This is a genomic window from Thalassotalea sp. Y01 (genome assembly GCF_012932945.1).
Lineage (GTDB): Bacteria > Pseudomonadota > Gammaproteobacteria > Enterobacterales > Alteromonadaceae > Thalassotalea_A.
Genome location: NZ_JABBXG010000001.1, coordinates 519,042 through 576,712, shown reverse-complemented (window position 1 = coordinate 576,712; position 57,671 = coordinate 519,042). Strand labels below are relative to the sequence as shown.

The window sequence follows — 57,671 nt, the reverse complement described above, 5'->3', positions numbered from 1 at the left end:
TGATTGCCCTGATTAACTTTTTTAAATACATACATCGCATAAGTTTGATTCCGAAAGTTGCGAGTTTCAGCAGTTTCTCTTCACCTAAAGAACGTTTGAATGCTTTAACCTGGAGAGAGTTCGAAATGATGGTGGCAGAGGCGTATAAAGGGCAAGGGTACACGGTAAAGGAAACTCCCACAGGTGCCGACGGTGGGGTTGACATAGTTTTGCATAGAGCTGGTGAAAAAGTTCTTGTGCAGTGCAAACAGTGGCGCACTCAGAAGGTAGGTGTAAAGACTGTGCGGGAGCTTTATGGTGTGCTCACGGCCGACAATGCTGATAGGGGAATTGTCATGTGTTCTGGTAGCTTTACTCGAGAAGCAGAATCATTTGCACGAGGAAAGCCCATTGAGCTGATTGGAGGGGATCGTTTGCTCAGAATGATCGGTGCGTATCAACCCATTACATCAGATGAATCCCTTCCCAAGCTAAATGAAAAGCTGTGTAACCGTTGTGGAAGTACAATGGTAAAAAGGACGGCAAAGCGCGGAGCAAATCAGGGAAAACAGTTCTGGGGATGTTCTTCATTTCCTCGATGTAGGCATATTGATAACCTGTAATCCAGACACAAAAAAAGACGCTCTAGGGCGTCTTCTTTTTTCCTAAATGGTGGCCCCTCCCTGACTTGAACAGGGGACCTACCGATTATGAGAAAAAGTAATTACTGTTTCTTAATGTTCTTCTATGAACAGTGACGCCTTTCTTTTTGCTCTCTACATCTTGTTTTTATTGGGTTTGTTGTTTTGTTGTTTGTTCGTTGTTGTTCTTTGGAATTCTTTATAGCATAATTATTTTGCTATAAATGTGCTATAAAATGATTTTTGAGGGTAAAATGAGCAAGCGAGCAAAAATAACGAATTCTTGTGTCAAGGGTCTAGTTCCCAGTGATAGGAGGGTCAATGATACAGAAATTTCAGGCTTTCATCTTCTCATTTCTCCGAAGGGGAAAATCAGCTATTACGTGTACTATCGGCTCGACGGTAAACAGGTAAATTTTAAGTTAGGCTCTCACCCAGAAATTACTCCGGCACAAGCCAGAGATCTCGCAAAACAAAAACTTGGTGACGTTGCTAAAGGTATTGACGTTCAAAAAGAAAAAAAGAAAGCAAAGCAATTAACCGAGTTAGCTAAAAATAATGTATTAGATCGGTATTTGGATAATCAGTATTTACCTTGGTTGGAGGCTCGTAATCCAAAAACGGCTATGAAAATAATAAAATCCATCAAAACAGGCTTTTCTGAGTTATTGAATAACCAGCTATCCGACATTGACGCCGCTGAAATTGAAAAATGGCGTATTAAAAAGAAAAAGTCAGGTAGTAAACCTTCAACAATAAATGGGTACGTTGCATCTTTAAAGGGGGCTTTTAGCAGAGCTGTAGAATGGAACCTCATTCCTGAGCATGACCTTCATAAAGTAAAATCTTACAAAGTTGATAATCAGGTAATTCGATATTTATCAAAAGATGAAGAGACTAGACTGTTGGAGGCACTGAAACAACGAGATGCTCGGATTAAGATAGAGCGTGAAAATGGAAATTTATTTCGGCAACAACGTGATTACCCTTTGTTACCTGAGCTAAGAAATAGATCTTACTGTGATTATCTCGAGCCTTTAATTCTCCTAGCAATGAATACGGGTATGAGAAGAGGCGAGCTTTTCTCCTTAACTTGGGAAAACGTAGATCTTGAAACTAAAAATATTACTGTGGTTGGTGATAAAACTAAAACAGGTAAAACGCGTCATATACCATTGAATAAAATGGCTCAAACTGTTTTATCAAACCTAATCTTAGATACGGTAACTAAAGGAAACGTATTCAAAAACGCTGATGATTCTCCATTAAAGGATATTAAAAAAGCATGGGGTAATTTACTTAAAGAAGCGCATATTGAAAATTTTAGATTCCACGACTTACGTCATCATTTTGCGAGCAAACTTGTTATGGCCAGTGTCGATTTAAATACCGTAAGAGAACTATTAGGTCATAGCGACTTGACTATGACGTTGCGATACGCACATCTTGCACCAGAGCATAAAGCAGCGGCAGTAAACTTGATAGGGTAAAAATGAATAAGTGTTATATGTGTAATTCTCATATTGATCTGTCAAATGCGAATAATAGGTCTCAATATAATCAGACAATAACATTAATCGCAGATCATATGACCAGCCTTGAATGACCGTTCAAAGTGCCATAAGCCTATGTTCATGAATAACACTACTCCCCTAATTTATTTATGCGATGTCTAGAAAATTAGGGGAGTTGCAAACATTTAATGCAGGTGAACACAGTGATTAGTCATGAATAATTGGCAAGCAATCGACGAAGTGATGATGCATTTTCTTGACTGGCTCCATTGCCTCCTCGTATCCAGTCAAAATAGATAGCATTTGCATATTTATAGCAGCGACACCATTGCAGTTTCGAAGTGAATTATAAATTACCTTAGGTTCATAACCCATACCATTGCTAACTAGCGCGGCAAGGCCGCTATGAGTAAAGCTGTTGAACGCTGTATTGTTAATAGTCCTAAAGTCATTCAACTGACTAAGAATATGTGCCGGAGCATCCGAACGTCCAAGTGTTTTAAGCATTTCCCCAATCAAGGGGGTTTCCAGCTTCTTTATCTCGTCTGGACCAATTTTTTCTGCTGATGAGAGTCTATTAATCCAAACTTCAGTATCAGCGTACATAAGCCAAAATCCACGTATAAGGCTTTCGTACTGGGGCCGCATCAATGCAAAGCCCGATGACATAAAACCATCAGCGATTAACTTGAGAGAAGATTGGCCATGTTCAAATGACAGAATGCCTGATTTAAATGCTATACGCGATGTAAGCTCTGGTGTCACTCCTAGATTTAGTAATTGCTCAACGTGCTCCGCCATATAATCATACATTTCAAAGCTGCGCGGCAATAGTGTCTCTAATTTTTTCTCGAACACAGTAGTTCCATTATTGTTTCAAAGTCAAAATTGAGTGGGAGCGTCAGATGCAGGCAATTTCTACTTCCGCTAGTCACTCTTTGCAGTCCGTAAGATTACATTTAAATCTTTCAATTACAAGTTTCAGATTAAATACGAACTACCACAAATATATAAGACGCGTCCCAAAAGAATGGGCCTTTTAATTTACATTGATTGAATCAGTCACCAATTGGCTATGACAAAACCTATTTCATGAACCAAAAAATGTCTAGGTTAGTCTGGTCGATTCAATTAGAGTTAATTGTTGTTTAAGGCATCTAGTTTGACTTTCAACAATTAATCAGTAAATTACATTTTAGATATGGCGGGTACCGACTTCCGCTTAGAGCGAGCAGCAGCCGCTCAGTCATTCTAAAATAAATACGAGAATAATATGGAAGTTCCTACAATTTTAGGTATGCCTTATTTGATGTTTTGGGGGCTTATATCCGTAATACTTCAAATAACAATTCAGCTAAGAGTGAAACAGTGTGGTGAAAACGCATACGAGAAGTTTATTAAAGGTAGAGTTTTCACTAATAACTTCAAAGATTTGTGGGTTATATTCAAGTTTTTGTACAACCCTATCAATTGGAAAGATATTCAGCATAACCATATTAAAGTTTTACTAAGCATCAACTTAATAATTGTTGCTTATTTTCTTTTTGAATTTTTCACATTGGGTTAAACCAAAAAGCTAGCAGTAAAACTGTCCGTCTCTGAATGGCACTAAGTTGACGTTATCTTATTGAAAAGGTTAAGATCCCTTAAGAGCGATAAACGGACTAAGTTTTATCGGGATTCTCAATTACAAGGAGTTATAACCAATGCAAATTATCCAATTAATATTATTCAGTTTTTGTATCGCAATTTGTTATTACGCATTTTCAATTTCGGCAATAGGTATTACAGCAGCTCTTGATACTAGAACATTGATTAATATGGAGGTTAATTCTCATTTAATCCACATTCTCAAAAACTTTGTTGCTATTGGAATAGCAGCAATGATTCCAGCATTATTGATTTATAAATACGAATTAGGAAGAAAATGGATATGTCTTTCTTTAATGGTTATTTTTTCAATGATGCTTCACGGCAATGTTAATGAAATGCCATTATCACCATATGGTGTAGTGAGATTTATTGAGCAAACGTTAATAAATGGAGATTTGGGAGCTGTTGGTGTGTTTTTAGAAATATTAATATTGCCAATTATTTGGATCGTAGTCTTAAACAAGATTACCGAATTTAAAATTCCAAAAACATCTAGCGAAGAAGTGAATCAACTGTAACTCTCTAATCTACTCTAATATTAGTGATTGCTAAAGGGCCGTTCATGGCACAAAACAGCCTGTCAAAGCCACTTCGAAACTGATAGAGATCCCATCCAAAAACATGATGGGATGACGGTGGACTTTTTCTATTTATGTAAGTGACTCTTGTTGGCACAAAACGGTCCTAGATGATCTATTTCATTTTACTGTTCATACCACTTCAACAATTAACGCAATTAGAGCGATTTTTATAGAGAATACTTGTGATAAAGAAAGATTATTACAGACAGGCCGAATTTAAAAATAGATTTAGCTTCGATGAATACGACTATCGCTATTTATGCGAACAATACAATAACCCACTTCATTACTTTGTATATCGTCAATTTTTTATACTGGTTCAACCTGACCATAAACGACGAAAGCAGGTAGCCCGGGGCATAATTGACTATAAGGGATTAGTTCAAATTGCTAAGTATGAAAGAAAGCAATTATTGATGAATGGTTCAACACGGTTTAATAGGTGTCAGCTTATCGATAAGTCCGGAGTTATATCATGGGAACCGTGCTCAAGACAGTTAGCTAGTCATCTATTGGGAGAAAACGCCATAGTTGAAAGCAGAGAATTGAATGAATTAAGTTGGAGTGAATTAAACGCAGTTTGGGTTAGCCCTCAACAGCGAGAATCAATGCATTCAAATAATGTGTTCACGCAAGACGAAGTAAAGATTCATTTTGAAGATACCGTTTTAATTAGAGAACTGGTTGACTGGGCTCAAATGCAATTAGGAATGGAATCAGATAAAAATCATGAACGACAAGGAGCTATTCGACAGCAGATCGAAATGCTAGTTAGAGAATTTCCCAGTTTGGGTGCTGCAGCATTATTTAAAAAAATTCACCAAAATTTTATTGCTGATAAAGATGAAACTGACCCACTCAGTTTGTATTTGGAAGTTAATAAAGATGAAATAATTTGGGGGAAATCCGATAAATTCCAAAAATCACTCTCTAAAAAGAGGTTTCAAAACATTGTTTCGGAAATAAAAAAAAGTAAAAATTAATTTTCCCGGTTAACTTCCCGGGAAAAATGGGAAGAATAAATTGTACCTCAATGTTAATTGAAATACAGAGGTATAAATTGATGTCAATAACGTCAAAAAAACGCGCTCTTTCTGAGCAAGAAACTTCAGAATACATAGGAATGAGTCGATCATTCCTTCGTCAATCTCGAATGGAAGGTAATAGAGAAAATAGAACACCAGCGCCACCATTCATTAAAATTGGACGTTCAGTTCGTTATCTAAAAGAAGATCTAGATTTATGGCTAGATACTTTTTGCAAAATGAACCACATCGTTACGGAGGGCTTTCGTAATGAGTAATGATAACCAATTTGCCCAAGAAGCAATGCTTTATTCATCTAGCCAAAATTCGTTAACGGAAACTACTCCGTTAACGGGAATTGCCCCCATGAAAAGTCCCGTTACGAGCATAACTTCGTTAACGGAAAAAAGTCACACGGAATGTTATGGATTCATCAATAATAAACCCTTAATGAAACAAGACTCACTACGGCTGCAATCCCTTAACGAAAAATATTGTCATGTCTCAGTCGGAGGAAAGCATAAAGTAGTTTCAAAAAAGGTTTGTCCAGTTGATGGTGAATCGCTTTATTTTGAAAACCTAGCCGAATTCAAAAGTAACTTTCTTCATGAACCTAAAATGATGGGGCTTAATTTGGGGGATGCTTGGTTAACGTGGGAACATAAAAAGTTTAAACCAGGCGGGATAAGTTTTTATCCCAATCCTAATAAATGTCCAATGGACGTATACAATGTTTTTGGTGGGTTTATAGTTGAACCGGTTCAAGGAGATGTTGAACCATTTCTTAATCATGTTCAGAACATAATTTGCAACGGTGATAAATTAGCCTATGACTACGTTATCGGTTTTTTTGCACATCTTGTGCAAAAGCCGGATGAAAAGCCAAGCGTTGCAATCGTCTTAAAATCGATTGAAGGAACGGGTAAAGGTACTCTTGTCGAACCTATCATGCGAATACTCGGTAACGTAGCCGCTCAAGTTAATGGTGCCTATCAACTAACCGGAAGGTTTAATTCGGTAGTTGCTAATAAGCTATTAATCTTTGCTGACGAAGTTGAGTTAACTGACAAGAGATCCGCAGATAAACTAAAAGGGCTTATCAGTGAACCTAGAATAAGCCTTGAAAAGAAGGGACTTGATGTTATACAAATTCCTAATTATTGTCGTTTTATATTTGCGAGTAACCACCACAAGGTTCTTAATGCAGGCTCTCGAGAAAGACGATATTTAGTTTTAGAACCTAGCTCAACTAACGCCCAGAATAAAGACTACTTTTCCAAATTATGGGGATGGATAAATAACGGTGGTGCTCAGTATTTATTTCATTACTTGCTTAATTACGATTTATCTGGCTTTGATCCTCGCCGAGCTCCAATAACAAAAGCGTTACTGGAAGAGAAATTAGCTAACCTGAGCCCAATTCAGGAATTCATATACAATGAATTGTTAAGCGAAAAGCCTTTTAACGGTCAAGTTAGAATTGAAACAGTATCGTTAACTGAACAGTGCCAATATTGGCTTGAAAGGAATAACTATACATTTTCTGCGCCTCAGGTGAGGAGCGCTCTAGGAAAGCTTATGAATACACTTGAAGTAGTGGCCATTGGAAAAAGTGGTAGAGGTGCATACTACGAACTTCCAGATAAGGAGGATTTTCAACGGCGATTTGCCGTACTGTTGGGACATGAAGCCTCAGAAATTTTTTAATTTAAGTAGAAACCTATCCCACTTGTACCACGTTGGTAGAGGTGGGATAGGTCAATATAAAAAGATATTTTGTAGAATCTAAGAGGTTGCCCTTTGAATTGATAAATCAGTTATCAATTCAAACCTCAGTTAAAATAAATTAAGAGATTTAGTTTGTAATATGTTTGAGAGTCCGTTGCTGCTTGTTACGCTTTACTAATTTAATTGTGTAAACTCCAACTCGAATGATTTTGGCGATAAGGCAGCTTGCCAAATATTGGGGGCGAAATCGCTTTCAGCAATTATATTTAACAAAACTTCTTTGTCTTGGTAACTGATCTCTGAGCCCATATACACATTGGTAATTGTACTATCACTCAATAACAGCGACTCTCCATCATGAGGCAATGTCATTACATTTGGAACGAACATTATTCTGAACTCATTCTCATACTCCCAAGCTTTAGCTTTTACTAGTGCAGGCTTAAATGCTCTTTCATCCGAAGGTACTGGATAAGTGGCATGGGGGTACTCATTGCTGTATTCAACCTTGTATGCAAATGCGATGGGCATAATTGTGGCGTCAAATTCAATGCAAATTCCTTTATGTGAATTTGCATAATGAGACCAAAATAAAAGATTCACATTATCTGTCGTAAAGCAGCATATTCTCAATTCACCAAATGTTTTTTTAGTTGCATTTGCAATTGAGTTTTTTATGAAATTTGGATCTTTCATTGAATTACTGATCAAAATATCGGCATCTTTCCTTCTCATGCCATTTTTTCTAGCAACCTTTTTAAGATGGTCTCTTATCATTTTAGCTCTATTACCGGATTTACCAATTACAAAGTGAGGCTTTCCTTCAAAAGGGTCATTAAAGTCGGCCGGTAGAGAATGATATAATTTCTTTTTTATAAATAGATGCTCCAGAAATTCTGTATTCTCAGAGTTCACAGGCATGAAACGATAGAGGGAATGAATACCGCATTGTTCAGGCCATGGATGTATTTTTTTAAAATCCTCAATATTCAAATTTATTCCTTATAGCTTAGTTCTGCTAAGCGACGCGCGTTAGCGCCTCCTGTGGAGGCCGTTTTTGGCTGGAACGATACTTACGAAACTTGTTATATTTCATTTGCTTAGTGCGGACAACGGTATTGTAATATCTGTTGACCGATGATCATTTAAAAATTTTTGGCTAGTTGTTATAACCCAACCATTTTGATGGCTATTGGGCGCACCATATTCTTTGGCAACCTCAACTGGCACCTGAATAGCCTTCTTTATTACGCCACTGGCCTCAAATAAAATAACCACCAAAAAATCAAAGTCCCACGACCGAATAACATTTAACTGAGTTGATGATGAACCCTTAATTTTGCGAGACTTCACTTGATATAGGGTGCCATCGGGTGCCTCAATGTCAGCACTAGCACCAGAGATTTCTAGTAAGCGACCGCCGTAATGTTTATGAGCAAGATACTCGGCGTACTCGCCGACGATATTACTTGTACGGCCAAGAGCAATCGAAAGTTTATTAGAGTACTCGTTAAACTTTAGCCAGAGATCCTTTACATCTTCCATTGCATATCCTTGGAAATATAACGCCCCAATAAGGGGCTGATAATGCTTGGCTATGCTGAGAAGCGAAACGGAACCGAAGCCAAGCGTTAGCAGTCCCGTCACTTTATGCGCTCGTTAGGCGAATATACGGATAAAAGTGTTCTGTATCCACTTTTACAATTAATGGCTTGTTAAAATCATTATCAATATAACCATTTGTGAAAATAACTATGCGCCACTCATCTTGCTCAATGAAAGGTAATACAGGCTCTTTTCTTAATACGTCTGTGTTTAATGCGTTTAAGTAATGTGGCGGAACATCCGTCAAACCGAGTATTGCACCGTTTTTGTTTTGTGTTTGCATAAGAGCTGTATTTTGATAAGCAACTTGCCCAAACCTGTAACCAATAACATCAGTTACTTTTGAAGCTTCATAAAGAATTTGCGCACTGAGTTTCGACAATGATTTAATTCCGTAGGTATTACCTCCGAAGTCCTTTCTTTGTGCATTAGAAATGCTAGTCCCATGTAACGAAATAATGTAGTGCGGAACTATTTCCTGACCAACCTTGCCATCACCAGTGATATTGATAGTTACGTCATTGTCTGTTTTAAGCGACAACGGAAATTCAACATTTGAGGAATTAACACCTTCCCCTTTATCCACGCGAGCCGCATCTTCAATATTTTGATAGTATTTATTAGATCTCAACCATAATTCACCAGTATCAAGAGTGCTCTGATACAAATTCTCAGAAGTCGTTCTAAACAAAAGAGGAGAATTAAAATCGGTTTGAATATGTGACTCGGTCATTGATACGACTCCATTCGCCTAACGCCTCGTTAATAGGCAATAAAATAGTTGGCTAAAATTAGCGATAAAGGAGCAAAAGCCAACTGTTTTTTGTCCTTTTAAACGACTTGTGAGGCAATTTTTTAATTACTATTGAAAAAGAATGCCTTTCTAGCTTCATCGTCATGTAGATTATGTTTGGCTAAATGATGATGAGTTGCAGGAGCCGATTCTGAGTACAATTGGAAAGGTAACTCATCTATACATATTTCTGCAAATACAGCTGAAAAATCCTTTTCATAGCAATCTTGTAAAAGTTTTAAATTAGTTGATGGAAAACTATCCTTAAACTCTTTATTAAAATCAGGATAGAAATACCGGATCAGAGAAGCCTCAAACAAGGATATTCGTTCAGGCTCACTTGTATCAAAAAGTTTGTCTAAACCAGCCTTTATTCTTGAGCCATCATCTTGCTTTTGCGCTCTAGGGTTTAACATTGTTACTAATTGATTATTTGATTCTACAGATAAAAGCAATAGTGATAGCTTGTAGTTTTCAGGAACACCTTTGAGAGATATTTTTTGCAAAGTTTCATGTTTTTTAAGACGATCAAGAGCATTTCTCGAGCCGTCTTTTCCATATGCTTGACCAATGTATTTTACTTCAAAAAACATACTCTCAGAAACAAACTGAAGTAGTTTTTCTTGTGATATGGAGAACTTTTCTCCATCACTCCGCTCAAGGTAACTATAACCGTCTTGTTGGACTAGTTTATGATCTTCAGGAATTGGTAATTTTATCACCTTGATTTCATTCGCTACTTTGAGGGTGATTTCTAATTCACTACCTTGCTCAATGATATTTTCAATAGCTACATTAGGTAAATAACCTATTAAATAGATATGGCAATCCTTAATCACATGCTCATGTTGTGCTAAAAGTTCTTTGTCATATATAAACTCAGCTGGAAGTGTAAAATAACTTGAAGCATAGAGGCTCAAAGCGTGCTCTACATCGAACTCTTTTTGACCGAGCAAATCATTAAAAGAATCTTCCTTTACCATTGTGAATCCTTGTGCGAAATGTGACGAATTGCCTAACAGTATATTATGTTGCCAGCACAGTAATGTCGGGCTTTCAAAATACCTTGATTTTTTTATTAATATCTCACAAATTCAATAGCTTAAAAAGCAAATAAGTGAACGTATTTTATATTATTCAGCATTTACTGTGTCGGCTCAGTAATATCCTGCTTTATAAAATGCATAAATTTCATTTGTCACTAGAGTTGTAAACGCTTTTATGCATTCCGAGTGATTTACAAAGCAGGCTCAGGAATTTCGTCTATGTGTAGATGTAAGCGAAAGGGCGTAGATATAAAATCAGAGGTTATCAGGCTTAGATAGAGAATTTTTAATTGATTTCATTGTTCACCAAAAAACGATGCTTAAACTGATTATTTTGCTATAAAAGAGCTATAAATTATTTTTTGCATTGTGAGTTGTTAGTGGTTACTTATGTTGTATTCTCTGTAGAAATTGGTGGCCCCTCCCTGACTTGAACAGGGGACCTACCGATTATGAGTCGGGTGCTCTAACCAACTGAGCTAAGGGGCCATTAGGAAATGCTTTGATTTAGATAATAACCAAAAACGCTGGCAAGTATAAGGGCTTTTTTTTAGGATGTCACCACTTGCCCAAAAAAATCTCCCGCTTTTGGTTCGGTTGTCTAATTTATATACGCTTTCGTTAGTGTTTTGTTAACTTATGCCAGGTTAAATTTGCCTATTTCAGACTAATCTTACAGGCCTATTGGCGAATATCTTCTAATTTAATCATTAACATCGCCGCAAAACTTGCTACTATATAGAAGCTCGCGATAGATACAGATTCTAATAACAAAGGGAAGGTCGGTGACTGATTTTTTGCAAACCAGCAAAGCTTTCATCTTGGGTGTCGCATTTATTATCATGGCTCATATTGGCCTTGACTATTCTGCTGCGCGCTGGTCAATACCGGTCGATTCTGTGCAATATTCATTGCCTGTTCTGTTCGCAATTTCCCTCTTGCTTCCGGCCTATTTCAAACAAGCTCGAATTAGCTTCTTAACCATCATTGTTTCTGCCTATTATTATTTGCCAGAAACTGAGTTGGTGATCTCTGAGCCGCAATTGTATTTATATGGATTAGCAAGTTTGGCATGGTTATCGATGATCACCGAACGTGGTGTATTTAGCGGTCATGCTATAAAGCAAGTGCTGTTACTTGCTGCTACATTGGCTGCCGCTTACTTATGGCTATTCGCCAGTGCAAAACTGCAGCTGATTTGGCCGAAATTGTCCGGTGATGTGAGCAGTGTCTATCTACCATCTCTTATCGTTGGTTGTGTGGTTTTATGGCGTAATATGGCTCAGCCATCATTGTCGCAAACGGCCGTACTGGCGACCTATTTAATATGGTGTATTGCCCAATTTGAACTGGTTGTTTTTAACTGGTCAATTACCATGGCGATTTTGTGCTGTTATTATCTATTGGTTGTTATCGTCAATTCGTATTTTCTAGCCTATCGTGATGAGCTAACCGGATTACCGTCTCGCAGAGCGCTCAATCAATATGCCTCAACCCTCGGTAATACGTACGTGGTTGCAATGTTAGATATCGATCACTTTAAGAAGTTTAATGACACCTATGGCCATGATGTTGGCGATCAAGTATTGAAATTAGTGGCGACTAAAATTGCCAAAGTACGTCGTTCGGGTAAGGCGTTTCGTTATGGTGGTGAAGAGTTTTCATTGATATTTCCGCGTAAAAATAGCGAACAGGTTATGGCAGAGTTAGAGCGCATGAGAAAACTAATCGCGCACTACAAAATGGCTATTAGGCAACTTAACCGTCAGGGAAAACAAGATCGTAAAGGCTCAAAAGTCACGACCAAAACGGTGCACGTGACGGTCTCTATTGGAGTTGCTGTACATCAAAAACAAATGAGCTTTGATGACACCATTAAAATAGCCGATCAAGCCTTGTATAAAGCCAAAAAAGCTGGTCGTAATCGAGTCGTTGCGGCCTAGCTGAAAGATTTATATTTGTTAAAAGCGGTAGGTTAAACCTATGGCAAATTCAGCTTGTAGCCATAGCTTACTTGAACTTCTGATCAAACAGCCATTTTTACCTGAACAAAATATATAGCTGTCGCTATCAAAGAATGTACCGTAGCCACGAGCATCAAGACGGAGACTCAAACTATCACTAAACAAAAACTTCACACCGGCGCCTAAGTTGGCCGATATACGTGTTTCTGAATCTAAGGTCTTATCGCTAGGGTCAAGGTGCGCGACACCTAGGCCGCCGCCAATATGAAATGGTACTTTACCCTCAGAGATGGTCACGGTGCCGCCAATATGCAAGTAACTGACGCTGACCTCGGTATCCGCTAAATCAAATTCGACATCAAAATCAGTGACGCTGTGGCTAAACAGCAGCTCACCGGTACGATTGTAATCAAAGTTCCAACCCAAGATAACACCACCAGAGCCGGCATTATCAAAGTCTATTTCATAATATTCGGTTTCATCGATGCTTGCTTCATCGTCATCGTCTTCTTCATCGGGTTCGATATTATCTGAGGTACGATGACCACCGAAAAAGGTCAGTTCCCAATATTCTTCATATGATGCGGCGAAGGCTTGGCTGCTGTTAACACAAAGGCAAACTAATAGCCCTAAGAGTGGATACGTAAATTTCATAGATTCTTCTTATTGTTACCAACCAATCAGATAACGACTGCGCTTATCGAGCAATTTTTTGATCAGCACGGCGATAAGGTAGGAGATATAGATAACCACCATTGTAACGATAAAGGTGGTGAAGATATTTCCTTTGCCGGCTATTCCTAATAAATCTGGACTATCGTAAATCATCCACCAAGGTGTGGTGATCCACGGATGAATAAAGTAAATAGCAAAGCTGACTTCAGCCAACTTTTGTAAAAAGCCAATGCTAATGTGTTCGAACTTATTGAGAATGGCCAAGAGCACGAAGTTGATAAGCAGTTTTTGCGGCAGCATTAAATCCGGCACGGTGGCTTCAAAGGCGTCTTTATTTAACACCCCATGGCCAAAGTAGTAGGCTTGAATAAACGCCAAAGAAATGGCCGTTAACAGCATGATTAGCCAATATTTATCGATAAATGGGAACAGCTTGTCACGATGACGGGATGCCCACGCACCAATTAAATAGACCGGGAAAAAGTACACCAATGACTGGATGGCATTAAGATTAGATACTGGTCGATGCACGTACATGGCAATTAAGAATAATGGTACCGCGCTTAACAATAACCAATGTTTACGGATCATCAGCATCACCAAAGGGGACAAGGCAAATAACATCATGCCCATAGGTATATACCAATAAGCGGTTAACGCTCTGCCGGTAATAACATACCAAGCCGCTGCGGTGGATGTTTCGGTTATGTCCGCGTGAAGGTTGTGCAGGGTTGGCTCTGGTGCAGCGGTTAAATGCCAGATAATCCAAGGCAAGGACAGCAATATGTAGGGTAAAAATACATATTTGGTTTTGTTCTCCATGTATTTTCGGTAGTCCCAGCGATGATAAAATACATGGTGAAATAAGAAGCCAGAGATGAACACAAAAAATACCGTGCCGTTCATCATCAGGTTAAACCAGAACTTATCGGCTAAGGTAACGATTTCCCAACCGGCAGGACGATAACAATGCGCCATCACAATAAAAATAATGGCGATACCACGAAAGTGGTTGATGCTGTTGAGAAATTTTTTCTTTTCCGTTGAGTTCGTCACGATTCAAATCATTATTCTTGCTTTATAATCAGTATAATCCTAGTTACTGATTTTGCTCGAAAAATGCTGAAATAGTGGTGAACAGGCTGTTGCCCTAATAGATGGTACAGAGTATCTGTGCTCAGTGGCTTAGCTGGTATAAGATTTGTCGCCCATAAAAAAGCCCGCATTAGCGGGCTTTCAATTAGCTTTTTTGGCTTACGCGGTTTGGCGTTTATTCGCCGTCCAAGAAGCTCTTTAATTGCTCTGAACGAGACGGATGACGCAATTTACGAAGTGCTTTTGCTTCGATTTGACGAATACGCTCACGAGTAACGTCAAATTGCTTACCAACTTCTTCTAGCGTGTGATCGGTATTCATATCAATACCAAAACGCATTCTCAGAACTTTGGCTTCACGAGCGGTTAAACCGGCAAGAACTTCATGAGTTGCTGCTTTAAGGTTTTCCGTCGTTGCCGCATCAACTGGAAGCTCACCACTGCCGTCTTCAATAAAGTCACCTAAGTGCGAATCTTCATCATCGCCAATAGGTGTTTCCATTGAGATTGGCTCTTTAGCAATCTTCAATACTTTGCGAATCTTGTCTTCAGGCATCATCATGCGTTCAGCAAGTTCTTCAGGAGTAGGCTCGCGGCCCATTTCCTGTAGCATTTGTCGAGAAATACGATTCAGCTTGTTGATGGTTTCAATCATATGTACCGGGATACGAATGGTACGTGCTTGGTCAGCGATTGAACGGGTGATTGCCTGACGGATCCACCACGTTGCATAAGTGGAGAACTTATAACCACGACGGTATTCAAACTTATCAACCGCCTTCATCAAACCGATGTTACCTTCCTGAATCAAATCAAGGAATTGTAGACCACGGTTGGTGTATTTTTTGGCGATTGAAATAACCAAACGTAAGTTCGCTTCAACCATCTCTTTTTTCGCTCGACGAGCTTTCGCTTCACCGATTGACATGCGACGGTTGATGTCTTTGATACTTTGCACTGAAAGGTAGGTTTCTTCTTCCAGTTGATTAAGCTTGTGAATACAACGCTCAATATCAAAATCGACCATTTTCAATTTGTCTGAGTACGGTTTACCAGCGGCAATTTCACTTTCTAACCAATCAGTCTTGGTTTCGTTACCAGGAAAGATCTTAATAAAGTGTACTTTCGGCATACCCGCGCCAACCACACAGTGTTTCATGATCAGACGTTCTTGAACACGAACACGGTCCATAACGTCACGCATATTTTTCACTAAGCGATCGAATAATTTAGGTATTAGGCGAAACTCTTTGAATAATTCGGCGATGTCATCAATGGCTTGCACAGCATCTTTATGACCACGACCTTTTTTATCGATGATTTTATTAGCAACATCGTAAAGGCGGCGTAATTCAGTGAATTTTTCGCGTGCTTGCTCAGGACAAGGACCTGTGTCCTCTTCCTCTTCATCTTCCTCATCTTCTTCTTTCTTACCGTCATTGTCTTCGTCGGCAAGTTCTTCTTCAGAAAGCTCAGAACCAACGTGCGTTGCGGTAGGTGCAATTTCATCATCCGCATTCGGATCAGCAAATCCAATGATAATATCGCTTAAACGAATTTCTTCCGCTTCAAAGTTATCCCATTGCTCTAGCAAGTAATTAATTGCTGGCGGATACTCAGAAACGCTTCGTTGAACTTCGCGAATACCTTCTTCGATTCGCTTGGCGATGACGATCTCACCCTTACGAGTTAGTAGTTCAACTGTACCCATCTCGCGCATGTACATACGCACAGGGTCAGTCGTACGACCTATTTCACTTTCAACCGTAGCAAGTGCTTGAGCCGCGGCTTCCGCAGCGTCTTCATCGGTATTGGCTTCACTCATCATAAGTTCATCGGCATCAGGGGCGTTTTCAAACACCTGAATACCCATGTCATTGATCATGCGAATAATATCTTCGACCTGATCGGAATCTATGATGTCTTGTGGAAGGTGATCGTTTACCTCAGCGAAGGTTAAAAACCCTTGCTCCTTACCTTTAGTGATAAGTTCTTTAAGTCTAGATTGTGGGGCTTGATCCATTGACGAATGTCCACCTGTCTTGGCTATCAAAATACAAACAGTAAAGGACAAAATTATAGCAAGACGAAATAAGAAATTCCAGTTAAAGCTAGAGGCTTATTCAGCCTAGCTTTGCGCGTTGATCAGCGCTTGGAGTTCTTGTTTTTCCGACGAGTTTAATTGTCCCATACGGGCTTTTTGTAACAATAATTCGGTACGTTTTTCGACAAAACTGTTTATCAGTTTTTCCAGTATGTCGGTAAACACATGTTCTGCCGCATCGCCATCAATGTGGTGTTCCCACATCAATAACTTTGACAATATTTTTTCTTGTTCAGTTCCACGCCACATTTCAATCAACTGACTAGAGTTCATTTGTGGTTTTTGTTTGCATTGCTGCATGAGTTGTTTGAACAAGTCAATGCCGGGCATCTCGATTCGATCGAGTACGCTTAAATCATCGAGTACATTTACTAAATGGGGATGCTCAAGCAATAATGCAATAGCTAATCTCACCGGAGTTACTTTTGCGGTGGTTTTTTTTGCATTTTTTGTCACATTACGGGCTTGGTTTTGATTCAATCGCTCTAATTGTTGCTGCGAGCCGGAGCCAAATTTATTGGCTAACTCATTAACAATTGAATCTTTTAACACACTGTCTGGTAGTTTTTGCAAATACGGTTGAAATGTTTCAACTAAGGATGCTTTACCTTCGAGCGAATTGATATCTACTTGCTGCATTAAATGATCGAATAAAAACTGCGATAACGGGGTTGCGGTATCAAGTAATTTCTCGAAAGCTTGCTGACCCTGTTGGCGAATTAGAGTATCTGGATCTTCACCATCGGGAACAAAAACAAACTTCAAGCTAATGCCGTCACGCACCAAAGGCAGAGCATTTTCCATGGCTCGCCAAGCCGCATCGCGACCAGCTTTGTCGCCATCGTAGCAGCAAATAACTTCTTTAACGGTACGGAACATGGTTTGCAATTGCTCAGTTGAAGTCGACGTACCTAATGACGCCACCGCATACGGAATACCATGTTGCGCTAAGGCAACAACGTCCATATAGCCTTCAACCACCACCAAACGCTGCAGGTCTTTGCAATACTTCTTCGCTTCGTAAAGGCCATAGAGTTCCTGGCCTTTATGATAAATTCGGGTTTCTGGCGAGTTCAGGTATTTCGGCGTTCCATCTTGAATCACTCGACCACCAAAACCAATTACTCGGCCTCGCTTGTCTTTGATTGGGAACATTAAACGACCACGAAATCGATCGTATGGGCGATTTTTATCGCCTTGAATCGCCATGCCTAAATCCACCAGTTGTTTTTGACTTTGACTGGCGTTACCAAACACCTTCATCATGTCGTCCCAACTGTCTGCTGAGTAGCCTATTGAAAATTGCTTGGCGACTTCACCCGTTAAGCCACGGCCTTTAAGGTATTCGATAACCATGGCAGAGTCAGCGTGTTGGCGCAGATTTTTCTGATAAAACTGGCTGATCTGACCAAGCAATTCATAATCATCTTGTTTTTGTCTGTGCGCCAGTTGTGCTTTTTTCAGTTCAGCAGGACTTTGATGGGTTTGCTCCCGCTCAACTTCCATACCGTGAAAGCCGGCAAGCTCTTCGATGGCATCGACAAACTCAAGTCTATCGTATTCCATAACAAAACTGATGGCATTACCGTGCGCACCGCAACCAAAGCAGTGATAAAACTGCTTGTCGCGAGAGACGGTAAACGATGGGCTTTTTTCGCTGTGAAATGGACAACACGCTTGATAATTTTTACCGGCTTTTTTTAATGGCACGCGCGACTCAACCAGTTCGACTATGTCGGTACGAGCGAGTAGATCATCAATAAAGGAGCGTGGGATTAATCCTGCCATGTTCTGTAATTATTATCTGCTGATGTGTTATTCAGGGGAAAAGTTACTATAACAAATTCGTCTTTCAATAGACAATCGTTGTCGACACACTGTGGTGAATATTTAGCAATTAGCAAAAAAAAACCGCACCTAAGAGTGCGGTTTTTATATCAACTAATTTGACTTATGCATTCAATGCAGCACGTACCTGACCACTTACTTGGCCAAGATCAGCACGTCCTTGCATTTTCGGCTTTAACACGCCCATCACTTTACCCATGTCAGCCATTGAAGCGGCACCGGTGTCGGTAATAGCTTGCTCGATCAGTGCTTTGATCTCGTCAGCCGTTAGTGCTTGCGGAAGAAACTCTTCCAAAACGACAGTTTCAGCTAGTTCGCTGGCAGCTTGTTCAGGACGACCGCCATCGGTGTACATGGCTGCAGATTCTTTTCGTTGCTTGATCATTTTGGTGATCAAGGCAATGATGTCGTCGTCGGTCACGTCTTTTTGACCGTCAATTTGCGCCTGCTTAATAGCTGACAACGCCATACGTATTACGCCAAGACGAGGTTTGTCTTTAGCACGCATGGCGTTTTTCATTTCGTTGCTGAGTTGTTCAAACAAACTCATAATTTAAGCGATTATGCCTAAAGTCTTAGTATAAACGAACGCGACGAGCGTTTTCGCGAGCAACTTTCTTCGCGTGACGCTTAACTGCAGCCGCTTTTTTACGCTTACGTTCCCAAGTCGGCTTTTCGAAAGATTCGCGACGACGAACTTCAGAAAGGATACCTGCTTTTTCACATGAACGCTTAAAACGACGTAGAGCTACATCAAACGGCTCGTTTTCTCTTACTTTAATTACTGGCATTGTGCCTCTCACCTCTAGTGAATACTGTTGACCCGATATACAAATAATCGTGTCTGATTAAAAATGGTGCAGCATTTTAATCCGATCCATTCACCAATGTAAAGGCTTAAATGGTTTTTTATTGAAAAGCTGTGGTGAAAAAACTAATTGGGAGTTAAAATTGCTCCGCTTACGGCAATGTGCTGTAAAATTAATGTTAATTCTGCCAATGGAATCTTAGATTTATGCGAATTTTAGGTATTGAAACCTCATGCGATGAAACCGGTATTGCCATTTATGATGAACAGCAGGGCATTATGGCCCATAAGCTGTATTCTCAAATCGAAGTGCATGCCGATTATGGTGGTGTCGTACCTGAATTAGCATCACGTGATCATGTGCGCAAGACCATACCATTAATTAAAGAAGCATTAAAGGAAGCGGGACTGTCACCAGCGGATTTAGATGGTGTTGCTTATACTGCCGGCCCTGGTTTGGTCGGTGCCTTATTGGTGGGTTGCTCAATAGGTCGCTCATTAGCCTACGGTTGGAACCTACCAGCGGTGCCTGTGCATCATATGGAAGGTCATTTATTGGCGCCTATGTTGGAAAACGATGTACCAGAGTTTCCATTTATTGCCTTATTAGTGTCTGGTGGCCACACCATGTTGGTTCGTGTCGACGGGATTGGCCAATATGAAATGCTAGGTGAGTCGGTTGATGATGCGGCGGGTGAAGCGTTTGATAAAACCGCTAAGTTACTTGGTCTTGATTACCCAGGTGGCCCGGTGTTAGCAAAAATGGCGGAAGCTGGCCAGCAAGGCCGTTATAAGTTTCCGCGACCGATGACCGACAGACCTGGCCTTGATTTTAGTTTCTCAGGCTTAAAAACTTTTGCTGCAAATACCATTCGCGATAATGACAGCAGCGATCAAACCAAAGCGGATATTGCATATGCTTTCCAAGAAGCGGTTGTCGATACCTTAGCGATTAAATGCAAACGTGCATTACAACAATGTGGTTTAAATCGATTGGTTATCGCCGGGGGCGTAAGTGCGAATACGTCGTTACGTGAAAAGCTGGCGGCGACCATGCAAAAGTTGAATGGCAAGGTATATTATCCTCGCCCAGAATTTTGTACCGATAATGGTGCGATGATAGCCTTTGCTGGTATGCAACGTCTTAAATCCGGTGTCAGCGCTGATTTGACTTTTAAAGCCAACCCGCGTTGGCCTTTAGATACATTGCCACCAGTCTAGTTAAGCGTGGCAACATTTTAGACTTTGTCTTCTTTGCCTTTTATTAGGCGCATGATGTTGTCACGGTGTCTGAATATGATCAGTACCGACAACATAGTTACCGAATTGGTATACAGCGGTTTTATAATAAAGGTATATAGTGGCGCTAATGATACGGTGACAATTGCCGCTAATGACGAGTAGCGGCTGAATTTGACGATCAAGCCCCAAGTGATGATTAGCGCAATTGCCATTATCCAGCTAATCGGCGCTAACGCACCAAAGGCGGTCGCTACGGCTTTACCACCTTTGAAATTAAAAAATATTGGATACATATGGCCAAGGCAGGCAGCGATGGCGATAAAGCCAAGGTGTAATGGTTCGACCCCGAGTTTATAAGCACCCCACACCGGAACCATTCCCTTTAACACATCAAACAACAATACCGCTGCCGCGGTTGCCTTATTACTCATGCGCAAAACATTAGTGGCGCCTGGGTTATTAGAACCTTGTGTTCTTGGGTCGGGTAAGCCTCGTAAGCGGCATATTAATACGGCACTGGAAATGGAGCCAAACAAATAGGCGACAATAACAATGCAAATTGTCATAAACAACGGACGGTCTCCTATTTTGTATGGTGATTATCTTTGTTTGTTTTTTGAACAAAGCGTTTATTGTGCCATTCTAACAACACAATGAGTGGTTTTTCCATATAACATTAGGGTAAAATTGTGTTTTTGTTAATAAGAGTGCTAAGTCAGCATGGATATCGTCTTTATTGAAGGTCTGAAAATAGACACTACTATTGGCTATTATGATTGGGAAAAAACCATCAAACAGCCGCTTATCTTTGATCTGCAAATGGGCTGTGACATTCGTGCTGCGGCGTCTGGTGATGAACTGGCCAAAACCCTTGATTATGCGCAAATCTCCAATGAGATTGAAACCTTTGCCAATGCTAAAGTTGTTGATTTATTAGAAACTTTGGCAGAAAACCTAAGTCAGCATTTAATGCAAACCTTTCAAATAAAATGGCTCAAATTAAAAATCAATAAACCAGATGCGGTTGCCAATGCCAGTGGTGTTGGCGTCATTATTGAAAGAGGCAGTAAAGCTTAATGGCTCAGGTTTATATTTCAATTGGCAGCAATATTGATCGCGAAAACCAAATTATTTTGGCGGCTCGCGCTTTATATAGTGAATTTGATAATGTGGTGTTGTCATCGGTATATGAATGCGAACCCGTGGGTTTTAGCGGTGAAAATTTTTATAACTTAGTCGCCAAAGTTGAAACCTCAAAGTCACCCGAGTACATTGGCGCGCTGTTAAAGTCGTTGGAAAAGCAGCATGGTCGAGTTGATTTTTCTAAGAAATTTAGCCCTCGTAAGATGGATTTAGATATTTTATTGTATGATGATTTAGTGATGGATGAACCGGTGCAGTTGCCCCGTGATGAAATCCCATTAAACGCCTATGTTTTGCAACCACTGGCTGAGTTAGCGCCAGATGAGATTCACCCGGTATTGCAAAAAAGCTATCAACAAATTTGGCAAGAGTACGATAAAAGCCTACAGTATCTAACGCGCGTAGAATTTACATGGCCTGAATTACGCTAGCAGCAAAGCCTAAGCCGTGAAAAGTTAGCCTCTTAAATGAAGGCAAAACGGCGACAAAATAATAACAAAGGAACGCTCTTCTTAGCATGTCTACTATTGAAACCATTATCTTGGCATTGATTCAGGGACTCACCGAGTTTTTGCCAATCTCCAGTTCTGCTCATCTTATTTTACCGTCACAACTGTTAGGCTGGGTTGACCAAGGTTTGGCGTTTGATGTTGCGGTCCATGTCGGCACCTTGTTGGCTGTGGTGCTGTATTTTCGCAAAGAAGTAGGCAGCATGCTGTTTGCCTGGACTGATAGTGTTATTCATAAAAAACACAGTTTTGATGCGACATTAGCCTGGTGGATTATCTTTGCCACCATTCCTGCCGGATTGTTTGGTTTATTCGGTAAAGACTTTATTGAAGAGAATTTACGTAGTGCCGCTGTGATAGCCTTTACCACGATTGTATTTGGTTTGTTGCTGGGTTTTGTCGATATCAAAGGCAAGCAAAACAAACAAATCGAACACTTAGGCTTTAAAGGGGCAATGTTGGTTGGTTTAGCACAAGCCACGGCATTGATTCCTGGTACCTCGCGCTCAGGCATCACCATGACCATGGGTATGATGCTTGGCTTAACACGAGATGCCGCCGCTCGTTTTTCGTTTTTATTATCCATTCCTGCCATTGCCATGGCCGGCAGTTATTTGACTTTAAAGCTGATTCTTGAAGCGAATGGGGTTGATTGGCAAGCAATAGCCCTTGGTGCGATAGTTGCGTTTGTTAGTGCATACACTTGCATTCATTATTTTCTGATTCTACTCGATAAGTTGGGCATGATGCCGTTTGTGATCTATCGCTTAATACTAGGCGTTTTTTTACTTTGGTTTATTGTTTAGGGTTTTAACAGCTAATAACGCGAAGAGCTAAGTACTAAGTGTTATAACAGCAAAAAGCCAAGCACTAACCGTGCACTGGTTCGGATAGTAAACCTTGAGATTGCAGCGTTGGAATGTCAATTTTCGGACATCGGTCGACTATCATATCGATACCATATTGCTGCGCTAATGCTTGTGCATCGGCATCAATAACGCCCAATTGTGTCCATATCTTTCCGATTGCCAATGTATGACACTGTTCAACAATATCGGCTAAATACTTAGGCAATCTAAACACATCTACCATATCGATAGGCTCGCTAATGTTGGCAACAACGCCGGCAAGAGATGCGAATACCGTCTCATTGTGCAAGGTTTGCCCTGCTAATTGTGGGTTAACCGGTAAGACCCTATAGCCTTGTTTTTGCAAGTACGCCATCACGCGATGGCTGGCACGTTGCGGTTTGTCGCTGGCGCCGATCAAAGCGATGGTTTTTACTTGCTTAAGAGTATCAATAATATCCTGCATGGTGTTTTCGCTAATATTTTAGTTAACGCGTTTATTTTAGTTGGCTAATTTAACGGTACGCTGCAGTTAGTTTAGAACATGCCTGGCTTTTACGGACGTAACTGCTGCACGAGTTCTAACCTTTTATTATAAATGGCCTGTTTGATCGCCAATCCTTGCAAGCCTTGGGCTACATACTCTTTTGCGTTTACCGTTAAACACGTTTGCATCACATGCCTTAAGTAATCCGCTTGTGGGTAGGCTGAGTCTTCGAGCCCCGTGCGGCCTCGAGCATCGGCTTCACATGCCAATAAAAACCACTCAAATTGCTCTTTTTTACGCCAAGCATCGAGTTTATCAAACAGGCTTAGTATGGTGCTGGGTTTGAGCTCAAGCGCTCGATGACAATGCAAGTGAAATTCACACACTTTAAGGCTTAATTCTTTAATCTGATTCGGTACTCGAAACGCCTCACACACCTGTTCTACCAATGGTAGACCTGCCTTTTCGTGGCCGCGATGGCTTGGCCAGTGTTTTTTAGCTGTCAGTCCTTTGCCTAGATCGTGACATAAGCTGGCAAATCGTACCGCTAAGTCATCACTTAAGCGCACTGATTGTTGCAATACCATTAGTGTATGTACGCCAGAATCTATTTCTGGGTGATGCGCTGGTGGGTTCGGTACGCCCCATAGCGCATCCAAACTAGGCCAAATAACTTTTAAGGCACCGCAATCACGCAACACTTGAATAAAAACATCAGGATCGTGTTCGAGTAGCGCTCGAGACATTTCTTTCCAGACTCTGTCCGCCGTTAGATGATTTAATTCGCCAGACTCTGCCATTTGTTGCATTAAGGCGTTGGTTTCGTCAGCTACCTTAAAGCCCAAATGATGATAGCGTGCGGCAAAACGAGCAACCCGTAGTACCCGTAAAGGGTCTTCAGCAAAGGCAGAGGAGACATGACGCAGTAATTTTTTTGCTAAGTCTTGTTGGCCACCATACGGGTCAAAAATTTGCCCTTGTTGGTTTTGTGCCATGGCATTGATGGTGAGATCGCGGCGGATCAAGTCTTGCTCAAGTGTGACATCGGGTTCGGCATAACACGTAAAGCCGGTATAGCCTTTGCCTTGCTTGCGTTCGGTGCGTGCTAGCGCGTATTCATCTTTGCTAATCGGGTGGAGAAAAACCGGAAAGTCCTTGCCGACTTGTTTAAAGCCAAGTTGCAACATGGTATCGCGACTGACACCGACCACTAGGTAATCGTGTTCATGTACATCACGGCCGAGTAGCGTATCGCGCACTGCGCCGCCAACCAGAAAGGTATTTTCAGCAATGGCATCCAGATTTGCTGTCATGGGAGTAAAATGGCACTAATTTGTTGATTGTTTGTAAGTGTATCGCACTTTTCACCAGCAAAATAGCGGCAAATTTTGACTTATCAGTGATGTTTGGTTAGCGTTTGAGGTAATCGACATTAAAAATAACATCATGAATCAAAATTATCTGCAATATTTCGGTCTGAGCGAAGCGCCTTTCTCCATCGCTCCTAACCCTGACTACCTGTATATGAGCCCTCGCCATAAAGAGGCTTTGGCACATCTGACCTATGGGTTTGGCGAAGCTGGTGGCTTTGTTATGTTAACGGGAGAGGTAGGTACCGGTAAAACCACGGTATCAAAACGCTTGCTGAGCCAATTACCGGCGAATACACAAGCGGCGTTTATCCTAAACCCAACGTTGTCTGCATATGAATTATTGGCGACCGTCTGTGACGAGTTGTCGATTAAGTACAGTGATGGCGCAACACTCAAACATCTTACCGATGCGATATTGAATCATCTATTGGAAAACCATCAACATGGTCGCAATACACTGTTGGTGATTGATGAAGCCCAGCACCTTGAGCCTCAGGTATTGGAGCAACTGCGTTTACTGACCAATCTTGAAACCCATACCAAAAAGCTACTGCAGGTTATTTTAATTGGTCAGCCTGAATTACAAGAGTTACTAAAACGTAAAGATTTACGTCAATTGGCACAGCGCATTACCGCTCGTTATCATCTACTGCCACTAAGTTTTAATGAAACCCAGCAATATATAGAGCATCGATTGACGATTGCCGGCAGTAACCGACCGATATTCGATAAATCGGCGGTTAAATTGATTCAGAAAATATCAGGTGGTGTACCTAGGCTGATAAATGTATTGTGTGATCGCTCATTACTTGGCGCTTACGCAGAGCATCAAACCCATGTTGATAAACGCTTAATTGGCGCTGCCGCCAAAGAAGCACTCAACATGGATACAAAAAAATTTAGCCCATGGCAAACAACTTGGGCCAAGGCTGCTATGTTTAGTGCCTTCGTGTTGATACCGGCAGCAATTGGTGCGGTTTTAGGTGAGCAACAACTTAACCGTGAAAAGCAGTTGTTTGCGGTCAGTGAACAACGCCTTAAGGTGTTTAATGATGAGCAACTGAATCAACAGCGCAGTTATATCAGTAATACCCTGATAAACAGCAGTCGCGAGTTGAATACGGCGTTTACCGAATTATATCGTCAATGGCATATCGATTATATTGCTAGTGATAAAAACGTCTGTGCAGCCGCGCAAGAATTTAATTTACAGTGTCATTGGTTTAACGGCAGTTTTGAAATTTTATTGGCGTTAGGCCATAAGTCGATCATTGCCTTTTACGACGAAAACGGCGTGCCTTTTTATGGTGTCGTTGACGGCAAAACCAATACCGGCAGTAATGACGTATTAAACGTTAATTTTGCTGGTAATACGGTATTACTTAATAAAAACTTTGTTGCCCGTCGCTACAATCAACAAGCGGTATTGTTATGGCAACCGCCAGCAGAGTATGTCGACAACCTCAGTGAGGATGATAGCCCATCATTATTGTTATGGAGTGAGCAGCAATTGGCGAAAGCGCAGGGTCGACCGGTTCGTCAACTCAATAAACAAGATGCATTGTTTAGCAACCAACTGGCACAGTTCAAACGCATCAAGAGTGGCGAGACATTAACCGACATTGAAACTGCAATTGCGTTAAGTAGCTTTCAATATCAATTGCCAACTTCGATTGACGCGCAAGACGCGGCTAATGTTGTTGATGATTCAACCGCACAAGTAGAGGGAGAATAGGTCATGTCATTTATTTTATCCTCATTACAAAAAAACGATAACCAAGCCGACAATAAGCAAGATACAGTGCCATCGCTGGCAGCGGATGACTTGCAAAAAGAGTTGCAGCAACCTGGGCAAGCAACGGCAGTAGACAGCGAAGGTGTCAACTGGCAAAAACCTATGTTTGTGATGGTGATTATTGTGTTAAGTGGGGCGCTCGGTTATTTCTTTATGGGCGGTATGCAAGCCTATCAATTAACGCAACAACGCCAATTATTAGAGCAACAACTTAGTCAAACAACCGCGGCTGAGCCCGAAGAGTTGATTAGCCTTAATGTGAATCAACCAATGCACGCACATTTTATCGATGGCGCGGCGTTTAATCAGCAAATGCGTGAGCAACGACTTGCCAATGTTGAACAAAAACGAGCTGAACAAGCATTATTGGCAAAACAGCAAAGCGATCGCATTGCCGCGGAAAAACAAGCGCAAAATCAGCAATTGCAGCAGCAAATCAAATCTTTATTAGCTCTGCAAGACAAACAAAACCAGCAAGCACAAGTGACAAACAGTAATCGTGCTGAACCTGCGCCTGTAGTTGAGGAGCCAAAGTTTTCGCTGAATACCGATGAGTTGCAAGGTGTTGACCCTAAATTATTGGCTGCCGTCGAGAATGCGTTGAATGAGACCATGACAGCGCAGAGTGGTGCAGAGCCGGTCGCCGAACAAAAGCCGGTGGAACGCGTTAAACCATTGGGACAAATGCCTAGTTGGCTGCATAATGAATTACCGGAACTGGTGTTTTCATTGCATATGTATACCTCCGATTCTGCCACCAGCTGGGTTCGTCTCAACGATAAAGACTATTATACCGGTAATGTTACTCAAGAAGGCATCACCATCGAGCGTATCGAGCCACAATTGGTGATCATGCAGTACAAAGGCATGCGCTTTAGTATGCAGGCGCTATCGTCATGGTAGGGCTGTATGGCTCTGCTAGATAGGGTGTCTAAGCAAACCATCTAAGCAAATCGTGCATGCAAACGTATAAGTAAACGTCTAGGCAAACCACTTTAGGCAACGTGTCATTGTCGCCACTGTGCCTAGGTAAAGACATGAAAATAAAAAAGAGAGCGAATAAGCTCTCTTTTTTTGTTTTCGGATTATGGTTTGAAGATTAAGCTATTGCCAAGCGGGTAGCGCTTCTTCATAGGCTTTGATCTTATCTTTCTTTTGTAAAGTCCAACCAACCGCGTCAATACCGTTTTGTAGGCAATACCGTTGAAATTCAGTCAAGCTAAACGGGTATTGGCTATTTCCGTGCTTTACCGTCATGCTGGTTAAATCAACGGTCAATTGCAGTTCAGATTGGTGATAGTCAGCAAATAAGCTATCTATAACATCAGCGGCTAACACAACAGGGACCATACCAATGTTGATGCAGTTGCCAAAAAAGATGTCGGCAAAGCTCGGTGCTATAACAACTTTGAAGCCAAACTCTTGAATCGCCCATGGCGCATGCTCACGAGATGAGCCACAACCAAAGTTTTCCCGTGCCAATAACACGCTGGCACCGGCACTTTCCGGTTTGTTTAAGACAAAATCTGGGTTCGGCTCGGTACCATCGTAATCAAGATAGCGCCAGTCATGGAACAAATGTTCGGCGAAGCCAGTGCGTGTGGTTTTTTGCAAAAACTGTTTTGGAATGATTTGATCGGTGTCAATATTGGCACGATCCAATGCAACAACCTTACCGGTGTGACTTGTAAACTTATCCATTGTTAACTCCTAAACACTGACTTCTGTAAAATGACCGGCAACAGCGGCCGCTGCGGCCATTGCTGGGCTAACAAGATGGGTGCGCGCACCACGTCCTTGACGACCTTCAAAGTTACGGTTGCTGGTTGAAGCACAGCGATCACCTTCGCTTAGTTTGTCATCGTTCATACCCAAACACATCGAGCAACCTGGCAGGCGCCATTCAAAACCCGCGTCAGTAAAAATTTGCGCCAGACCTTCCTGTTCTGCTTGTTGCTTAACTCGATAAGAGCCTGGTACGACAATGGCGGTGACACCGCTGGCGACTTGCTTACCGGCAATAACTTTGGCAGCAATTCGCAAATCTTCTATGCGAGAGTTAGTACATGAGCCAATAAAGACGTTATTAACACTGATGTCGCTGATTTTTGTGCCAGGAGTTAAATTCATATAGCTTAATGCGTTAACACAAGATTCACGCTCAACCGGATCACTAAACTGCTCTGGTGCAGGCACAACATCATCAATCGCTGCAACTTGACCAGGGTTCGTGCCCCAAGTGACTTGCGGTTTAATGCTAGCAGCATCGATTGTGACAACATGATCAAATGTCGCATCGGCATCGGTTTTTAATGTTTGCCAATCATTAACCGCTTCCAACCAAACACCGCCTTTAGGGGCAAACTCTTTATCACATAAGTAATCAAAGGTGGTTTGGTCAGGGGCAATTAAGCCCGCTTTGGCGCCAAACTCGATACTCATATTACATACCGTCATGCGCTCTTCCATGGTTAAATCACGAATCGCCTTGCCGGTATATTCCACCACGTAGCCTGTTGCACCAGCGTGACCGACTGCGCCAATAATCGCTAAGATAATATCCTTGGCGGTAATACCGTGTTGAACGTCACCGGTAACGTGGATGTTCATGGTTTTGGCTTTGTTTTGACGCAAGGTTTGTGTCGCTAACACATGCTCAACTTCTGAGGTACCGATACCAAATGCTAATGCACCGAATGCGCCATGAGTCGCGGTATGTGAATCACCACATACGATCACTTGGCCTGGTAAGGTTAGGCCAAGCTCTGGACCAATAACATGAACGATACCTTGGTTTTTGTGACCCATGCCATAGAGCTCGATGCCAAATTCTTGACAGTTTTTCTCTAACGTCTTTAACTGGTTAGCGGCATTTTCACCGGCGGCATCAATGTCACAGCTTTTCGTGGAAATGTTGTGATCCATGGTCGCTATGGTTCGCGTCGGACTGTGCACAGGGCGATTATGAAACGCTAAGTTTGCAAACGCTTGCGGTGAGGTAACTTCGTGTACCAAATGACGGTCGACAAAAATTAGCGGTGTTTCGCCTTGAACAGCTTCAATTAAGTGACGCTGCCATAACTTTTCATACAAGGTGGTAGCCATGATGTTGTATAACTCCTTTACGACTATATATTAGCGGCAATAAAATCGCCGATTTCGGCTGTTGTTTTAGCGTTGCTGCGATATTCGCTGGCCAGTAGGTCGGCGCTTAGCATACCTTCGTTCAAGGCTTTGGCAACGGCACTTTCTACGGCATCGGCAGCGTCAGGTTGATTTAGGCTGAAACGTAACATCAACGCCGCTGATAATATTTGTGCGATTGGGTTGGCAACCCCTTGACCGGCAATATCTGGTGCTGAACCACCTGCAGGCTCGTACATGCCAAAGTTGTCTTGATTTAAGCTCGCTGACGGTAGCATACCCATTGAGCCGGTGATCATGGCGCAGATATCCGACAAGATATCGCCAAATAGGTTAGGGCATAACATCACATCAAATTGTTCAGGATCTCGCACAAGTTGCATCGCCGCATTATCAACATACATATGCTCTAATTGCACATTAGGGTATTCGCTGGCGACTTCCTCAACCACTTGACGCCATAATTGGCTGGTGGCCAAAACATTGGCTTTGTCTACGGATGTGACTTTGTTGTCACGTTTACTGGCGGCGTCAAACGCTAAATGGGCAATGCGTTTAATTTCGCGACGAGAATACAACATGGTATCAAAACCGGTTTCGTCGTCACCGCTACCTTTACGGCCTTTTGGCTCACCAAAATAGATATCGCCGGTTAATTCGCGTATCACTAACACATCAAAACCCGGTGCGGAAATATCACCACGTAGAGTTGATAAAGACGCCAGTGCCGGTTGTAATGTCGCAGGGCGCATATTACAAAATAAGTCAAAATGCCCACGCAGCCCCAGTAACGCACAACGCTCTGGTTGTTCGGTAGGTGGGAGGCTGGCCCATTTAGGCCCGCCGACACTGCCAAATAAGATGGCATCGGCTTGCTCACAACCTTGCAAGGTTTGTTCAGGTAACGCGTTGCCGTGCAAGTCGATGGCGGCACCACCGACATCAAAATCTTCCATTTCCAGGTTCAATTGAAAACGACTGGCGACTGCATCGAGTACCTTTTTGGCTTCCACCATGACCTCTGGGCCAATACCATCTCCTGCCAATACTGCTATTTTTGCCATTTCAATTAAACTCCTTGAATCTTCTGTTGTTGATGTGCCTGTTGCTTTAAAAACGCGACTTTTTGCGCTCTAGCAATACTGTTTAAGGCGTTGATTAACGCTTTCGCTGACGCTTCAATGACGTCGGTTTCAATGCCGTAACCATGAAAGTTGCGACCTTGGTAGTTTACCACCAAATCGGCTTGACCTAGACCGTCTTCACCTTCACCTTTGTTGGATATTTTGTAATCTGAGACTTCAAATTCGATGTCGACTGCTTGTTTGATGGCTCTATACAATGCATCGACCGGGCCATTACCTGTCGCCGCTTGCGTTTGTACCTCATCATTACAACGGATCTTAATACTGGCGGTGGCGAACTCACCACTGCCAGAGTGCACACTTAAGTATTCGATTTTGTATGCATCACTCTGATCGCGCTGTTGCTTATCAAACAACAAGGCTTCTAAATCTTCATCAAACACTTGGCCCTTTTTATCGGCCAAGGCTAAGAAATCTTGGTACAGCTCTTCTAAATTAAAATCAGTTTCTTGATAACCCAACTCTTGCATCCGATGTTTAATCACATGCCGGCCACTGCGCGATGTTAAGTTAAGTTTGGTTTTGCTGATGCCGACGCTTTCTGGCGTCATGATTTCGTAGGTGTTGGCGTGCTTTAACATACCATCTTGATGAATCCCTGAGGAATGACTAAACGCATTACTGCCGACAATTGCTTTGTTTGGCTGTACTGGCATATTACAAATTTGGCTGACCAACTTGGAGGTACGGGCTATTTCTTTGTGATTGATGTGGGTATTAAGGCCAAGTAAATCGTTGCGAGTTTTTAAAATCATTGCCACTTCTTCTAAAGAGCAATTACCTGCGCGTTCGCCGATACCATTGATGGTGCATTCAATTTGTCTGGCGCCGGCTTGCACAGCGGCGACAGAGTTGGCGACGCTTAAGCCTAAATCATTGTGACAATGCACTGAGATGACCGCTTTGTCGATATTGGGCACGCGATTAAACAAGTCGGTAATAATGCCGCCAAATTCATGTGGCAAGGTATAACCCACCGTATCGGGAATATTGACCGTGGTCGCGCCTGCATCAATCGCAGCTTCGACCATTCGGCATAGGTTGTCTTTTGGTGTACGACCAGCGTCCTCGCAAGAAAATTCAACATCGTCGGTAAATTGGCGGGCAAACTTTACTGCATCAACAGCCATATCTCGCACGTCGCTAAAATCTTTGCGCAGTTTTTGTTGCACATGCACGTCTGAAGTGGAGATAAAGGTATGAATTCTGAATGCATCAGCAACACTCATGGCATCTGCGCACGATTGAATATCGGCTTTTACCGCTCTGGATAGGCCACACACTCTAGAGGTGGTTAAGGTTTTGGCAATGGTTTGCACCGATTCAAAATCGCCAGGTGATGACACCGGAAAACCAACTTCCATGATATCGACCCCTAAGCGCTCGATCGCTAGAGCGATTTGCAGTTTTTCGTGTACCGACAAACTGGCGATCAAAGCCTGTTCGCCATCGCGTAAGGTGGTATCAAAAATTATCACGTTATCACTCATAGCTGGTCCTTTACTCATCTTGAGGTATTGCTGTTCACGTTAATTAAAGCCGTTAAACGAAAAAACCCGCAGTATTATGTGCGGGTTTTTTCGTTTAACTGGTTTGTTTTAATGCACCAATAAACGCCCGCGGCCAAAAGGTAGCAGGAGAATCAGTAATAAAGTTGCACTAAAATACTTATTCATAAAAATAGGGTTTTTATTCTAAAACACGTTATTGCTTAACATTAGAGCCTTTACTTGACGCTGTCAACCGAAAAATATTGGTTTTTGAGTACAAACCTCTATATCGGTTTTTTGTTGCTGGCAACGATTCCATAGTTGCGACCCTGTGATACACTTAACACATTCAAATTCATAAGCTTTTGGGGGTAATTTGACCACCAACAACAAATATTTGTTCTATGTCACTTTATCTTACTCATTTAGTGTCTTAAGACCGATCGAACAAGAATTGCAAAAACGCGGTCACCAAGTGGCGTGGTTTATACCCGATGGCGCAGAAGCGGAAGGCTTTATTGATGCGGCAGATAATCGCTTGCTCGACATGAAAGCGGTCAAACAATATAACAGCGATGCGGTACTCGCACCGGGTAACTATATCCCTGATTTTTTCCCTGGAGTTAAAGTGCAAGTGTTTCATGGCTTTGATTCGGGTAAGAAAAATAAGTTTAATATTCGCGGTTTTTTTGATTTGTACTGTACTCAAGGGCCAAATATTACCGAAGCCTTTAATGCAATTAATGACGGTACCTGCGAAGTGGTTGAAACCGGTTGGGCAAAGCTTGATCCCTTGTTTACTGAGCATGCCGATACGCAAAGCTATCGCACCGACAAACCATTAATATTTTATGGTCCAACATTTTCGCCAAAACTGACCAGTACCTATGATTTGTATGAACAAATCAAGCGTCTTAGTGTCAATAAAGAATGGCATTGGATTGTTAAATTACATCCCAAAGCAACTGCAGAAGAAATTGCCATGTTTAAAGCATTGGAAAGTGACCGTTTACGCTTTTTAGAAACCGGTAATTTGATTCCGTTATTACAAGCCTCAGACGTTTTGTTGTCTGATACGTCGTCGATATTGGCGGAATTTGCACTGCAAAACAAACCTGTTGTCGCTTATAAAAATAGACGCCCGGAATCTTGGATGATTAATTTTTCCGAAGCTGAGCAATTAGAGCAACAATTAAGCTATGCTCTTAGTGCCGAACAAAAATTATTACAGAATATTGAGCAGCATTGTGATGCAATCCACCCATACCGAGACGGCCAATCAAGTGAGCGTGTTGTCAACGCCATAGATGACTTAATTGCCCGGGGCACAGGCCATTTAAAAAGCAAACCGCTTAATTTGGTGCGCCGTTTGAAGATGCGCAAGAAACTAAAATATTACCGTTGGAAATAAGGCCATGTTTGACTGCAAAGTTGCTTACTACGTAAATAACAATATTCAGCATTTTCCGCCCGTGTACCGCTTGCAACAGCGGTTGCCAGGTCCGGTAATTGTGCGTGGCAAAGATATTCTTAAATATATCAAAGAAAAGTATCCTGAGATTGGCGAACGCACTTATTACATTCGTAATCGCAATAAAGCACGCGCATTTTTAAAAAAGCACAAGATGCGCGCTGTGGTTTACCCTATGTTTAAAACACTTAACTTTGGCTTGAGTGTTGAAATTTTTCATGGCGGCTTATCCGATAAACGTTATTTAGAAAATGCCTATATTTCGATGTATGATTTGGTTTTGTTTCCTGGACAGAAGTCAGTCGATAAAGTCGCCAAAGTTGATTTGGTTGAGCACATTAAACGCTATGAGGTTATTGGCTACCCTAAATTTGATCCGCTAATAGATGCGTCGTTGGATTACACCCCGTTGTTTGATAATGGCAAACCAACCGTGCTGTATGCACCAACATGGGTGTCCGAAGCAAAAGAAGGCGCAAAAGGGCATAGGTTCTCATTGCATGGCGAAAGTTCTTTGCCATTATGGGGCCTAGATTTGGTTAAACACATGCCTGAAGACATCAATTTAATTGTTAAGTTTCATGCGCTTGTCCAGGGTGGGGCAGACTCGGTAAACCAACAGATGGAAGACTATGTTAAACAGCATAATCTCGAACATCGAATCAAGATCCTGTATGCCGATAACATCTTACAATATATGGATCAATCGGATGTGATGATCTCCGATATCTCATCGGCCTGTTACGAGTGGTTCCACTTTGACCGACCAATTGTGTACGCGAACCCGGCACCTGAACACTACAAGCCAAGTGATGATATATCGTCAAATACGTTTGCATGGCAGGCTGGCGATGTGTTGTACAGTGCGGCAGATATTGAACCGATCTTAAGGCAAAATTTGGCTGCTGATATTCACCAGCAAAAACGCAATGAAATTTTTCATTATTCGATTTTTCAGCCCGACGGTCAGGCCACGGATCGTCAAGCCGAAGCGATTGAAGATTTGCTGCAGGAATACCAAGATGTGCCATACAAAACCTTTATTCGTGATAGCGCATGGCGCCATTTTAGACGCAATATGTATTTGCAATTGGTGCTTAAACGCAAAATAGATAAGCTGGAAGGCCTAGAATAAAACAAGGGCCTGAAGGGCCCTTATTTTTTGTCTTTGCTTAAGCCGTTCGCGGCAGCTTAAATACGGCGGGTTATTTTAAATTGTACTCGACATTAAAGTAGATATTAGGCTTTGAGCTGTCATCGACACCCGGTTCAATAAAGCTCGACTGGCTATAATCGCCACCTATGGTGTATTTAAAATGCCCCTTTCGCAATTGATACTTAACGCTAACCATCAACACTTCTTCGTTAATTTTAGTTAAGGTATTGCCTAAGTCTGGGTTGTTTGGGTACCAATCACTATTGTCATAGTTTAAATCAAGATATCTGAATTTGACTTCCCAACTGGATAACTCGTTCAATTGCGAAATAAAACCTAAGACATAGGTTTCAGCGTCATTTTCATAGAGATTACCCAGCACACGGCGCTCATAGCGCATGCCGCTGCGATAAATATGATGTTCATATAGACAGTCGCCAACCCCATAACGGCTGTCTTCTTCGCCCAAACTCGCAGGTGTACAGTCGGTATAGCTGTCGGTATATTCGAGGTAAGCACGCCAGTAATGATCTAGGGCGCGAAATTGCGTATCGATACCGTGGGTCCATACTTTCTGACCGATTAAGCCGCTGTTTTTGCTGTTACCATCTTCGCCGATAACCTGGGTATAGATTGAAAATGGGAGATCAAATAATACATTGCTATAGCGTAAATCCGCGCCGGCGAGTTGGTTGCCAGGCTCTAGACCTTGCTTCTCACACTCTGCGGCTGACAGTACACAGTTGTCGTCGCCTTTAAGCACGTCCCAGAAGGTGCTTAAATCACTCGGTCTATCATCACCTGCCCACTGTGCTAAGCGTGTAACTCCGAGCTCTAGGTTTGGCATAGGCTTGATGGTCATACGAAAGCCCCACAACAAAGTGTTTGGTACGTGACGATCATCTTCAAATTGATTCATAAAGGTTGTCGCCGTCCACGGGATATGCCATTCGGTGAATGGAAACTTGAACGGTTCAGAGGTTTTGCGGGTGATGGCCAAACCGGGCATTGGTCGAGCATTGTTGGTTAAGGCTAGGTTGGTATCCCAGCCGGGTCCCCACCAGCGGCTGTATGCGCCGGCACTAAAGACCCAATTACCCCAAAACATGGCGATATAGCTGTCATCAATGCGCGCTTCTTCATCGTCTTCGGGATCATTTACCACGGTTACAGATAATCGTGCGGCTAATTGCTCGCCCATGTAAGTGAGCGTACCCTGGGCATTATTGTCATCTCGGTATTCTTCGCCAAAACTGGTGTAGCGTCGATCATTACCGGCAAAGTTCATCTCCACATAATGTTGGTCTCGGCCAGCTCGACGCATGTGTTGGGCAATATGCCAATAGGCGTTTTTGCTTTCTTCATCAAGCTGCTCTGGCTGTATTTGCTTAAAAACACGACCAACATCGGCCCACATTATCGGGAATGTGGTCAGCGGTATATTAAGGTGGCCTTTATCGGCTAGCAATTGCAAATCTGCTCTAAGGTAAATGTTTGAGGTATCTATCCAGGGTTCGGCAAGCACGCTGCTGTGAAAAGCCAAGCCAGTAAGTGCAGCCAATGTCGCTGTTTTGAAGGAGTGTTTCATTAAGTTTCTTATTATCAGTTTGCTATGCTTTTCAGCTTAAAAGTATAAGAGGAAGTACTTAAAATACAAGCAACTAAATGAAAACCGCACCTATATAGATGCGGTTTTGAGTATTACGTTGTTGTCGATAAAGACGGTAACCGTGTTGCTATCCTTCGTTGTAGATCTTATCTAAAACGTTACGCAGTTTGGTACTTGAAGTGTGTGACGTATACGGGAAGTAAACAATTTCACAGCCTAACTTGGCAAATTCTTGTTCGATTTTGTTCCATTTGTCGGTGCCTTTCCAGTCATCACCAACGAACATACGATCGAACTTATAGTTGTTCCACGCTTCCATTTTGTCATAGTTCATTTGCGGTACAACTTCGTCAACAAACTTGATGTTTTCAACTATTTCCATGCGCTCTTGGAATGGAATGATCGGCTGTTTATTTTTCGCCGACATACAAAGTTCATCGCTGGTAACACCCACAATCAGGTAGTCACATTCTAATTTTGCACGTTTCAATACGTTCAGGTGACCGATATGAAACATGTCAAAAACGCCGGTGGTATAACCGATCTTTTTCATGATATTGCCTTTTCTAATCTATTTTTGTCGCTGATACTGGTGTGACTTAGTATAGCTCTATTCTTTGCCACGCAGTTTACACAACTTATTGGCGTTTTAACAGCAGCCTTAATCTTGGCATAAATAGTCAACAATACGTTGACTGGCTTTACCATCGAGCGTACCTGCTAGCTTTTCTGACATACTCAGGCGCACCTCTTGCAGTTGCTCAGGGTGTTGATATTGCTGTTCAACAAGTTGCTGTAAATGCTTGTAATCTTTAGCGTGCACGGCAATATTGGCGTACTCGCCGTAATCTTGATCCATGCGCTTATTAAAGCGAAACTTCAAAGGACCACTGTAACTTTTACGCAACTTTAAGAAGTCGCACCAAACAACAGGTTTATTTAAGGCGGCAAATTCAAATAACGCTGAAGACGCATCGCTGATCAGTATGTCGGAGCTCGCCAAAAATGGCACTAATGAGTAGTCTTCGACCTTTGCCAAGTAAACGTTATCAAACGTCGCCCAGTGCTCTAGTAGTCGTTTTTGCTTGCGGTACTTTTCTTTGGCGATGGAAAAGTAGTGCGGTTTAAGCAAAATATTGTATTGTTTGAAATCTTCTGGCCAATTTTTAGCAAACTTTTCAATCGAGCTTGGGTAGAACGTCGGCGCGTACGTCAGCGTTGGTTTGTTATTATCCAGACCGAGGTCCTGCATATCAAAGCCTGGTTGTTGACCATTGATGATAGGATCGAGTTTGCAAAAACCAACGTTGACGAACTCATCATTTGGGTACATCTCACGCAATCTTGAACAACGGTATTCGCCTTCAACAAAGCGCACCGTCATCGCGATATCCGATTTGGTGTAGTAACTGGCTTTTGGGCCGATACCATGACCAAGTTGGGCTGATTTGCTTACTTGGTGCACGTCATCTAAATACTTAAAGGCATTGGCAAAAAAAATCCAATTTGGCTTGTGTTGCAGGTAGTAATCTCTCGCTTGCTTATCGCTATCAAGCCAATGCACACTGAGTTGCTCTTTGGCTATGATCTGTTTTATCACGGCATCAAAGATGCCGTGATAAAACACAAAATGAGTTTCTATGCCACGTAGGCTCAGTTCTTTATGTACCGGAATGTATTGTGGTAAATAATAAAGGTGCAGTACGTCAAAAAATACCTTCATGCTGGGAGGTTAGCCCCAAGATGAATAGTTACTGCGACGACGAGCAGCAAATCTAGGGATGATAAGACCCATAATAATACCTATGGCCATAACACCACCGCCGTAGATAAACCAAGTCAACATGATGTTCAATTCTTTGTTATCTAACGCTTCTGCCGCGGTTTGATACTGTTGAGTTACCACATCATGTTGCTTTTGCAACTGATTAAAACTCGTTTGCAGTTCATTAATTTTGCCGTTGGCTTCGCTAAGCTGCGACTCCAAGGTGTTGTTGGTGCTGACTTGCTCGGCTAAATCACCGTTAAGTTCTGACACGACAATTTTCAATCCAGGTGAGCTTGATACGTATTTGGCATCAACCCAACCGTTACGGTTTTTGCTATCAACCAGTTGTTGGTAACCGTTTTGGACACCACCAATTAAGGTGACTTCTTCACCGGCATCCATGCTTCCCAGAATACGGTACTGAGTACCTGGACCTGAGTGAAAATAAATAAATAACTCGTCACTGATGTAGGCTATTTTACCATCGTTTTGTTGCTGTGCGACTGACGCAAATGGTACAGACAAGATCATCAGACTTAAAAATAAACGTAATAACTTCATTGGGCTTTCGTTGTAACAATTAGTTGCTACAAATACTAGGTGTTTGTAACAGTGATGGCAAGATGTGAAGCTAAATAGACCCTGATTAAGCGGGGAAGTTTCGATAAAAACAAACAGTTGTTTATAAATTGTGCAAAAATTGTTTATTTTGATTTAATCTTCTGTCAAATAGGGGACAACTTGTTTTATGTGCTCAGCAGTGCGAAGACCTGCCTTGCCGTCCAATCGATCAAACATAATTTGGTTTGCTGTTTGTCGACCTTGTTGTAATGACGGTGGATCGCGTAGCGCCTGTTTGATGGCATCAGTGAGTTCATCAATACGCTCTATCTGAATGCTAAAATTAGCAATCAATTCTTTGACGTGAGGTACGGTACGTTTGCCATCTGCGACTTTGAACGTCACCATAGGTTTGTGCAAGGCACAGCATTCCGCCAGTATAGAGCTCGTATCACCAATGCAGACATCGCTAATACCTATATAAGGAACAACATCAGGGCTATCGATAAAAAATACGCCAGAGTAGGATTTTATGCGTTTTTTGATGGCATTACTGGTCCAAGGGTGCACGGTAACCAAAACATTGTAGTGTTCGGTGAACACATCCAATTGATCAAACCAAAGCTCTATTGCTGACACTTTAGATTTGTCCCAAGTAGCGGTAAACAAAATCGTCGGCTTGTCATTATCAAAGCCGATGCGCTGCTTGAGTTGTTGCTTAAAGTCGCTGTCATATTGGCCATTTAAAGCGGGGTCTAATTTTGGGTAGCCTTTAGCGACACCGCATCTTATACCGGCTTTTTGGGCACGTTTTACTTCATCCTCGCTGGTCATATAGAAATAATCGAGCAAGTTATAACCTTTGGCATTGGCAAACGGTTTGAAGGTATACGGGCCGTGGCGCATGCCTATTTTCGTTATCTTGCTGGTAGGGAATTTGTAGCCAGCCTGACGACACATAATCACTGCTTTTGGAAAGGCTGGATATACTTTTGCCTCAATGCCAATATCACGTAATTGTTGCTGCACTTTTTTATTTTTTGCCAATACCGAAACCTTTGGCAGGTGGTGTTGTACTTCTCTGAAAATGTGGTAATCAAGGGTGTTGGCACAATACAGCATCACATCGTCGGTTTTACCGAGCATATTCAGCACCGACCAAGTTATCGAATAAGGGATTTTAATTAGGTAATAGCTCAGTACCACAGGTGGCTCCTTATGTTGTTATTGTTGTTAAGTTAGCCTTGGTTTCGCTTGTCATGATTGGTGAGCTGATAATAATCTTGGTACCAATTAACAAAGCGACAAATACCTGTAGCGATATCGGTCATTGGTTTAAAGCCTGTGACAGCGAACAGATCATCGCTATCAGCAAAGGTTTGATAGACATCCCCTGGTTGCATTGGCAACATATTTTTAATGGCTTTGATGCCAAGTCGCTGCTCTAGGGCGTCAATAAAATCAGTAAGGTTGACCGGTTGGCCATTACCTATATTGTATAGTTTGTATGGCGCCGATGACTCAGCGGCGGTGCCGGTTTCGACTTGCCAGGTAGGGTTTTTGCTCGGCACAATATTTTGAATACGAACAATGCCTTCAATAATGTCGTCGATGTAGGTAAAGTCGCGGCGCATTTTGCCATAATTAAATACGTCAATAGGTTTGCCTTTGACGATGGCATCGGTAAATTTAAACAGCGCCATATCAGGTCGCCCCCAAGGGCCATAGACGGTGAAAAAACGTAAACCGGTTGTCGCTAAGTCATAAAGGTGAGCGTAGCTATGGGCCATTAACTCATTGGATTTTTTTGTCGCCGCGTACAGTGAAACTGGGTGGTCGACGCAATCGCTTACGGCATAAGGTGTTTTGTTATTCAGCCCATACACCGAGCTTGATGAAGCAAACACAAGGTGCTCAATGTTATGTTGGCGACAGCCTTCCAATATTGCTAAATGGCCGTATAAATTATTGTCAGCATAGCTAAACGGGTTATCTAAAGAGTAACGCACACCCGCTTGTGCTGCGAGATGTACCACGCGTTGGAATTTGTGTGTTTGAAATAACTGTGAAACCGCGTCTTTATCGGTAAGATCAAGTTTTACAAAACAAAATTGTTTATTGCTCAATTGCGTTTGTAAGTCATATAAACGCGCTTTTTTGAGGGCGACATTGTAATAGTCATTGAGGTTATCAATACCGACCACCTCATGACCTTGCTGACACAGTTTAAGCGCCAGATGGTAACCAATAAACCCTGCAACGCCGGTAACTAAAAATCTCATTAGCACTCCTAAAGTTTCCTGCCTCGAGAAGTTCCCATTTACTATTCGTGTATTTGAAAAGCATATTGTTGTTCCGTTAGAAAAAGCATAAGACAAAAACTGAAAAAGTAAAATACATATAAAATAATGACTTATAAGCTTTAGCTAGTTTAAATAAACAAGTTTTATTTGAAAGCCTGGTCAAGCTTTTGTATTGTTAGGTAATTACCTATTATCGAGAGTCATTACTGCCCTAGATGGACATCGAAATTGAGCTCAAGTATCTGCTAGAAGATACTGATGTTGCGCAAAAACTTGCCAATTTGCTGACCCAGCACAAACTAACATTTTCTGAAGGCCAGAAACGGTTAAATAACACCTATTTTGATACCCCTGATTTAGCGCTTAGACGCCAAGATATTGGCTTGCGTATTCGAACTTTCGATGATGGCAGTAAAGAACAAACGGTAAAGTTAGCAGGGCAGGTGATCGGCGGTTTACATAAACGCCCAGAATATAATGTCAGTATTGATGTCGAACGACCAAACTTAAGCTTATTTGCCGACGATATTTGGCCCGAGGCTTTATCGATTAATAGTGTCGCTAACGACTTAGTGCCTTTATTTACCACCAATTTCTCACGTCACTTTTTCCATATACATTGCTCTGATGGCAGTGAAATCGAGCTGGTGTTTGATCAAGGTGAAATAAGCAGTGGCGAGCGCTATCGTGATATTTATGAAATAGAATTGGAATTACTCAGCGGTGATCCGCAGCAGCTGTTTGAATTGGCACAACATTTATTTGCTAAATTCAATATGCGACCCGGCACGCAGAGCAAGGCGGCACGAGGATATCAGCTATCAGGTATTTATCAGCGTCAACAGGTCACTCCAGATAACAGCGAACCAGCGCCGACTCTATTTGATACGCAAACCAAAAATTTACGCATTGATTTAGATAAGAATTTGTCTATACCTGAATCGTTTCAAGTCGGCATGCAGCAATGCTTGGTTCATGTACAGCGTCTTGTCAGTGAGTTTTTAGAAGAGCCACACCTTTATACCTTAAAGGATATCAGCGACACATTAGCGCTTACCCGTCATGGTATTTGGCTATATAGAGATTATTTGCCTACCCAGCCGAGTGAGCAATTAAGACAGCAAATTAAAACTATTTTAACGGAATTATCTTGGGTTAAAACCGCAACGCAAATTAAAGAGCTGACCAAGCGCAAAGGCAGTTATCGTAAAAAAATTGAAAAGAACGAAGAGTTACTGGCAACGTTAAAAGAGCAACGTCATGAATTGATGAACATGCAGGAAATTAAGTCACTGATGCTAAGTGAACGATTTAATATGCTGCAGTTAACGATGTTGCAATTTGCCATTGCCGATCTACATACGGAATCAATTCACACCAAACTAATGGATCTGGCACCGAGTTGGTTGTCGATTAGCCTCGATACTTTGCAGCAAAGTATGCCTGCCGAGAAAGCCTTTTCAACCACCGATTATATTAATCATCATCAAAAAGTTGTGTACAGTTTGTTGACCGGAAGTTGGTTTGGCCGGTTATACAACAAAGACGAACGGCGTCAATTTCGTGGGCCTTGGCTAGATATTCACCATGGTATTGATGAGTTGGAGACCTTATATTTTCTCAAGCATTATTTGCAACAACGAGAACAAAAAGCACCAGCGAAACTGGTTGCTTGGATAGATGATAAAGTGGAAAGCTTGTTGTTGGCACTGGAACACACCCGTAAGGCGGCGGTTGTCGCATCACCATATTGGCTGAAGTAATTGGCTTAACTGTCAAATTAATCGTCGTTAACAAATTCGATTAGCTCGTCCATTAAACGTCGTTTAATTTCAAGTTGTTGCTCTGCGTCGATACCGTATTTTTCACCTAAAGCTTGATAGTCATCAGGACTCAAGGATACGGTAAGTCGTGGTCGTTTAGGTTTTTTGTGGACACTCAGGCCAAGAATCTGACGAATTTGATCGGACGGGCTAAGGCCTGCTTCGACCGCCGCTTTGCGGATCTCTTTTTGAACTTTCTCATCCATATCAAAGGCAACTTGCACCGCTTTCACGGCCTTTACATTCGATTGCCACTTGTCAGGAATTTTACGATTATTCATATTAGCTTCCTGGATACATATCCTTGATATCGGTTAATGGACGATACATATGTAAAAAGACATCGGTATCACCATCGTCCCAAACTTCTAAATCCATGCCAAATCGATCGTCAGAACCTTCAAGCTGATACAGCTCAAAACGCTCTCCTTGATCTTTGCCTTGGTATTCGCTTATTTGCTCACTGCGATGGTCTTTGCGGTGAAAATAACCTACTTTAGCAAAAGTATATTGGCGATATGTGTCACTCGACCAACCGTCACTGACCGGCGTATCACTGTGCTTGTCGATGATGGTTTCACCTTGCTCAAAAATGTTTGCGAATTGGTCAAGATCAAACAGTTCGGCGACATCGTCGTCATTAAGCTTGAGGGAGATTTTTAAATAAGTTTCATCGTCTTTGTACAAAGACAAATAGATTTGTGTATTGCGGTCATCGATCAATACCCATTCGGTTTCAGTATGATGTTCATATTCATAACTGTTGACGGCGCTGACTAAAAACTGGGCACCTCGCAATAGTTCAGGTAGGGCAAAAGAATCATCAAAGATAAAGATATCATCGACCTTTAAATCATCGACTCTGTTTAGCTTGCGTTGCTCTTCTGGTTTACCAAATAACTTTTTAAAAAAACTCATGGTGTCCTCAAAAAAAGGGCGCAGTGGGAGTCTGCGCCATTGAAACGGCTACTTTTGTTTCGCTTTGATGCGGTCAAGTACAGAATTAGCACTGTTATCTTGATTACCGATACCTGCTTCTTTAAGCTGTGCTTCTAGTGAGTTATCAGAATCTTCAGCTTCTAATACTTCCGCCGCTTTCAACTGGTCATCAAACTTTTGCTGTTTCGCTTTGATGCGCTCTAATGAGTCCTTCGCGTTTAACAACTTAGAGTTGCTTGAGGCAAAGTTGTCGGTAATTGCCGACGTTGCTTTTTGCACGCTATCTGTGGTTTTCACCATAGACAACTGACGCTTGTATTCGGCAACTTGACGCTCAGACTTCTTCACCAAATCTTTTAAGCGATTAGCGTTGGTGCTAAAGCTATCCAAAGCTTGCTGCTGAGTGGTAAGTTCATTTTCTAGATTGGCAATTTTCTCAGCAACTTGTAGTGCTAATGGTTCGTTGCCTTTTTCCAATGCTTGTGTTGCGTAACCTTCGTGTTCGCTAATGTCACGCTTAATGCGGTCTACGTCACGTGATGCTGCCATTTGCTGAGCCATAACTGACGTTAGGTCACGCTTGGCTTTAGTCAAGTGATTTTCAGCATCGCGGATTTCTTGTTCAAAAATACGCGTTGAATTGGCATCTACAATACCTTCGCCAATTTCCGTAGCACCGCCGCGAATTGCTGTCATAATTTTTTTGAAAATACTCATAATGTCTCCGCTATGGTTTACACCAAAAATTCATCCATATCATCGATAACTTCGATGGCATTATTACTTAGCACTGCTAGTTCGTGCTCGATATCGGCAAACGCCGATGAAATAGACAGGGCGCCAAATATGACGTACTTGTCTGCAATTTTCGAAAATGAAGATAGTGGCATTGGAATACTCATTTCCAACATTGCCTCTAACATCTCAGTTCGTTTTTCTACTTTTACTTCGTCTTCACCCCAAAGGTAGGTGATGCATAAAACTTGATCTTCAGTGACCGACAAGAAAACGGGTAACTCTTCACGCCCATTGATGGTGATTTGCAATACATCAACGTCCCCGCTAATCGGTTGGCAGTCAAAGCCTAAACCGGTAAGTGAGTTATCTCCAAGTCCGTTTAGGTGATCGGCAATCTTATGAATGTTCATGATTATCCTCATTTTGCATTTTTTGCTGTCCGACATAATATGTCAACGATACTAACTTTAGCATGGTGACATAATATGTCAATTAAAATTTTAAACTATTTGTGCACTACATTTGTTCGCTTATTGCAAACTGGCATTATTTAGACCTTGTTGCGACTGCCAAGCTTGCTGATGATATTGGTAGACTTGATGCGACCCTAAGTAGTTCACTTTTACCTGTCCCGCTTCTGCGTAAAAATTTTTAGGAAATATAAACGCGCTTTCGAGCATGGCTAAGCTTAACCAGTCTGAGGTTATGGGCAATTGTTGCAACTGCTGTAAACGAGTCAGTGGCGACGCGCCTTGCTTACTGGCGATGGTCCAACCCCATTCACCAAAGCTCGGCACGTTATCATGCAATTGTTCTACGTTGGCAAATCCTGCCGCTTTAACGGTTTTGCCTATTGAGATAAACGCCTTTTTCGCATGGTATGGGCTGGTCGATTGAATGGTGAGCAGGCCATCTCCCGCTAACAGTTGTTTGATTCGGGCATAAAAGTTAACCGAATATAATTTATTTAAATCCGGGTGACTCGGATCTGGTAAATCAATAATGATGGCGTCGAATACCTCGCCGCTGGTTAACAGTTTATCGATGTACAAATAGGCATCGTCATTGATCACATTAACGCGCTCGTCGCGCAAACTGCCCTGGGTTAACTGTTCTATACGTTTCGCCAGTGGTGCCTCTAAATGCTGCTCTGGTTGGCTAAATATGTCGACCAGTTGTTTATCTAAATCGATCAAAGTGACATCTTTAACAGGCCACTTTAAGACCTCACGCAATGCCAAGCCATCACCACCACCAACAATCAGGATCTTTTCTTGGCGAGCTGAGCCGGCGAGTGTTGGGGTGACCAAATAGCTGTGGTAGATAAACTCGTCACTTGATGAGAATTGCAAACGCGCATTGAGGTAAAAATTAATCACCGGTTCACTGCCGCCCATATTGCGTTCAGTGAATGTCAGTTGCTGATAGCGAGTTTTTTGACTGTGAGCCACCTTGTCTAAGAACAATAAGTTGCTCATATTATTAAGCCATTGACCACCGTATTGGTGAATCACTATGATCAGCATCAGCAGCAGTACATGAAAGCCAACCAATAGCTTTTTAAATCTTAATTTGTGCCAGAATCGATAAATAAATACCGTGCCAGCGACCAGGTTTAGTGAAGCGGTCAGTGCCGCGGCTTCGGAAATATCGATGGCCAGTAACACCGTGACCCAAATTGCCGCACCAATACCAGCACCAATATAATCGGCGCCGTACATTGTGCCAAAATTATGCGCAAGGTGCTGTTTGTGTTGTAGTTCACGGATACGAGCGACCAATGGAATTTCCATACCAATGAAAAACCCCAAGATAAAACCAAATAGGTAGGGGGTTTGCATCGCCAGCTCGGTGAGTTGTTTAAACAAACCGCCGCTTGGCATTGCGTCATTAGGTAATGCCAGCAGTTCATTGATGGTTTGTGGCAGTATTTGGGTAAAACCGATGAGGCTGGCGATAATAAGGATACTGGCGCTGCCTAACAAGCCAATGATCAACTCCAATACAACAAAGCCTTGGAATGCATCTTTGATTGCTCTTGCCGCAAATGAGCCTAAACCCATGGCGACAATCATCAGCCCTATCATGGCATAAATGGTACTTTCCATTATGCCCAGTACGCGCCCCGCATAATGGGACAACAGATACTCGTATATCAAACCGCAACCGGCTAAGACAGCCATGGTTAGGATCAACAGGACATCGTCCCAAAATAGCCGCGACGAAAAACGATTTTGCATCGCTGCCAGCATGCCTGAAGAATTGCTCACAGGTTATACTGCCTATGCCATTAAACCAGTTAATATCATCGCTATGGCAATGCTGATGGCCATTTCAACCGCTGCCACACCAACATTGTGTTGTTGATCGACTTCTTCAAACATATTGATGCCAAATAAGATGATGCGTTTAGCAAAACTGGTCAGTAGTGACACCAATACCGTCATTGCCATGCCAAACACCAACCAACCCAGCAGGTTTTCAATGATGGTTTCTGGGCTGTAAATTAAAAAGTAACTGGCAGCTGTAACCGCTAGGGCGGTTGAAATGATCTGTCCGCTGTAACGCAATGCTAAGGCAATTTGACCGTCAACAAAGGCATCTTGCATAGAATCGTGTTGATTATTTCTCGCATAATGGGTTTCACGAATTCGGGTAACCAGTACCAGCATAACTTGGGACACAATAAAACCACTGAAAATGGCAACAAAGGTGTAGATACTCAAACCATCTACCCATATCAGCACGGCACGAATAACGATAGCCGTGGCGATGACACTAGCAGCATCGACAATACCAACGGTGATATTGCGTTTGCGAATTTGCTCCATTTTATTGAGCTTGTTTAGCGCCATTTTATCATGCACAAATCGGCCCAGTTTGATCAACAGTAAACCGAATAAACCGTAGGCAAACATGCCAATCGCTTCAAGCTGGTAGCTTGGTGCGCTTTCGCCGGTGATGGCGCCAGAGAGAACGATACCCAGTGCGGCAATAGAGCCTGCAACCGAAATACCAAACGCAAAGTTATCTTCTTTAGCGAGTTCGTCTTTCGTATTTACTTTTGCCGATACACCAGAAATAAAACGCATGGCGGTTAACAGCACAATCGCCACAGCAACGTCGATGGCTAAAAAGATCAGGATTTCCTGATTAATCGCTGTGATATTAAATAAGTTACTCATTATATTTCCTGTTATTTTCCGCGTCTGAAACTGCGTGTTGTTTTTGTTCTACTGTTTCGAAAGCTCGAATTACTGGCGTATTTTGATTTGCTGTTGCTCTTCGCGTATTTTGATTTTGAGCCGCTTTGTCTGAACTTACTGCTTTGTTGGGCAGTGACGCTTTGACGAGACAACCCTGAAGAACCGGTACGGTTTTTACTGTAGGTGCTGGTAAAGGTTTTGCCCTGGCTGCTAAATGATTTGCGTGTACGCGTTTCAACTTGCTGTTGCTTACGGTACTGCTTTGGTGAGGTGTAACGACTGCGACCATAATCGTTGTAATAACTGTAACCACGGTTACGCCCCCAGCGATTGTAATAAATACGATCGCTTAATGAGCTGAACATGGCATACATGCCATACCACTGCCAAAACGACATGCCGGAGTTATCGGTTTGCCATTGGCCATAAGATGGGTTGCCGACCAGTTGCGAACCAACGCCAAAATCTTGCGCATTGTTAGCCGCTAACTCGTCGGATTTACTCATCGCATTGACACGAGGTAACTCGCCATTAGACATATCGGCCAATACGTTAAGCGGGTCGCTAAGTGCATCTGAGTACAATACTTTGTCAGCGGCTTGATAGATATTGACCAGTTCTTCGTAGCGAACCTGGTCACTGGCAAACATAGTGCCTTGATTTTTAACGGTGTCTAATCGTTGCAATAACGCCAGATACATCGGCCCTTGAACAGTGGCATCTTTACGAAATTCGTCAATCAACTGACTCATATCGGGATTGCTTGTGGCGAGCTTGTCGGCGTATTGATTGATGAGGCTGGCGTTACGTATTTCACCGTTTTGCAAAGCCCATGATAATTGTTGCAGGCGTTTCTCTACCAATGGTAATTGGTCTTCAATTTTGGCAACGTAAGGATCCCCGCAACCGGTAATGAATAAAACCGCTGCAAGGATTAAGGCTTTTAGGTACGGCATTACGTCTAATTTCCCTTTTTAATGCTAAGGTCATTATAATGACCAATGCTAAATAGCTTACATCGCATGACATAATATGTCCAATGTTAGATGTAACAAAGTGTTGTGTTGACACCTTGGGTGTCGTTACTTTAGGCAAAGAGTTGAACCAAATCAACAGAGAATATAAATATGAGTGAACCAGCTCAACCCGCTTTACCTGAATCCTTAGTCAGCAAACAAGAAAGTGCGTACCGTCGGCTCAACGAAACTGCGGCTGAAGTCGTGCAGCAACTTAATGATGTGCAAATAAGCCAGCTAAAAAAAGCGTTCGCACTCAGTGATTTTTTAGCGGAAAATTTTTTACGCCGTCCACAATGGATTATCAAGGTGACAGGTCAACTTGGTACTGAGTTTATGGCTAAGGTTGATATTAAGGCCGAGGTAGCTCAACAATTAAATGCCTGCACCAGCGAAGCGGAACTGCACAAACAGCTAAGGGATTTACGCAACCTATATATGTCGGCCGTTGCCTATGCCGATCTATGCCTCGATGCACCATTGCCATCGAGTCTTTATAACTTATCACATCTCGCTGACGCGCTTATAGATGGCGCCAATCAATGGCTTAGCAAATATTGTCAGCAACTTTGGGGCACGCCAGTTAATAGTGCCGGTGAACCGCAACCTCTGCTGATTTACGGTATGGGTAAGTTAGGCGGCAAAGAATTGAATTTTTCATCGGATATCGATTTGATATTTTGTTTCCCCGAAAATGGTGAAACACAAGGTGGACGACGCAGTCTCGATAATCAGACATTTTTCACCCGTTTAGGGCAAAAACTTATTGCCGCTCTTGATCAAGTTACCCTTGATGGTTTTGTCTATCGTGTCGATATGCGATTGCGACCGTTTGGTGACAGTGGTCCATTGGTACTGAGTTTTGCAGCAATGGAAAGCTACTATCAGGAGCAAGGGCGTGATTGGGAACGCTACGCAATGTTAAAGGCACGCTTGATAGGTGATAGCCCATATCACGGACAACTAAGCGCCATGTTACGCCCATTTGTATATCGCCGTTATATTGATTTTAGTGTGATTGAAAGCTTACGACAGATGAAACTGATGATCGCGCAAGAAGCAAGACGGCGACAACTTGGCGATAATATTAAGCTCGGTATTGGTGGCATTCGCGAAATTGAATTTATCGTTCAGGTTTTTCAGTTGATTCGTGGCGGTCGTATAAAGCAACTTCAACAACGAAACCTGTTAACAGCATTGCAATTATTGGTAGAGGTTGAATGCATCAGCAGTGAGTCAGCCGCACAATTACGCCATGCCTATGAGTTTTTGCGTCGCAGTGAAAACGCCATTCAGGCATTTAACGATCAGCAAACCCAACAATTACCGGTTGAAGAGCATAATCGTCAGCGCTTGTGTTATGTGATGGGCTTTCAAAGCTGGGACGATTACATGCATAGCTGCAAGCAACATATGCAGGCAGTAAACGCCGAGTTTTCATTACTCATTGGTGAAGAGAGCAGCGCGAGCGAATCAACACAAGAGCATTGGCAAACCCTATGGCAAGCAAATTGGCAAGATGAGCAGGCGTGCGAATATATCGCCAGTTATCAAGCAAACTGGCCAGCAAAAGAGATGTATCAGGCGTTGCAGCACTTTCGCGCCGAAGTCGCTAAGCGCAGTTTGGGGAGTCGCGGTCGCCTTATTCTCGATAAATTAATGCCGGTGTTATTGCAACTGCTCGAGAGCGAAGCGCAACCGTTAATATCTCTACAGCGGGTATTGCAAGTTTTAAGCAAAATCGTCACACGAACCGTTTACCTAGAATTATTACTGGAAAACCCACCAGCTTTTAATCAGTTGTTGTCGTTATGCCGGGCCAGTGCATGGATAGGTGAGTATTTATCGAAATACCCATTACTACTCGATGAGTTGATAGATCCTAAGCTATTGTTTGCGATTCCAAAGCTTGGCGATTATCAGCAAATGATGATTGAGCAAATGATGCGTATCCCAGAAGATGATTTAGAAAATCAGATGGAAGGATTACGCCAATTTAAGCAAGCTAAACAACTTAAAATAGCCGCTGCAGATATCACTGGTATCTTACCTGTGATGCAAGTCAGTGATCATTTAACCGCCATTGCTGAGGCCAGCATTGCAACTGTGGTGAATATCGCGTGGCAACAAATGGTGCACCGTTATGGTCAACCAAATGCGACATTGGGCAGTGACGACAAAAAATTTGCGGTATTTGGTTACGGCAAATTAGGTGGCTTAGAGCTGAGCTACAGTTCAGATTTAGATTTGGTGTTTGTGCATCAATGTGATGCCAATGATGTGACCAGTGGTGACAAGTCGATAGCGTCAACGCAGTTTTACTTAAAATTGGCACAGCGTATTATGCATTTATTCAATACGCGCACAGCAAGTGGCATTTTGTATGAGGTCGACATGCGCTTAAGGCCTTCCGGTAATTCGGGTTTGATGGTGGTGCATATCGATACGTTTGCACATTATCAACAAAAAGATGCCTGGACCTGGGAGCATCAAGCGTTAATTCGGGCGCGTTTTGTCTGCGGAGATACGGCACTTGAACATCGCTTTAAGCAAATCCGCCATGATATTTTAACGCTAGCGCGAGACAGTAAAAGCTTGGCTACAGATGTCATTAACATGCGCCGGAAAATGCGCGAACATCTCGATAAAAGTGCGGCGCAGTTAATGGATCTCAAACAAGGCTCAGGCGGCTTGGCCGATATTGAATTTTTAGCGCAATTTTTAATTTTGAATTTCAGCCATAATCACCCAAGTCTGACGACGTATTCAGATAATGTACGTATGTTCGGATCCTTGGCTGCTGCACAGCTTATCAGCGATGAAGAGGCCAACGGTTTGATTGAGGGGTATTGTGCGCTGCGCGATCAAGGCCATGCGTTGACCTTGCAAAACCAACCATCGTTGGTTGCCGATGATGCTTTCACGGTACCAAGGGACCTAGTCAAACACTGCTGGCAAAAATACTTGCTCTGCCATGGAGAAAAAAATTAGTGCTATGGATGCATATAAAAAAACGGACGTTACGTCCGTTTTTTTATATGCTGTAAATATTACTGCTTAATAAAACTTCGGGTCGCTTCTATTTGGCCGAGTTTTAAAACGACGGTGCAACCACATGTATTGTTCAGGGTGCTTGCGGATGGCTTTTTCTAACTGCTGATTAACGTGGATGATATCGGCTTCGTCATCACCGCTTGGAAAATCTTCAAATCCACCGACAAATTCAATGATGTAGCCGCTGCCATCGGCTTTTCGCGACGGAATGCCCATAATGGTTTGCACACCGGGTTGCTTGGCAAATATCATCGTGCCTATGGTGCTGGCGACTTTTTCGACGCCAAAATATGGCACAAAGATGGAGCGCTTACGGCCATAATCTTGATCCGGTAAATAGATCACCACCTCGCCATCGTCTAGGGCTTCTTTCATACCCAGCACATCGGATTTATCAAGCATGTATTTATTGGAGCGATCACGACCTGCGTGTTGGAAGTACTCCATTAATTCATTGTGATTTGGACGATAGAAAACAACCGTAGGTTGTACAAAACCAATGCCACGAGCACAGGCTTCAAGACATAAGTTATGCATGGCTAACAATAACACGCCAGTACCTTGCCGCTGGGCATTACGCAGAACGTCTTCGCCTACCACGTGAATTTTGCGCTTTAAGCGCCAATCTGGCCACCACCAACCAATGCCGGTTTCAAATAATGCACGGCCGGTATTTTCAAAGTTTTGCACCAACATGTGATGTTGTTGCTTTGCAGATAGTTCGGGAAAGCAGGTGGCAATATTTTTTTGTGCTATTTTTAGGCGAGTGCCGCCAAGTTTCATCATGCCGCGGCCGAGCAGGGCGCCCATCATCATTTGTAAACGATAAGGGAGCCAGGAAATGCTATATAGGATAAAAACACCTAGCCAAGTTGGCCAATATTTGGGAAGCAGGAAACTTGCCTTGAATTGGGTTTGTAATGATTTGTTTTTACTCAAGGTTTGGTCAACTCATCGAAAAGCTTATGATACACTATACCTAATAACAGCAATAATTGCCGTAAAGGCAGATAATTAACGTCTGCGAACGTGTTAAAGCGTGCGAAATTTAACGCAAGCAACGCGAACAATACAACAGCGAACGCAACAAACGCTAATTATACCCATTTTGGAAACAGGTATGAAAGTAGATATTCCTAATTTTAATCAGGCCAGAGTTTTAGTTGTTGGCGATGTCATGCTTGATCGCTACTGGTCAGGACCTACAGGACGCATTTCTCCGGAAGCGCCGGTACCTGTGGTAAAGATTGATGGTCGAGAAGACAGGCCTGGTGGCGCGGCGAACGTAGCATTAAATATTGCTTCACTCGGTGGACAAGTAACCTTGTCGGGCATAACTGGTCAAGACGAAGTGGCTAGTGCCCTAGATACCAGCTTATCGGCGATGGATGTGATATGTAATTTCTCGCAATCAGCTGACGTGCCAACCATAACTAAATTACGTGTATTAAGCCGTAATCAACAATTGATTCGCCTCGACTTTGAGCAGTCTTTACATGGCTTGAATAAACAAGGCCTAAATGAACTGGTTAGCGAAAATATTCGTCAACATCATTTGCTATTGCTGTCGGATTACGACAAAGGCACATTGTCTGATGTGCAAAGCCTGATCCAAATCGCAAAACAAAATAATGTCCCTGTGTTAGTAGATCCTAAAGGATCTGACTTTAGTAAATACCGCGGCGCGACGCTTATCACGCCAAACATGAGCGAATTTGAAGGCGTTGTCGGCGCTTGTAAAGATGAAAATGACATTGTTGCCAAGGGGCAGCAACTGTTAAAGGATCTTGATTTACAAGCCTTGCTTGTTACTCGCTCTGAAAAGGGCATGACTTTAATTCGACCTGATCAGGACGAGTTACATATTCCTACCCAAGCCAAAGAAGTATATGACGTTACCGGTGCCGGTGATACGGTGATCGCCACACTTGCGTTATCGGTTGCCGCAGGCAGCTCATTTTGTGAAGCAAGTGCGTTGGCCAACATTGCCGCTGGCGTTGTCGTTGGTAAGCTAGGTACCTCAACGGTGAGCGAAGTTGAAATCGCACAGGCACTGATGTCAGGTCAAGAAAGTGGCAATGGAGTGGTCACCGAAAGTCAGTTAAAGATGATCATTGAACAGGCGCAAAAACGTTCTGAAAAAGTGGTTATGACCAATGGCTGTTTTGACATTCTTCATGCCGGCCATGTGAGCTATTTAGCCAATGCGGCAAAATTAGGCGATCGACTGATTGTCGCGGTAAACGATGATGATTCGGTTAAACGTTTAAAAGGCAATGGTCGCCCGGTTAACCCTCTTGATCGTCGCATGGCGGTGCTGGCAGGTTTAGGTGCCGTCGATTGGGTTGTTAAGTTCAGTGAAGATACACCACAACGTTTGATTGCCAATTTATTGCCGGACATTTTAGTCAAAGGTGGCGATTATAAAGTTGAAGATATCGCCGGCGGTAAAGAGGTGATTGAAAACGGTGGCGAGGTGATGGTGTTGAATTTTGAAGATGGTGTGTCGACTACCGAGATAATAAATACCATACGCTTAGAAGATTAACGAAATATGTAAGCTGTCAGACCAGTGATTGAAAGGCGCAATTTAGCGCCTTTTTTGTGTCTGTAATACCTTAGTGGCGTAATTTCAGCGTACAGCTGTGCTTTGTTTGAACAGACACTGGGGTTACAATGCAGGAAATTGAGTGAACACGCTCCATCTGAACTTGCTAACGCCAAGAAGGAATTAACATGAATGTCGTCGAATTTATTCGTGAGCAAAAGGAACAATTGCAACAACGTAATGACCAATTTAAAGCACGATTAGAGCCGAAGTTTAAAAACATCAGTGAATTGATCAGCAGTCGCATTACTAATCTCACCAATACCTTAAATAACCCATGGTTTTCGAAGTTTGCTGATAACGAGCATGATAGTGAAACCGACTGCGCCGAAAAATGTGAGGTGGTCGTACAAACGCCAAAAGCAGAGAAAGCGTATAATCAATTATTGGCAAAACTTGGCCAAGAAACCTATGTTGGTCAATGGTATACCGTTGATCAACAATGTATTAATCAGTTTGCCGAAGTGACCGGTGATGACCAGTGGATCCATACCGATCCGGAGCGCGCCGAACAAGAATCACCATTTAAGGCGACCATAGCGCACGGCTTTTTAACCCTATCGTTATTGCCGAAGCTCACCGACACAGTGAATGAGGATAATAATCCTTATCCTGATGCAAAAATGGTGATTAATATTGGTTTAAATCAGGTGCGATATCCATACCCAGTGAAAGCTGGCTCAAGGGTACGGGTTAGAACGCGTTTGATTGAACTAAAACCGATGAAACGCAGCATTGAATTGGTCAACGAAATGAGCATTGAAGTGGAAAATTCAAAGCGTTTAGGCTGTATTGCAGAAACGGTATTACGCCTATATTACTAACTCAATGACTGACTCAAATACGAGCGCAAATATTAATTCAGATTTCATTCACTGACGCTTAACTAAATTATTTAACACGATAAAAAAAGAGCAACCATAAGGTTGCTCTTTTTTATTAATTGGCGGCGAAATGATTATTCAACAATGGTCATTTCGTCAACGATGTTGCCTGCACCATCGATGTGTTCCATGGTCCACAGCATAAATGGCACACTGGTATGGATGGCTCGATTTAACTTGGTGTCATAATCCCAATCACCAATGATTGATTCATACACGCCGTCAAATACCAGACCAACAAATTCACCTTTACCATTTAGTGTCGGTGAACCTGAGTTACCACCGGTGATATCTAGGGTTGATAAATAGTTAACCGGCACTGATTTCACTTTTTCACGGTAGTATTTACCGTAGTCTTTGTTGGCAATCGCAGTGCGGATATTTTCGAATAGATCAAATTCACTGTCACCGGCAACATACTTGGCTAGCATACCTTCTAATGTGGTAAATGGCGTCGCTGTTAGGCCGTCTTGTGGTGAATAGCCTTTGACATTGCCGTAGGTGATACGTAGCGAGCTATTGGCATCTGCGTAAACTGGCTCACCTTTGCTCTTTTTAAAGGCAATCATCGCCGCCATAAATGCAGGGCGCGCTTGTGCTAATTGACCATACAAAGCTTCCGCTTGTTGCTCTTGTTTACGGTCGTTGTCATATTGCGAAACCGCATACTGAATGTATGGATCGTCACTGGCCTTGAAGTCATCTACCGACTTTTCCATCCAAGCTAAGCGTGTCGCTTCGTCATCGAGCGCAGTGTTACTGTGCATTTCATCTAACTTCGCCGCTAATTTGTCAGCATCAAAGCCGTCAGTCAGGGCGAAAAATGCATCGAACGTTGGGTTGCGTTCAGACGCTGGGAACTGCGCATACTCGGCGATAAAGTGCGCCAATACCGCTTTGTCGACCTCTGCATCGTAACGACGGTTAACGCGTTTCATGCCTTGGGTAAAACGCTTCATGTCACGTTGTTGGTAACCTTGTTTGCGTTCGCTGTCAGCTTTGGTTTTTTCATTGGCCAAACGGTAGAGACGTTTTGAGACACTCATTAAATTGGTGCGACCAATATAGCTCATGATCAAATCACGTTGTTGGTTTTTCTCGGTCTCAGCCACTAACTGGTTCAGCTCTTTAAGTGCTTTACCATATTGCTTTTGACGATCCGCAGAAGCATTGATCCAGTCTTGTAGTTCAGTCAACTCTTGTTGCTTACGGGTTAGCATGTCACCTTTGTTAAAGCTTTCAACCATAGAGCCATAGTTTTTCGCGTAGTTCGCTAAACCAGCCAAGGTGCTTTCATATTTGATACGCGCTTCGCTGCCAGCTGGGGCTGTAGTTTTGATAACGTCAATGTATTCTTCGCGGTAGCGTTTTGATGTTGGGTAAACCCAAGTAAACACATTCTCTACTTCATCGGCGATGCGATAGCGATTGGTGCGCCCGGGGTAGCCAAGTACCATGACATAATCGTTTTCTTCAACACCATTGGCGTTAACGTTTAAGAATGCTTTTGGCTTAAATGGAACGTTATCTTTTGAATAATCTGCCGGCTTACCGTCTTTATTTACGTAAGCACGGTAGAATGCCCAGTCACCGGTGTGACGTGGCCACATCCAGTTGTCGGTATCGCCACCGAATTTGCCAATACTTGACGGCGGTGCGTACACCAAACGGACATCACGCAGCGCCAATTGTTTCATTAGAAAGTACTCTAAGCCGCCGTGAAAACTGTACACTTCACAACGATAATCTTGTGAGGTTTCACATTCGGCAACCAGTGCTTTTTCATTTTTCTCGATGGCGTTGTAATAGGCTTCACCTTGTACTGAGCTTGCAATGGAACCGGTAATTTTTTCGGTGACATTGGTCAATGACTCGGTCACGTATACGCGAGACCCCGGTGCTGCTTGTAATTCTTCGGCTTTGGTTTTAGCAACAAAGCCTTGCTTTAACAGGTTTTTGTCTTCTGAAGAGTTATATTGAATAGAACCGTAAGCACAATGATGATTGGTTACGACTAAACCTTGCTCAGATAAAAATGATGCAGTACAACCACCTAAGCTGATGATGGCGTTCATTGGAAATTGGTCTAGATTTTCCATTTGCGTTGGGTCTAACTCTAACCCCGCTTGTTTTAGCTTCCCGCTTATTTGTTGTAACTGATGCGGCTGCCACATCCCTTCGTCAGCTTGCAGAGTGCCTGCAAATACCAATGATGACAAGGACAGTGCCTTGATCAAATTTTTGTATAGCATATATGTATGTCCAACTGTTTTTATTATGTCAGGCGGTTTTTTAACCCA

52 protein-coding genes and 1 tRNA gene (1 of these 53 only partly in view) are annotated in these 57,671 nt (G+C 42.4%); 19 read left to right on the top strand and 34 right to left on the bottom strand.

Going from position 1 to position 57,671, the window contains the following annotated elements; genetic code table 11:
* Nucleotides 1-602, top strand: the 3' portion of a protein-coding gene (locus HII16_RS02340) for a DUF2034 domain-containing protein (protein ID WP_169127117.1). 196 nt of this gene lie to the left of the window's left edge; only the last 602 of its 798 coding nucleotides appear in the window; the start codon falls outside the window, past its left edge; its stop codon occupies nucleotides 600-602.
* A gap of 272 nt (nucleotides 603-874) precedes the next feature.
* Nucleotides 875-2,110, top strand: a complete 1,236-nt coding sequence (locus HII16_RS02335; protein ID WP_169127115.1) for a site-specific integrase — start codon at nucleotides 875-877, stop codon at nucleotides 2,108-2,110.
* 231 nt (nucleotides 2,111-2,341) lie between these two features.
* Here HII16_RS02335 and HII16_RS02330 read toward each other — a convergent pair whose 3' ends face one another.
* Entirely contained in the window at nucleotides 2,342-2,992 is a 651-nt protein-coding gene (locus tag HII16_RS02330) for a hypothetical protein (protein ID WP_169127113.1), read from the bottom strand.
* A 415-nt stretch (nucleotides 2,993-3,407) separates the two neighbouring features.
* Between HII16_RS02330 and HII16_RS02325 the strand changes: the two genes are divergently transcribed.
* The 4 genes from HII16_RS02325 to HII16_RS02310 all read left to right on the top strand — a co-directional run bounded on the left by HII16_RS02325 (nucleotide 3,408) and on the right by HII16_RS02310 (nucleotide 7,100).
* Nucleotides 3,408-3,701, top strand: coding sequence for a hypothetical protein (locus HII16_RS02325; RefSeq protein WP_169127111.1), 294 nt, complete (start codon nucleotides 3,408-3,410; stop codon nucleotides 3,699-3,701).
* A gap of 139 nt (nucleotides 3,702-3,840) precedes the next feature.
* Nucleotides 3,841-4,305 (top strand): hypothetical protein, encoded by a 465-nt coding sequence (locus tag HII16_RS02320; RefSeq protein WP_169127109.1) that lies wholly within the window; start codon nucleotides 3,841-3,843, stop codon nucleotides 4,303-4,305.
* A gap of 245 nt (nucleotides 4,306-4,550) precedes the next feature.
* Entirely contained in the window at nucleotides 4,551-5,351 is an 801-nt protein-coding gene (locus HII16_RS02315; RefSeq protein ID WP_169127107.1) for a hypothetical protein, read from the top strand.
* A gap of 312 nt (nucleotides 5,352-5,663) precedes the next feature.
* Nucleotides 5,664-7,100: a DUF5906 domain-containing protein gene (locus tag HII16_RS02310; RefSeq protein WP_169127105.1), complete on the top strand. Its 1,437-nt coding sequence runs from the start codon at nucleotides 5,664-5,666 to the stop codon at nucleotides 7,098-7,100.
* Nucleotides 7,101-7,295: 195 nt separating this feature from the next.
* Here the strand turns inward: HII16_RS02310 and HII16_RS02305 are convergent, their stop codons facing one another.
* From HII16_RS02305 to HII16_RS02285, 5 genes are all read right to left on the bottom strand, one after another.
* A complete protein-coding gene (locus tag HII16_RS02305; RefSeq protein WP_169127103.1) occupies nucleotides 7,296-8,114 on the bottom strand; it encodes a DUF2971 domain-containing protein in 819 nt (272 codons plus the stop codon).
* 99 nt (nucleotides 8,115-8,213) lie between these two features.
* Nucleotides 8,214-8,666, bottom strand: a complete 453-nt coding sequence (locus tag HII16_RS02300) for a hypothetical protein (RefSeq protein ID WP_169127101.1) — start codon at nucleotides 8,664-8,666, stop codon at nucleotides 8,214-8,216.
* A gap of 103 nt (nucleotides 8,667-8,769) precedes the next feature.
* A complete protein-coding gene (locus HII16_RS02295; protein ID WP_169127099.1) occupies nucleotides 8,770-9,459 on the bottom strand; it encodes a hypothetical protein in 690 nt (229 codons plus the stop codon).
* A 122-nt stretch (nucleotides 9,460-9,581) separates the two neighbouring features.
* On the bottom strand, nucleotides 9,582-10,502 hold the full coding sequence (locus tag HII16_RS02290; RefSeq protein WP_169127097.1) for a hypothetical protein: 921 nt from the start codon (nucleotides 10,500-10,502) through the stop codon (nucleotides 9,582-9,584).
* 475 nt (nucleotides 10,503-10,977) lie between these two features.
* Nucleotides 10,978-11,054, bottom strand: a tRNA-Ile gene (locus tag HII16_RS02285).
* A gap of 296 nt (nucleotides 11,055-11,350) precedes the next feature.
* On the opposite strand from HII16_RS02285, the gene HII16_RS02280 reads away from it, so the two are divergent.
* Nucleotides 11,351-12,508 (top strand): GGDEF domain-containing protein, encoded by a 1,158-nt coding sequence (locus tag HII16_RS02280; RefSeq protein ID WP_348981375.1) that lies wholly within the window; start codon nucleotides 11,351-11,353, stop codon nucleotides 12,506-12,508.
* 18 nt (nucleotides 12,509-12,526) lie between these two features.
* Here the strand turns inward: HII16_RS02280 and HII16_RS02275 are convergent, their stop codons facing one another.
* From HII16_RS02275 to rpsU, 6 genes are all read right to left on the bottom strand, one after another.
* Nucleotides 12,527-13,183, bottom strand: a complete 657-nt coding sequence (locus HII16_RS02275; RefSeq protein ID WP_169127095.1) for an outer membrane beta-barrel protein — start codon at nucleotides 13,181-13,183, stop codon at nucleotides 12,527-12,529.
* Between the two features lie 15 nt (nucleotides 13,184-13,198).
* Nucleotides 13,199-14,260 carry an acyltransferase gene (locus HII16_RS02270; protein ID WP_348981374.1) on the bottom strand — a complete coding sequence of 354 codons (1,062 nt, stop codon included), beginning with the start codon at nucleotides 14,258-14,260 and terminating at the stop codon, nucleotides 13,199-13,201.
* A gap of 214 nt (nucleotides 14,261-14,474) precedes the next feature.
* Nucleotides 14,475-16,322, bottom strand: coding sequence for an RNA polymerase sigma factor RpoD (gene rpoD, locus HII16_RS02265; RefSeq protein WP_169127093.1), 1,848 nt, complete (start codon nucleotides 16,320-16,322; stop codon nucleotides 14,475-14,477).
* A 105-nt stretch (nucleotides 16,323-16,427) separates the two neighbouring features.
* Nucleotides 16,428-18,191 carry a DNA primase gene (gene dnaG / locus HII16_RS02260; protein ID WP_169127091.1) on the bottom strand — a complete coding sequence of 588 codons (1,764 nt, stop codon included), beginning with the start codon at nucleotides 18,189-18,191 and terminating at the stop codon, nucleotides 16,428-16,430.
* A gap of 163 nt (nucleotides 18,192-18,354) precedes the next feature.
* Nucleotides 18,355-18,801, bottom strand: a complete 447-nt coding sequence (locus HII16_RS02255) for a GatB/YqeY domain-containing protein (protein ID WP_169127089.1) — start codon at nucleotides 18,799-18,801, stop codon at nucleotides 18,355-18,357.
* 25 nt (nucleotides 18,802-18,826) lie between these two features.
* Nucleotides 18,827-19,042: a 30S ribosomal protein S21 gene (gene rpsU, locus HII16_RS02250; RefSeq protein WP_135437986.1), complete on the bottom strand. Its 216-nt coding sequence runs from the start codon at nucleotides 19,040-19,042 to the stop codon at nucleotides 18,827-18,829.
* A gap of 224 nt (nucleotides 19,043-19,266) precedes the next feature.
* On the opposite strand from rpsU, the gene tsaD reads away from it, so the two are divergent.
* Entirely contained in the window at nucleotides 19,267-20,280 is a 1,014-nt protein-coding gene (tsaD, locus tag HII16_RS02245) for a tRNA (adenosine(37)-N6)-threonylcarbamoyltransferase complex transferase subunit TsaD (protein ID WP_169127087.1), read from the top strand.
* A 17-nt stretch (nucleotides 20,281-20,297) separates the two neighbouring features.
* Here the strand turns inward: tsaD and plsY are convergent, their stop codons facing one another.
* Nucleotides 20,298-20,867 (bottom strand): glycerol-3-phosphate 1-O-acyltransferase PlsY, encoded by a 570-nt coding sequence (plsY, locus tag HII16_RS02240; protein WP_169127085.1) that lies wholly within the window; start codon nucleotides 20,865-20,867, stop codon nucleotides 20,298-20,300.
* A 154-nt stretch (nucleotides 20,868-21,021) separates the two neighbouring features.
* Between plsY and folB the strand changes: the two genes are divergently transcribed.
* The 3 genes from folB (at nucleotide 21,022) to HII16_RS02225 (ending at nucleotide 22,759) form a co-directional block, all read left to right on the top strand.
* The gene (gene folB / locus HII16_RS02235) at nucleotides 21,022-21,378 is read left to right on the top strand and encodes a dihydroneopterin aldolase (protein ID WP_169127083.1); all 357 of its coding nucleotides are present in this window, start codon (nucleotides 21,022-21,024) and stop codon (nucleotides 21,376-21,378) included.
* Complete coding sequence (folK, locus tag HII16_RS02230; protein ID WP_169127081.1) at nucleotides 21,378-21,875, top strand: 2-amino-4-hydroxy-6-hydroxymethyldihydropteridine diphosphokinase; 498 nt, start codon at nucleotides 21,378-21,380, stop codon at nucleotides 21,873-21,875. The genes folB and folK overlap by 1 nt, the downstream gene beginning before the upstream one ends.
* Before the next feature lie 86 nt (nucleotides 21,876-21,961).
* A complete protein-coding gene (locus HII16_RS02225) occupies nucleotides 21,962-22,759 on the top strand; it encodes an undecaprenyl-diphosphate phosphatase (protein WP_169127079.1) in 798 nt (265 codons plus the stop codon).
* Nucleotides 22,760-22,823: 64 nt separating this feature from the next.
* On the opposite strand, the gene HII16_RS02220 is transcribed toward HII16_RS02225, so the two are convergent.
* Nucleotides 22,824-23,267 carry a CoA-binding protein gene (locus HII16_RS02220; RefSeq protein ID WP_169127077.1) on the bottom strand — a complete coding sequence of 148 codons (444 nt, stop codon included), beginning with the start codon at nucleotides 23,265-23,267 and terminating at the stop codon, nucleotides 22,824-22,826.
* Nucleotides 23,268-23,356: 89 nt separating this feature from the next.
* Complete coding sequence (locus HII16_RS02215; protein WP_169127075.1) at nucleotides 23,357-24,601, bottom strand: multifunctional CCA addition/repair protein; 1,245 nt, start codon at nucleotides 24,599-24,601, stop codon at nucleotides 23,357-23,359.
* Between the two features lie 133 nt (nucleotides 24,602-24,734).
* On the opposite strand from HII16_RS02215, the gene HII16_RS02210 reads away from it, so the two are divergent.
* Both HII16_RS02210 and HII16_RS02205 read left to right on the top strand, forming a co-directional pair.
* The gene (locus tag HII16_RS02210) at nucleotides 24,735-26,396 is read left to right on the top strand and encodes an AAA family ATPase (RefSeq protein WP_169127073.1); all 1,662 of its coding nucleotides are present in this window, start codon (nucleotides 24,735-24,737) and stop codon (nucleotides 26,394-26,396) included.
* 3 nt (nucleotides 26,397-26,399) lie between these two features.
* Nucleotides 26,400-27,359, top strand: coding sequence for a general secretion pathway protein GspB (locus HII16_RS02205; RefSeq protein WP_169127071.1), 960 nt, complete (start codon nucleotides 26,400-26,402; stop codon nucleotides 27,357-27,359).
* Nucleotides 27,360-27,560: 201 nt separating this feature from the next.
* On the opposite strand, the gene leuD is transcribed toward HII16_RS02205, so the two are convergent.
* From leuD to leuA, 4 genes are read right to left on the bottom strand one after another with little or no spacing between them, the layout of a single operon-like run.
* Nucleotides 27,561-28,157 carry a 3-isopropylmalate dehydratase small subunit gene (gene leuD, locus HII16_RS02200; protein ID WP_169127069.1) on the bottom strand — a complete coding sequence of 199 codons (597 nt, stop codon included), beginning with the start codon at nucleotides 28,155-28,157 and terminating at the stop codon, nucleotides 27,561-27,563.
* 9 nt (nucleotides 28,158-28,166) lie between these two features.
* On the bottom strand, nucleotides 28,167-29,561 hold the full coding sequence (gene leuC, locus HII16_RS02195) for a 3-isopropylmalate dehydratase large subunit (RefSeq protein ID WP_211183364.1): 1,395 nt from the start codon (nucleotides 29,559-29,561) through the stop codon (nucleotides 28,167-28,169).
* 23 nt (nucleotides 29,562-29,584) lie between these two features.
* The gene (gene leuB / locus HII16_RS02190; RefSeq protein WP_135437974.1) at nucleotides 29,585-30,664 is read right to left on the bottom strand and encodes a 3-isopropylmalate dehydrogenase; all 1,080 of its coding nucleotides are present in this window, start codon (nucleotides 30,662-30,664) and stop codon (nucleotides 29,585-29,587) included.
* Nucleotides 30,665-30,669: 5 nt separating this feature from the next.
* Nucleotides 30,670-32,235, bottom strand: coding sequence for a 2-isopropylmalate synthase (leuA, locus tag HII16_RS02185; RefSeq protein WP_135437973.1), 1,566 nt, complete (start codon nucleotides 32,233-32,235; stop codon nucleotides 30,670-30,672).
* A 376-nt stretch (nucleotides 32,236-32,611) separates the two neighbouring features.
* Between leuA and HII16_RS02180 the strand changes: the two genes are divergently transcribed.
* Together HII16_RS02180 and HII16_RS02175 are read left to right on the top strand one after the other, a co-directional pair.
* Nucleotides 32,612-33,646, top strand: a complete 1,035-nt coding sequence (locus tag HII16_RS02180) for a CDP-glycerol glycerophosphotransferase family protein (protein WP_169127067.1) — start codon at nucleotides 32,612-32,614, stop codon at nucleotides 33,644-33,646.
* Between the two features lie 4 nt (nucleotides 33,647-33,650).
* The gene (locus HII16_RS02175; protein WP_169127065.1) at nucleotides 33,651-34,841 is read left to right on the top strand and encodes a CDP-glycerol glycerophosphotransferase family protein; all 1,191 of its coding nucleotides are present in this window, start codon (nucleotides 33,651-33,653) and stop codon (nucleotides 34,839-34,841) included.
* A gap of 70 nt (nucleotides 34,842-34,911) precedes the next feature.
* Here HII16_RS02175 and HII16_RS02170 read toward each other — a convergent pair whose 3' ends face one another.
* From HII16_RS02170 to HII16_RS02145, 6 genes are all read right to left on the bottom strand, one after another.
* Nucleotides 34,912-36,450, bottom strand: a complete 1,539-nt coding sequence (locus HII16_RS02170) for a capsule assembly Wzi family protein (protein ID WP_169127063.1) — start codon at nucleotides 36,448-36,450, stop codon at nucleotides 34,912-34,914.
* Between the two features lie 148 nt (nucleotides 36,451-36,598).
* Entirely contained in the window at nucleotides 36,599-37,024 is a 426-nt protein-coding gene (locus HII16_RS02165; RefSeq protein ID WP_169127061.1) for an adenylyltransferase/cytidyltransferase family protein, read from the bottom strand.
* A gap of 108 nt (nucleotides 37,025-37,132) precedes the next feature.
* On the bottom strand, nucleotides 37,133-38,194 hold the full coding sequence (locus tag HII16_RS02160) for a CDP-glycerol glycerophosphotransferase family protein (protein WP_169127059.1): 1,062 nt from the start codon (nucleotides 38,192-38,194) through the stop codon (nucleotides 37,133-37,135).
* A gap of 9 nt (nucleotides 38,195-38,203) precedes the next feature.
* A complete protein-coding gene (locus tag HII16_RS02155) occupies nucleotides 38,204-38,800 on the bottom strand; it encodes a TIGR04211 family SH3 domain-containing protein (protein WP_169127057.1) in 597 nt (198 codons plus the stop codon).
* 153 nt (nucleotides 38,801-38,953) lie between these two features.
* A complete protein-coding gene (locus HII16_RS02150) occupies nucleotides 38,954-40,006 on the bottom strand; it encodes a CDP-glycerol glycerophosphotransferase family protein (protein WP_169127055.1) in 1,053 nt (350 codons plus the stop codon).
* A 32-nt stretch (nucleotides 40,007-40,038) separates the two neighbouring features.
* Nucleotides 40,039-41,082, bottom strand: coding sequence for an NAD-dependent epimerase (locus HII16_RS02145; protein ID WP_169127053.1), 1,044 nt, complete (start codon nucleotides 41,080-41,082; stop codon nucleotides 40,039-40,041).
* Nucleotides 41,083-41,318: 236 nt separating this feature from the next.
* Between HII16_RS02145 and HII16_RS02140 the strand changes: the two genes are divergently transcribed.
* A complete protein-coding gene (locus HII16_RS02140; RefSeq protein ID WP_169127051.1) occupies nucleotides 41,319-42,866 on the top strand; it encodes a CYTH and CHAD domain-containing protein in 1,548 nt (515 codons plus the stop codon).
* Nucleotides 42,867-42,883: 17 nt separating this feature from the next.
* Here the strand turns inward: HII16_RS02140 and HII16_RS02135 are convergent, their stop codons facing one another.
* The 7 genes from HII16_RS02135 to HII16_RS02105 form a co-directional block, all read right to left on the bottom strand.
* Complete coding sequence (locus HII16_RS02135) at nucleotides 42,884-43,207, bottom strand: hypothetical protein (RefSeq protein ID WP_135437963.1); 324 nt, start codon at nucleotides 43,205-43,207, stop codon at nucleotides 42,884-42,886.
* Between the two features lies 1 nt (nucleotide 43,208).
* A complete protein-coding gene (locus HII16_RS02130; protein ID WP_169127049.1) occupies nucleotides 43,209-43,844 on the bottom strand; it encodes a DUF4178 domain-containing protein in 636 nt (211 codons plus the stop codon).
* 48 nt (nucleotides 43,845-43,892) lie between these two features.
* Nucleotides 43,893-44,582 (bottom strand): PspA/IM30 family protein, encoded by a 690-nt coding sequence (locus HII16_RS02125; protein WP_135437961.1) that lies wholly within the window; start codon nucleotides 44,580-44,582, stop codon nucleotides 43,893-43,895.
* 17 nt (nucleotides 44,583-44,599) lie between these two features.
* The gene (locus HII16_RS02120) at nucleotides 44,600-45,013 is read right to left on the bottom strand and encodes a DUF2170 family protein (RefSeq protein ID WP_169127047.1); all 414 of its coding nucleotides are present in this window, start codon (nucleotides 45,011-45,013) and stop codon (nucleotides 44,600-44,602) included.
* A 120-nt stretch (nucleotides 45,014-45,133) separates the two neighbouring features.
* Nucleotides 45,134-46,855, bottom strand: coding sequence for a polyamine aminopropyltransferase (locus tag HII16_RS02115; RefSeq protein ID WP_169127277.1), 1,722 nt, complete (start codon nucleotides 46,853-46,855; stop codon nucleotides 45,134-45,136).
* A gap of 30 nt (nucleotides 46,856-46,885) precedes the next feature.
* The gene (locus HII16_RS02110; RefSeq protein ID WP_169127045.1) at nucleotides 46,886-47,788 is read right to left on the bottom strand and encodes a DUF350 domain-containing protein; all 903 of its coding nucleotides are present in this window, start codon (nucleotides 47,786-47,788) and stop codon (nucleotides 46,886-46,888) included.
* Between the two features lie 11 nt (nucleotides 47,789-47,799).
* Nucleotides 47,800-48,765 (bottom strand): hypothetical protein, encoded by a 966-nt coding sequence (locus HII16_RS02105; RefSeq protein WP_169127043.1) that lies wholly within the window; start codon nucleotides 48,763-48,765, stop codon nucleotides 47,800-47,802.
* Nucleotides 48,766-48,936: 171 nt separating this feature from the next.
* On the opposite strand from HII16_RS02105, the gene glnE reads away from it, so the two are divergent.
* Nucleotides 48,937-51,816, top strand: a complete 2,880-nt coding sequence (glnE, locus tag HII16_RS02100; RefSeq protein WP_169127041.1) for a bifunctional [glutamate--ammonia ligase]-adenylyl-L-tyrosine phosphorylase/[glutamate--ammonia-ligase] adenylyltransferase — start codon at nucleotides 48,937-48,939, stop codon at nucleotides 51,814-51,816.
* A gap of 66 nt (nucleotides 51,817-51,882) precedes the next feature.
* On the opposite strand, the gene lpxL is transcribed toward glnE, so the two are convergent.
* Entirely contained in the window at nucleotides 51,883-52,818 is a 936-nt protein-coding gene (gene lpxL, locus HII16_RS02095; RefSeq protein ID WP_169127039.1) for an LpxL/LpxP family Kdo(2)-lipid IV(A) lauroyl/palmitoleoyl acyltransferase, read from the bottom strand.
* 181 nt (nucleotides 52,819-52,999) lie between these two features.
* Here lpxL and hldE point away from each other — a divergent pair, with 181 nt between their 5' ends.
* Both hldE and HII16_RS02085 read left to right on the top strand, forming a co-directional pair.
* Nucleotides 53,000-54,427 carry a bifunctional D-glycero-beta-D-manno-heptose-7-phosphate kinase/D-glycero-beta-D-manno-heptose 1-phosphate adenylyltransferase HldE gene (hldE, locus tag HII16_RS02090; RefSeq protein WP_169127037.1) on the top strand — a complete coding sequence of 476 codons (1,428 nt, stop codon included), beginning with the start codon at nucleotides 53,000-53,002 and terminating at the stop codon, nucleotides 54,425-54,427.
* Between the two features lie 188 nt (nucleotides 54,428-54,615).
* Complete coding sequence (locus tag HII16_RS02085) at nucleotides 54,616-55,311, top strand: MaoC family dehydratase (protein ID WP_169127035.1); 696 nt, start codon at nucleotides 54,616-54,618, stop codon at nucleotides 55,309-55,311.
* Nucleotides 55,312-55,445: 134 nt separating this feature from the next.
* On the opposite strand, the gene HII16_RS02080 is transcribed toward HII16_RS02085, so the two are convergent.
* Nucleotides 55,446-57,623, bottom strand: coding sequence for a S46 family peptidase (locus tag HII16_RS02080; RefSeq protein WP_169127033.1), 2,178 nt, complete (start codon nucleotides 57,621-57,623; stop codon nucleotides 55,446-55,448).
* Between the last annotated feature and the right edge of the window lie 48 nt (nucleotides 57,624-57,671).

Bases quoted from the DNA above. Each gene is read 5' to 3' on its own strand.
- leuD (WP_169127069.1), bottom strand. From the start codon at position 28,157: ATGGATAAGTTTACAAGTCACACCGGTAAGGTTGTTGCATTGGATCGT.
- HII16_RS02135 (WP_135437963.1), bottom strand. From the start codon at position 43,207: ATGAATAATCGTAAAATTCCTGACAAGTGGCAATCGAATGTAAAGGCC.
- HII16_RS02130 (WP_169127049.1), bottom strand. From the start codon at position 43,844: ATGAGTTTTTTTAAAAAGTTATTTGGTAAACCAGAAGAGCAACGCAAG.
- hldE (WP_169127037.1), top strand. From the start codon at position 53,000: ATGAAAGTAGATATTCCTAATTTTAATCAGGCCAGAGTTTTAGTTGTT.
- HII16_RS02300 (WP_169127101.1), bottom strand. From the start codon at position 8,666: ATGGAAGATGTAAAGGATCTCTGGCTAAAGTTTAACGAGTACTCTAAT.
- HII16_RS02080 (WP_169127033.1), bottom strand. From the start codon at position 57,623: ATGCTATACAAAAATTTGATCAAGGCACTGTCCTTGTCATCATTGGTA.
- HII16_RS02220 (WP_169127077.1), bottom strand. From the start codon at position 23,267: ATGCAGGATATTATTGATACTCTTAAGCAAGTAAAAACCATCGCTTTG.
- HII16_RS02145 (WP_169127053.1), bottom strand. From the start codon at position 41,082: ATGAGATTTTTAGTTACCGGCGTTGCAGGGTTTATTGGTTACCATCTG.
- HII16_RS02115 (WP_169127277.1), bottom strand. From the start codon at position 46,855: ATGCTGGCAGCGATGCAAAATCGTTTTTCGTCGCGGCTATTTTGGGAC.
- rpsU (WP_135437986.1), bottom strand. From the start codon at position 19,042: ATGCCAGTAATTAAAGTAAGAGAAAACGAGCCGTTTGATGTAGCTCTA.
- HII16_RS02255 (WP_169127089.1), bottom strand. From the start codon at position 18,801: ATGAGTTTGTTTGAACAACTCAGCAACGAAATGAAAAACGCCATGCGT.
- HII16_RS02275 (WP_169127095.1), bottom strand. From the start codon at position 13,183: ATGAAATTTACGTATCCACTCTTAGGGCTATTAGTTTGCCTTTGTGTT.
- HII16_RS02105 (WP_169127043.1), bottom strand. From the start codon at position 48,765: ATGCCGTACCTAAAAGCCTTAATCCTTGCAGCGGTTTTATTCATTACC.
- HII16_RS02170 (WP_169127063.1), bottom strand. From the start codon at position 36,450: ATGAAACACTCCTTCAAAACAGCGACATTGGCTGCACTTACTGGCTTG.
- HII16_RS02155 (WP_169127057.1), bottom strand. From the start codon at position 38,800: ATGAAGTTATTACGTTTATTTTTAAGTCTGATGATCTTGTCTGTACCA.
- folB (WP_169127083.1), top strand. From the start codon at position 21,022: ATGGATATCGTCTTTATTGAAGGTCTGAAAATAGACACTACTATTGGC.
- HII16_RS02320 (WP_169127109.1), top strand. From the start codon at position 3,841: ATGCAAATTATCCAATTAATATTATTCAGTTTTTGTATCGCAATTTGT.
- HII16_RS02295 (WP_169127099.1), bottom strand. From the start codon at position 9,459: ATGACCGAGTCACATATTCAAACCGATTTTAATTCTCCTCTTTTGTTT.
- HII16_RS02160 (WP_169127059.1), bottom strand. From the start codon at position 38,194: ATGAAGGTATTTTTTGACGTACTGCACCTTTATTATTTACCACAATAC.
- HII16_RS02165 (WP_169127061.1), bottom strand. From the start codon at position 37,024: ATGAAAAAGATCGGTTATACCACCGGCGTTTTTGACATGTTTCATATC.
- HII16_RS02120 (WP_169127047.1), bottom strand. From the start codon at position 45,013: ATGAACATTCATAAGATTGCCGATCACCTAAACGGACTTGGAGATAAC.
- tsaD (WP_169127087.1), top strand. From the start codon at position 19,267: ATGCGAATTTTAGGTATTGAAACCTCATGCGATGAAACCGGTATTGCC.
- HII16_RS02335 (WP_169127115.1), top strand. From the start codon at position 875: ATGAGCAAGCGAGCAAAAATAACGAATTCTTGTGTCAAGGGTCTAGTT.
- dnaG (WP_169127091.1), bottom strand. From the start codon at position 18,191: ATGGCAGGATTAATCCCACGCTCCTTTATTGATGATCTACTCGCTCGT.
- HII16_RS02125 (WP_135437961.1), bottom strand. From the start codon at position 44,582: ATGAGTATTTTCAAAAAAATTATGACAGCAATTCGCGGCGGTGCTACG.
- HII16_RS02210 (WP_169127073.1), top strand. From the start codon at position 24,735: ATGAATCAAAATTATCTGCAATATTTCGGTCTGAGCGAAGCGCCTTTC.
- plsY (WP_169127085.1), bottom strand. From the start codon at position 20,867: ATGACAATTTGCATTGTTATTGTCGCCTATTTGTTTGGCTCCATTTCC.
- leuA (WP_135437973.1), bottom strand. From the start codon at position 32,235: ATGAGTGATAACGTGATAATTTTTGATACCACCTTACGCGATGGCGAA.
- HII16_RS02215 (WP_169127075.1), bottom strand. From the start codon at position 24,601: ATGACAGCAAATCTGGATGCCATTGCTGAAAATACCTTTCTGGTTGGC.
- HII16_RS02085 (WP_169127035.1), top strand. From the start codon at position 54,616: ATGAATGTCGTCGAATTTATTCGTGAGCAAAAGGAACAATTGCAACAA.
- leuB (WP_135437974.1), bottom strand. From the start codon at position 30,664: ATGGCAAAAATAGCAGTATTGGCAGGAGATGGTATTGGCCCAGAGGTC.
- HII16_RS02175 (WP_169127065.1), top strand. From the start codon at position 33,651: ATGTTTGACTGCAAAGTTGCTTACTACGTAAATAACAATATTCAGCAT.
- HII16_RS02225 (WP_169127079.1), top strand. From the start codon at position 21,962: ATGTCTACTATTGAAACCATTATCTTGGCATTGATTCAGGGACTCACC.
- HII16_RS02110 (WP_169127045.1), bottom strand. From the start codon at position 47,788: ATGAGTAACTTATTTAATATCACAGCGATTAATCAGGAAATCCTGATC.
- HII16_RS02325 (WP_169127111.1), top strand. From the start codon at position 3,408: ATGGAAGTTCCTACAATTTTAGGTATGCCTTATTTGATGTTTTGGGGG.
- HII16_RS02205 (WP_169127071.1), top strand. From the start codon at position 26,400: ATGTCATTTATTTTATCCTCATTACAAAAAAACGATAACCAAGCCGAC.
- folK (WP_169127081.1), top strand. From the start codon at position 21,378: ATGGCTCAGGTTTATATTTCAATTGGCAGCAATATTGATCGCGAAAAC.
- HII16_RS02310 (WP_169127105.1), top strand. From the start codon at position 5,664: ATGAGTAATGATAACCAATTTGCCCAAGAAGCAATGCTTTATTCATCT.
- leuC (WP_211183364.1), bottom strand. From the start codon at position 29,561: ATGGCTACCACCTTGTATGAAAAGTTATGGCAGCGTCACTTAATTGAA.
- HII16_RS02290 (WP_169127097.1), bottom strand. From the start codon at position 10,502: ATGGTAAAGGAAGATTCTTTTAATGATTTGCTCGGTCAAAAAGAGTTC.
- rpoD (WP_169127093.1), bottom strand. From the start codon at position 16,322: ATGGATCAAGCCCCACAATCTAGACTTAAAGAACTTATCACTAAAGGT.
- glnE (WP_169127041.1), top strand. From the start codon at position 48,937: ATGAGTGAACCAGCTCAACCCGCTTTACCTGAATCCTTAGTCAGCAAA.
- HII16_RS02140 (WP_169127051.1), top strand. From the start codon at position 41,319: ATGGACATCGAAATTGAGCTCAAGTATCTGCTAGAAGATACTGATGTT.